The following is a 57,671-nucleotide window of genomic DNA, read 5'->3' as shown; positions in this document are numbered from 1 at the left end:
GCACGTTTCCGGCACGGAGGTCGGGACACTAGACGCCGACACTCCACTCCTGGTCGAGAAACTGAAGGGCGCCCTGCGCCGGATCAACCTCAAGGCGACCGGCGGCGGATCGTGGATGGACGACTCCGACTTGGCCAGGTCCGTCGAGCAACTGTCCTCTGTCTCCCTCGGCCGCGGGGCCGCACAAGCTAACTTCGACACCACCGACCTACTTCTCAGCGGGTTCGTTCTGGCAGGCCCGTCCGCGGCGCACGGCAGCCTCTCCGCGACCGTGCAGTACATCGAGTGGCACGAGGACCGTACCCAGCTCAATGACTTCACCGTGGTCGACCAACTCCGGGTGCGGAACCGCTTGGGGGAGGTGTCGGTCCTCGATCTCGTCCTCTTCGTTAACGGCATCCCCCTCGTAGCCGTCGAGTGCAAGAGCCCCGACCTTGCCGACCCTGTCTATCAGGCCGTACGTGATCTGCTGCACTACGCGGGGAATCCACTCTCCGACGAGGAAGACGCCAAAAGCGCACTGGAGCCCTCTGGCGTCCCGGAGTTCTTCCGCACTGTCCAACTGCTGGTCGCGGCCACCGCGGATACCGCGCACCTCGGCACGGTCACCTCCACGCCCGATTACTTCTACCCCTGGCGGAGTGTGAAGCCGGAACGCCGGGAGACGCTCGAAGCGGAGACGTCGGACCGGACCGGTCCATTGAACGAGCGTCACAAGCTGGTCGGGGTCGTACTGCGCCCCGCCGCCCTGCTCAACTTCGTACGGCACTACGTCATCCCCTTCCCCATCGAGAACGAATTCGGTGGGACCCGGACTGCCAAGATCGTCGCTCGTCACCAGCAATACCGGGCTGCGGAGGAGGCCGTACGGAGGCTGCGGACCGGGCGGATCCGCAGCGGGCCGCGGGACGCCGACGAGCGTGGCGGGGTTATCTGGCACACGCAAGGCTCCGGCAAGAGCCTCACCATGACCTTCCTGGTGCGCCGCATCCACCTGCACCACGAGCTCAGCGAGTTCATGGTCGTGGTCGTCACCGACCGTACCCAACTCCAGGACCAGCTTTCCCGGACGCTGAAGCTGAGCGAGTCCGACGTCCAGACCGCTAAGACCCGCGCCCAGTTAGAAGGGCTGCTCCGGGATGGCGGCAGGCGGGTCGTCTTCGCGATGATCCAGAAGTACGGAAGCGGGCTCGCGTTCGCCGCGGAGTCCGTCGAGGATGGGGACGACCGCGATTTGGCGGAGGAGTACGAGGCCGCCGAACAGGCCAGGCGGGAGGGGAAGGGCGAGAAGGTCCCGCCAGAGCCGGACTTCCCGGAGTGCAACACCTCTCCCGCGATCCTGGTCCTGGTTGACGAAGCGCACCGTTCGCACACCAGCGTGCTGCACGCCGCCCTGCGCAAGGCCGTCCCCAACGCGGCGAAGATCGGCTTCACCGGCACGCCGATCATGACTGGACGGATGGAGGACACCCGGCGGATCTTCAGTGGCGGTCCCGGTGGGGGCTTCCTCGACGAGTACCGGATGAGCGAGGCAGAGCGTGACGGCGTCGTCGTACGTATCCGCTACGAGGGCCGCACTGGCGAGGGCAGGGTCTTCGACAAGGACGGCCTCGACCGGAACTTCGACGACTTGGTCCGCGACCGTACGGACGACGAACGCAGGGCCCTGCTGAAGCGCTGGCCCACCGAGCGCGACGTTGCCGAGTCAGAGCCGATGATCCAGGCCAAGGCCGAGGACATGCTGGAGCACTGGGTGAGCTGGGTGCTGCCGGAGGGGTTCAAGGCCCAGGTCGCGGTGGTCAGCCGGAAAGCTGCCGTCGAGTATCACCATGCCCTGCGGCGGGCGCGGGACGCCCTCTTGGTCGAACTCGCTACGTTCGACCCGGAGTCGGCGACCGGCCCGTTGGAGGAGATGGACGGCAGGACGCGTTATCTCTACATGGCTTACCGGTTTCGCGCGCTGCTGCGTCGTGTCGACTTCGTGCCGGTGATATCCCCCGGAGCGGAGCGCAAGCACCGCCAGTGGCTGCACTGGACCGACGCGGATCGGCAGAAGGCATACATCGACCGTTTCCACCAGCCGTTTCCCCAGTTGCCTCCCGATCAGGACTGGACGGCCGCCGTCCCCTTTGACCCGCTGCCGCGGGAGACGCCGTACGGCGGTGTGGGCAACAATCCCTGGTCTCAGAGCCGGATGACCGAGCGACCGGAGCCTGCGGCCGGACCCGACCCGGTCCACCTCGACAGCCCCATCGCCTTCCTCATCGTGAAGTCGATGCTGCTCACCGGCTTCGACGCCCCTCGCGAGCAGGTGCTCTACCTGGACCGGCCGATTCGTGACGCGGAGCTGCTCCAGGCCGTCGCACGGGTCAACCGGCCGGTGCCGGGCAAACAGGTGGGCTACGTCGTCGACTACTACGGTGTCCTGGAGCACCTCGCCGATGCGCTCGGTGCCTACCAGCAGACTGATGTCGAAGACACCATGCGCGGCCTGTCCGAGGAGATCGGGAATCTCCGCCCGGCGGCCGAAGCAGTCCGCGAACTCCTGCGCCGGCGGGGAGTCACCGAGGCGGATCTCACTGGTTTCGTTGGGCTGCGGAAAGCGGCCCTGGCCTTCGAGGACGAGCAGGACCGCTTCGCCTTCGACAGGGTGCTGCACGAGTTCCTCAACACGCTGGAACGCGTGCTGCCCCACGAACACGCCCTGGAGTACGTGTCCGACGCCAGGCGCTGGGGAATGCTGCAGAAGCGCATCCGGCGGCTCTACCGGGACGCGGAGGGCGGCACCTTCACCCTGCGCCGCTACGGGCGGAAGGTCCGGGCGATGATCGCCGCCCACGTGGAGGGTCCGCAGATCGAACAGGTCATCCCGCCGGTCTCGCTCACCTCGGACGCCTTCGACGACATGGTCAGAGACATCCCGGCGCGCGAGGCCGCGGCTGAGATGGGTCACGCACTCCGCTTCCACCTGGAGGAACGGGTCAGACGCGAGGATCCGGAGAAGTACATCCGGCTCTCACAGCGCCTGGAGGAGATCTTGAAAGGTCTTCCCGGGCGCTTCGAAGAGCAGGTCGAAGAGTTGGGCCCGCTCATCGAGCAGGCCCGTAGAGAGGACGAGGAGAACCCCGCCCTGGCGGGGCTCAGCGTGCTGGAGCAGCGGTTGTACCGGCTCATCGAGGAGATGGTGGAGGGGAATCCAGGAGTCCTTCCCGGGGAAACGGACCTACGAGAGCTGGTCGATATGGTGTGCGACACGGGTGCACGCGTCATGGGCAGTGTCGCGTATCAAGGCCAGAGTCAGGACGTCAGCGAACTGGCGAACGCCATTCACAGCCAGTTGCTCCGCGGTGGCTTCCGACCCGCGAGCGTGGACTGGGCCCCCTTGAAGGTCATCGCGGAGAGCCTGGCGGCGTACGCCAACGAGAACCGTCCACAGTTCCTGCGGAGGGCTCAGGGACAATAGGCAGGTGACCGCACCGGCCGACGACCACGCCCCGCAGGCACTGAGGGACGACAGCCTCCTCACCATTGATGGGTTGGCCCTGCGGGTGCGCATGAGCGCCCGACGCAGGCGCTTCGGGCTGACGGTGGAGGCCGACGCCGCTATTACGCTGCACACTCCGGAGGGACGCTCGGCATCGGACGCTGCGGATTTTGTACGTGCACACCGGCCCTGGCTGGTGAGCAAACGTGCGCTGCGAGAGCAGGCTCGACCGTTGAGTCCATCCAAACGCCTCATAGAGGGGGAGACCTTCCGTTATCTCGGCCGAACGTATCGGCTCGCCATCGTGGGCGACAAGTCAGAGAACGACAGCGTTTGGTTAGCGGCCGGACGTCTGATCATGGGTCGCGAGCTGGCCGAAGACACATCACGCGGCCGGGTGGCGCTGGTCGATTGGTACTGCCGGACCGGTCATGCCTGGGTGACGGAACGACTCCAGCCCTGGGCAGCCCGGATGTCCGTGCCGGAGCCGACGGTGGATGTATGCGACCTGGGCAGCCGCTGGGGAACGTACCGCTCAGAGGAGAACGGGCAAGGACCAGGCCGAATGAGCCTCGGCTGGCCCCTCTTCCAGCTCCCGATGCATCTGATCGACTACGTGATCGCTCACGAGCTCGCCCACGCCCGGATCCCTGGACACGATGCTCACTTTTGGCGACTGGTGAGGCGGGCACTGCCCGAACACAAGGAACGCCGCATGGAACTCGACGACCTTGGCCGGCGTATGTGGATGGGAGAAATTATCTAGCACAGAGCAGGGCGATTCGGCATGAGCGCTCCTTTCGGCAGCCGCGCCGAGTTGTGTGACGAGGGCGCTCGCGAGTGCCACGCTTAATAGCACGCCCATCGCCTTTCCGGTGTCAATAAGCGTGGCGCGTACCCAGCGTTTCTCTTCGTCTGGATTCTTCCAGACTCCGAAACGAACCGCTTCCCAGGCGAGGACGAAGGCTGCCGCCGCGGCGTACTGGTAGCCCGCTCTCCAGCCGCCCTCAGTGATGATGGCGGCGGCGACCAGGATTAGTCCGAGAGCAAACGAGGCTAGCGTGAGTCGGGTGGCACGAATGACTCGCGGCATGCGTTCGGCGACACCAGTCGGAGGTTGCTTCACGGATGCCTGCTTTGGGATGAGATCTCTTAGGCGCAACGCGCGGAATCGCTTTAAGCCTTCCGTCCAGCTCACCAGGAGTTCACGCCGGCGTCTGAACACCAACTTAGGCCGCTTGGCGATGCCCTTGTAGAAAAGGAAGGTCTCACGTTCGGAGAGGAGAGAGACGAAGCCCACCCCTCTGATATCGGCCCGATCCACGAACTGGCCGTTTCTCGCCTTTTTCTGCCAGCGAGGAATGTCGATAATGACGTGGCCATCCGACATTCTGCGGCCAGGTCTTTTGTGGTGCCCGCAATATTTCCATTCTCCAGGGACCGGGGTTCTGCAGGGCTTATCGGAGCGGGACTGCTGTGTGTGATAGTACTTGCAGGCCACTGGCCATACTCGACCCCTCAGTACCCAGAGCATCACCCGCAGTACGACTATGAGCGGCAGGAAAAGGAGTCCTAGGACGAGAGGCCAAGGTATTGGACTGACCGAATCTAGCCATTTGGAGAAGATGGTAAAGAGTCGACCCATGAGATCGAGAAAGTCTGCCATTGCATCATGAAGCCATCGAATTCCCGATGAGTGAAAGTGAGTGTGATGTAGGTTGGCGGTCAGTCTTTACTGGCCCGCCCGGATAGTGCGAATCCGGAAATGGAGAGAAGTGCCCAGGTTCCGCAGGTCGCTGATGCCGACTGCGCACTTCTGGCGGATGCGGCTCAGGTCAACCTTAACGGGTCCGAGCTACGCACCGGGTCGCGCTGATCGATCGTCTGTGCAGCGCTGGAAACCTGGTGACAGCAGTGCTCACAGCAACATCCCCTGACAGAGACGTCCCCATACGAACCGTCATCAGTAATGCACTGGGCCGCCACTCGTGGGCGGAGTTACGCGATGCCCAGGGTCAGGCCAGATCAGCTGCTGCGCTACAGCACTTGTACGCAACGGCAAGGTGGCCATCCGCTTCCCCTGTGATCGACTGGGCAGTCGCTGGCAAGCTGTGCTACGCCGGGTCGGGGGCTGGATCGCGGGAAATCAGGAGCAGCGCGCTGAGGGAGGTCTGTACCATACGGACGGCCGTAGTCGGAGGCAACGCACTATGGGTGGTCTTGCCATGGGCAAACCGGTTACGAATATCCCGGCCGGTGTGGAGTAAGTCGCGCTGCTCCTCTGTTATCAACCCGTCAGAGGCGGCCTGGTCGATGAGGCTGACCAGTTTCTTGTTGCCGTAGCGGTCCGTCAAAGCTGCCTCTAGCGCGATAATGGAGACGGCTACGGCCACACTCGCGAACTCATATCTGAAGTAGCTGTGCCTGATTAACTCACGGGCGGTCGTCATCACGCTGGCAGCCGCAGATGGCGCTCCATCAGGGATGACCAGATCTTTGACGATCTCGTGCATGTCGGCATATGTACCTGCCCAGTGCCGTGCCCGGGGGTCCGGACTGGGCATTCCCAGGTTGCTATTGTCCATTGACTAAGTCTGCCGGTCTCACTCGATGTCTCGCGACTCATTTAGCGGGTCCTCGGCGCCACAGTGGCATCATCGGCGCAACCAGCATATCCCATTCGCTAATGCTCCAGGCTGAGGACCTACGCAGAGGACTGCAATTCTATGCCTCCCTGTGACTCTTCTTTCCCTGCCCGCGAACGGGTCTCCGAGGCCAAGGGTGCCGCAACGCCGACGACAACGTCGGCCGCCGCGGTGAGCAGCGATAGCGGTACACGACCGCTCATCTCGTGTCCATCGAGGAATACAGGCTTATTGTTCTATATGAGGAGGGGAAGGTCGGTGGGGATGACTGAGGGGTATTCTTTATCCGTTGGCGACAATCCACTCCAATCCGGCTAGAATTTGCGGAACTCTGCAAGGCGGCCATCGCTGGGCTGAACAGCTCTGGGCTTAACACTTAATGCCCTTACCGGAGTTCTGTCATAACGTGCATATCGTTCAGTCTGATCAACCCTCTGCATAGATCCGCGGTGACCAATTCTTGGCCTGTCGCAAGAAGATAGTGTAGCGAGGATGCTTTCCAAGGCGATCTGAAAGGATTTCGTGTGGGATGCCCGTCTCTATCAGCAGGCGAGCCAGCAGGAGCCAGCGGAGCGATTCGCGGCAGGCCAGGCAACTGAGGATGTCTTTTTCGTTAAGGTGGCCCTTGTTGAGTTCATGAGCGAATCTGTTTCGAAATTCCGCGATATCGCTACTCCATCGCTTAGGGCGGAGGCCGACGACGTCAGGAAGGATCGCCGCGCAATCGTCGATAAGATCGTGCAGCCGGTCCCGAAAACTCGGGTCGGCGATGTGCGAGAGGGCAGACTTAACAGCTTCCTGCAACTTCGGCTCCAAGTCATCGCAGCCCTGAAGTGCCGCCGCCCGAGCTTGCTCAACGAGATCCTTGTCGAAACGCTGCCGATCAGGATGAAGCCTTCGATGAAGGCCTTCGGCGGCTGTGGCAAGGTCAAGCACCTCGTTTTCGATGGTGTAGCCGAATCCGGCAACCACGGCTGCCACTTTGTGAGACAGGTGGCCAAGCAGGCGTGCGCGATTCAGCCAGTGTGCAATGCCTTGGATTCCCAAATCCCTGCATTGAAGCAACATGGTGGAGTGAAGCTGATCCTCAGTGAGAGGGCTGATGGGCGTAGGTTGGATATCGAACCAGACAGGCAGAAGATCATCGCCGACCTGTATCTCCACCGGTGGGCAGTCCTTGCCGAGCGAGAGAGTGAGCAATGTCCGTAGCGGTGCGATGTAGGCGCGATCAAGCTCGTCGAAGGACATCGGTTTCAACCCGGTGATCTCAACCCAAATTGCACTCCTCAGGTTACGATCCCCTGCTGGGCTAGTCGTGACTATGCCCTCTCTGGCCAGACGGACCACACCTTGGTCGGCAAGAGAAGCCGACAGGTTCCGACGAATCTCTTCAGCATCGGTATCGCTCGCGCCATCGAGTTGGCTCAGCACGTACGGGCCGGCCCACTCATCGAGATGGGCAAAGCGGACTTGGAGCCTGGAAAATTTTGGATCGACTTCATCCGCGTGAGTACCTCGAACGATCAAGCGTGGCAGCCACTCTTGATGGTCGCTTCCCGGGATAGGTAAGCTAAGGCCAGGATTCACGCACAAGCACTCGAGGAGCGTCACGTCCTCGTTGTATTGCACTTGGCCTCTGCGGTCCAAGGTCCCAAGGATGGTTGCATTCTCCGGCAGTGGCTGTGGAGTCCGCAGCACATACGTCGTTACAGGCTCCTCTTTGGACGAGACAATTTGCGTGGTCGTCGTTGAGACCAGTGGCCCCGTTACCCAGAGGTGGGACTTGCCGCCCTCGACCATCAGGCGTCCCCTGAACTTCACATCAGGGTTGTTGATCAGCCAGAACTCGCCATCGACTGGTGCTAGTGCATCCTGCTCCACGTGCAGCCTCCTTTGACGTCCCCTGATATTATCGCCTCCCTGTGAACATCACGTTCAGTTCCAACTACTTGCCGTGCGGACGTCGAAAGTGAGGGGAAACTCATCGGTAGCCGGCAGTGTGACATCACGAAATTGAGGTGCTGGGGACGTCCACCAAGAGGAGCTTCGAAACCCGTCCACGTCGACCGTGCACTTCAGGCGGGGCGTGACCCGGGAGCAGGTGGCGACCGCACTATCCGGCACCACAAGCGGCATAACCGACGGACAGTATGCGCAGGCAATCACTCGAACAGGTGGGGGCTGTGACCGGTACGGTCGCCTCCTTCGTCCCTCACCCGGGCCAACGACAACTGGGCCGCCCCCAAGGTGTTACCGACTCGGATCTTGCTAACACCAGCGCTAACAACGTCCATGGACATCGGTGTACGTCCCCGGAAGCCGATCGCGTCGAAAGTGCTGCTGAGCAGGCGTTTCTGACAGCAGTAGACGCTGGTGGACACTCTCGAACTGGCTACGGATCAGAAGGTTAGGGGTTCAAGTCCTCTCGGCCGCGCAGCATTCGCAGGTCCGGGAAGATCTGGAGGGCCTTTGACGTGCTCGCACAGCATGGAGATACGGCAGCGAGGTCTGCCGAAAGCGGTCTTCGGCGGCAGGCTCAACCTGTCAGCTTCAGGCACCGAAGCCGTCGTCTGAGTGCGCGAGAGAGAGCGGTGGACAGTCGTGTGCATCGATCCATACGCTGGCGTTCTCCAGTAGCGGTTCAGGCCCACCGTCCACGCGAAAGGCGAAGACGACGCCCAGGGGCTAGGGGCGCACCTCGGCGTCGCCAGCTGATCGGCGGCGACGTGGAAGAAGGCGAACAACCGATGTTGCCGCATGGGACCGAGGAAGGTCTTGCACTGCTTAGCGGGTCATACTGTCCCAGGCTCGCACACCTCACCTTGAGGGTACTTCACCCGATGGACGGGACTGAGGCCAGCAGTTAATCGACCGTCACGGCGTCATGGAAGGCCACCCGTAGCACCACGTGAATGTAGTCGATGGTGCGGGACGAGAGCGCCCATCCGCTCTTTCCACTGCCGGCCATCAGGTCGCGGTAGAGGTTCGTTACGGTTGCGGGCCACACCGCCTGCAGCCGCAGGTTGCAATATGCGGGTTGACGTACCGGGTGATGATGTCGCAACTGCCACATAACGGGCGAAACTAAGGTGTCACCGGACTAGACATGAACCGTTCCAAATCCTAGACTCACCTTTCTCCCGTATTGCGCAGCCGCAGGTAGAGCGGGCTGTTCTGCCTATCAGGAAAGGATGGGGTTCATGCCCTATACGGCTGAGATCAGCCGGTCGAATCCGACCTGTTTCGTCTTTCTCGTCGATCAGTCGGCTTCGATGAGTGATCCGATCGGAGGTGAGGTCCCTACGAGCAAGGCTTCGGTGGTATCCGATGCCATCAACCGCCTCCTGACCGAATTGTCGGTCAAGTGCGCCAAGGAGGAAGGGGTACGGGACTACTTCCACGTCGCCGTGGTGGGATACGGGCACAACAACGTAGGCTCCGCCTTCGGCGGCGCGCTCGCTGGACGCGATCTGGTGCCGCTCAGCCAGATCGCCGACAACCCGGCACGTGTCGAGGATCGCACAAAGAAGATCCCCGACGGAGCCGGCGGCCTGGTGGAGAGCACCGTGCGATTCCCCATCTGGATGGACCCGGTGTGCAACGGCGGCACGCCGATGCGACAGGCCCTCGAGCATGCCCACCGTCTCGTCGACCAGTGGCTCAGCGAGCATCCCGCCTGCTTCCCCCCGATTGTCCTCAACCTCACCGACGGCGAGGCGAACGACGGCGACCCGACCGTCCCCGCTGCAGGCATCCGCTCCCTAACCAGCGCCGACGGAGCCGTGCTGCTGTTCAACCTGCATGTCTCCGACGCAGGCGGCTCGCCCGTTACTTTCCCCGACACTGACGCAGGTCTCCCCGACAACTACGCGCGCACGCTGTTCACCATGTCCAGCCTTCTGCCCTCCCACATGCGGTCGTACGCGGCGCAGGAAGGCTTCACCGTCAGCGACGGCACCCGCGGCTTCGTGTACAACGCCGACATCACCTCTGTGGTGCAGTTCCTCGACATCGGCACCCGTGCAACCGACCTACGGTAGCCGGATACCGGGGAGCGTCGCCTGTCACCACCTGCACAAAGCTGGCGGCCAGGCGGAGGAGTACGAGGACGCTTACGCGGTCCAACCCCGCGTTTCGGCTGTGGAAGAGATCGACATCGCGTCCCTCAGGGTCGCCCTGTCCGACGGTGCCTCCGAGAGCGTCCTCGCGGGTCTGTGGGCGCGGTCGCTGGTGGACCATTTCGTTAGCGTGCCCCCCGAGGCACTCGCCTCTGGCGAGAGCTTCGGACGCGAGGCGGTCATGGTGACGAGATTATGGGAGGCGACGCTCGGCGATTACATCGCGCGGCGCGAGGCCGATGGGCGCCCCATCCAGTGGTACGAGCAACCCAAGCTCGACCGTGGAGCGTACGCCACCCTGCTCGCTATAAGCTTCTGCGTGCCCCAGGGAGGAGACCTCGCGGATCTGCGCGGCGAGGGACGGTGGTCCGCCGCCGTGATTGGCGACTGCTGCCTGTTCCAAGTTCGCGACGGGGCGCTTATCACGGCGTTTCCGCTAGCGGGATCAGAGGACTTCGGCACAAGCCCCGACCTGCTCAACAGCCGAAACCAGGATGCCCTGCTCATCTCCGAGCGAGTGGCCATGAGCTCGGGGAGCCTGCGGCAGCAGGACGACATCTACCTGTGCACCGACGCCATGGCCGCGTGGTTCCTGCGAGAGGTCGAGCACGGCGGTCGCCCTTGGGAAACCTTGCGGGATCTCGGTACCTCCGACGGACTGAACTTCGCGGACTTCATCAGCGAGGAAAGGGCGAGCGGACACATGCGCAACGACGACGCCACCCTGATACACGTAGCGGTGTGGTGAACCATGTCGGCGAGGCGCTTCCCCAGCGGCAGTGAGTATGTCGAGGCGTTGCAGAATCCCACCCTCTGCTTCACAGACGCCGAGTTACGGTCGGCGACGCTACAGGTCGACAAACTCGGGCGGCCCAGACCCATCTCCGGCAACTTCGCCAGCGTCTTCTCAGTGCAGACTGTGTCTGGAAGGCGATACGCGATCAAGTGCTTCACCAGGGACATACCAGACCAGGAGAAGCGCTACCGGGCTGTGAGTGACCACCTCAACACGCTTCCGTACCGGTGGAAGATGGGCTTCGACTACCAGCCCTCCGGCATCATGGTGGGCGGTCAGCGATTTCCCATCCTGCGGATGGAGTGGGTCGAGGCAATCAGCCTGATCCGTTGGATCGAAGACCACCTCGGCGACCAGGCCGCACTACTCGAATTGGCCCGACGCTTCGCCGAACTGGCCGCCGACCTGCACCGCGCGGGTATCGCTCACGGCGATCTCCAGCACGGCAACCTCCTCGTGGCCACCGACGGCGCGTTGAAGCTGGTCGACTACGACGGCATGTACGTACCCGCGCTCGCCGGGCTACCGGCGACGGAACGGGGCCACCGCCACTATCAGTCCCCCCACCGCACCGGTGCGGAGTTCGGCCCGGAACTGGACCGGTTCTCCGTCTGGCTGATCTACCTATCCCTGATCACCGTCGCACTGGATCCTACGCTGTGGCAGGTCCTGCACGAACAGGATGGCGAGCACCTGCTGCTCACCGACGAGGATTTTGCCAACGTGACTGCCTCGGCTCGCGTCACCGCCCTAGTCGGACATCAGGCTCTCGACATCAAGCGCCTCGCCACCTACGTCACGGACCTCGCCTCCCGACCGCTGCCCGCCCTCCCTCCCTTGACTCCTCTGCCGGGCGTCGGCCTCCCGTCGGCCGCCGGCGCCCACACCAGTCCACACGCCATCGCCCCGTCCCCGGCCGCCACGTCCGCGGGCCTACCCACATGGATGAGCGGGCACATCCCAGTGCCCCCGCCACCGCCCCTCGTCACCTTCCAGGACCACCAGGCCGCACTATTGTTGGCCCGGCTGGCCCTCCTCGGGCTGTCCCTCTTCGTGGGGCTGGTCGTGTGGCTGTCGGACTTTGCCGAGGTCGCTGCGCTCCTGGGCCCGGTCCTCGGTATCGGCATGACGAGGGCCCTCTACGCCTTGCGTCCCGAGACGAGGGCGCGCAAGCCCATCGCCTCCCGGCTCGAGGCGGTCCGCCGGCGAACCAAGAAAACCCTCAAGATCGCGGCGCAGGCTGAGAAGGAACGCGACAAGGTTCAGATGGACAACGCCAAGCGGGCGGACACGCACGCGAAGGAACTGCAGGTTCTCAAGGACCGGCAGCGGCAGGACCTCGGGACGTACGACCGGCAGACGGCACAGCAGCTCAATCCCCACGACAACCAGATTCATGCTCTCGTCGCGCGGAAGTCAGAGGACCTGCGCCGCGCGCTCGAGGAGTTGCAACGGCAAAAGGTGGACGCCTATCTACGGCGCATCCCGTTGCGCCCCGGCTCCATTTCTGGCATCGGCGACACGATGGTGGCCAGACTGGCGGCCAGTGGCATCTCGACTCCCGCTGACCTGGTCAACTTTGCCTACGTGTCCACTGGTTACCAGAATCCCGAGATCCATCTGATACTCGCTAACGGCTCTTCCGTACGCGTGCCTGGGGTTGGGGAGTCTCGAGCGGCATCGTTGGTCGCATGGCGGAACAAGCACGTGCAGGGTGCCTTGCGACAGCCGAACATGCCAAATGCGCTTCCGACCCCACAACGCAACGCCATAGAGGCGCGCTTCGCCGCGGAAGAGCGCGTGCTCAAGGACAGACGTGCTCAGACCGAAAGGGCCCGTCAAAAGGGCCGGAGCAATCTCGTACAGCAGCAGGCGGATGCCCTGCGGCAACTAACCGACCGACACAGCGCCACCATCCAGACCGCAGCGCAGGCGCTGCAAAACGCCAACCAGCGACTGGCGACCGTACGCGCTAAGCATCACTCGGCGGTCCAGGAGGAGCAGGAACTCACTCGCCAGGTTGCCGCCTACCGTCAGATCTCCTACGGGCGGTACCTACGCACGGTCCTGATTGGCCGATGAACCTGCCACCAGTCTCAGTCGCCCTCATGGCCTCGCCGTTTGTGGTCATCCGCTCAGCCTGTTCGAGGCGGGGGGTTGTCTTGAGCCACTGCTGCCACCGCTTTCCTCCTGAAGCGATGCTCGTAGCAGTCCAATTGCAAGCCGGCGACCGAGGCAGTCCGATGATTGGCGGCGTTGCTAACGTGAGTGCTAACAACGTCGGTCGACGTCCATAGACATCCAGGGAGGATGATCAAGGGGTCGCGCCTTCTGAGCAGGTGTTTGTGACTTCTGTGGACGTCGATGGACGGGCCTCGGACGACTTTTAATCCGCAGGTCACTGGTGCCGCGCTCGCGCTGCGCAACGGCTTGCATCTCTGCAACTTGGATGACATCCTCGTCCACCTCGATCAGGTCTTCGAGCGTGGGCTGAGGAGTTCGCCGACGAGCGTACGTTGACATCAACGTGCCCAGTAACTGTCTAGGTCGTCCAGTTCTCGCTCGACACGACGGAGTTGGATGGGATAAAACCACCTCTGAACTTCTCACGCGATTGGCCGGCCCTTCGCCACGCTTTCCCTCCCGAACGGAGTCCGGTGATGCAGCAAGTGTCGGCAGCCGTCGCCCTCCTGCCACTTACCATTGAGGACCCGCTGCAGATCGGCCCGTATCGTCTAGTGGGACGCCTGGGAGCAGGCGGCATGGGGGTCGTCTTCGCGGGCATCGACGGCCGCGGTGTTCGCGTGGCCGTCAAACTGATTCATGGCACATATGCGAGTGACCCGGAGTTCCGTGCACGATTCGCTCGAGAGATCTCCATCCTCGATCGTGTCAAGGGCGTCTGCACCGCGCAAATTCTCGACTCTGACGGAAACGCGGCTCGGCCGTGGTTGGCCGCCGAGTACGTGTCGGGCCCAACTCTCGAGGACCAGGTCAGAACTCATGGGGCACTTCGGGCCGACGAGCTGTTCGGGCTCGTGGCCGGGTTGGCCGAGGCACTGGTAGCCGTACATGCGGTAGGCGTGGTACACCGTGACATCAAGCCGTCGAACGTCATCCTCTCGCCGAATGGCCCCAAACTGGTCGACTTCGGCATCGCCCGCGCGCTCGACGCGAGTGTTATGACCCGCACCGGCACTCTCGTCGGGTCGCCTGGGTGGGTGAGTCCCGAGGAGTACAGCGACGCACCAGCCGGGCCAGCCGCCGATGTGTACGGCTGGGCAATGCTCGTTGTATACGCGGCCACGGGCGCTCCACCTTATGGGACCGGGCGCCCGGAAGTCTTAGCACTCAAGGTGCTGAACGACACCGTCGACACCTCCATGGTCCCCGACCTTCTGCGCGGCCTGGTCGATAGAGCACTGACCAAGACTCCTGAGACGCGCCCGTCTTCGAATGAGCTGTTGGACGCGGTCGCGGAGGCCTGGCGGACGTACCAGGGAACCCAGGTGATCGATAGTACCGGGGCGGCCAACGATGTCACGGCCCGGCTGAGTCGAACGTGGATTCTTCCTATTGAGGATCTGAGCTGGCCTGCCGTACCAGCTGCGACACTGAGGGCCCCAAAAGGCCGTCGAAACGTTGTGGTCGCTGTCACGGCGGCCGCGGTTGCTCTAGGGCTCGGGGTGGTCGTCGCCTTGAAGGTGCTGCCGGACCATGTGGATGAGCGGAAGCAGCCAACCGACATCGCCGCCGCCCAGACCAGCCGCCCGAGTTCAACGAGCGCGAATCGCACATCGACGCCCACCGCTACAGCAGCCGTGAAGGTCAAGTCATCGACGCGCCAATCACTCCCGCCGCCGAGCACGACCACAGAGTTGGCCGCCGCGATCGAGCTTGCCCTGGAAGCCACGCCAGCGGGAAGGTTCAGCTTCGAGGGGGGATTCACCCAGAGCAGCGCTGGCGGAATGGCAACCGGGCGGTTCGTGAACCATCTGGCATCTGACGATCTCGATGTCAAGATCCAGACCAACGAGGAGGCCGGGCATCGCTATGTGGTCGTGGCCGACGCGATCTATCCCAAGAGGCCAGGTGCGGATCGGTCGTCCATCGAAAGGTTAAGTCCGGCGAACCCAAGCTGGTATGCGCTTATGGTTGCGGGTACGGCCGGGCCGTCGATCATCCGGGAGGTTGTCGCCAACTCCGCCCGGATGAAGCACAAGGGGCGCAACTATTCCGGGACCCTCGCTATCGAGGACACCAACGGCTTGCTTCGTCAGCTGCTCAACTCGTGGTCGGCCGGCGACGTCGCCGAGACAAGCGCCGACTCATACATCACCTTCAAGCTCACTATCGACAGTGAGGACCGGCCGAAGAAGTTCGAAATCGCCTGGTGTGTGCCCGTGAGCCATGTGGAGATCTATAAGTCCGTCTTCACGACCACCTATAGCAACTGGACAACCAGCCACAAGATTACGAAACCGTAGTGTTCCGAGGGCTACGAGCGCCACCGTGCCGGTGGGCCTCGACAGTGACCGGGGCGGATGAAGTACAGCGGCCGTGCCACTCGCACCCTGCCTGCGATAGGTGCGGTGCCGTCGAACATCGCCGCCCGCGGCTTGACGCTCAACCACATCGTGCAGAAGGTTGGCGTGACGCTGTGCCTGGCAGCTCGGCAGGGTGCTAGACCCGGGTCCACACCTCCATGCCCGGCTCCGTCCCTCAGCCGACTCAAACACTGCCCGCGTAGCGTTGATGACGACAGCGCTGACGACAACGTCGGCCACCATGAGCGCCCGGCGACATCCGTGGAACACCGCTGACCTCGCATCGGATAGGAGGAGCTGGGTGATTGCTCCGCCTGAAAACCGGACGTTCGTTTCTGTCAACTACTCCCACTCCTGAACCGTCTCTGTATCCACTTTCGCGCAGGATCGGATACGCCACATGATTGTGAGTAAGCTCCGATGTCTACTGCTATGGCGTTTCCCTGGTCCGGGTCCAGCAGCTGAGGCGATCTCGGAGGGAGAAGTGGAGCCTCACGTTGGCTGAGACGGCCGGACCCGCGGGGCGGGCGGATACGCCCGGGAAGACCGCCGCGCTGCGCCTGGGCTGGCTGGCCTTCGCAATCGCGCCTCCGGTGATAGGCGTCAAGTTGTGGCCGGGACTTCTCGAACGCCCCTGGCTGGCGCTGGCGGCGGGGCTGGCGTACGAGGCCGTGGTCGTGGGGGCGGGATTCTTCCGTGGAGTATTCGGCGACCTGCGGAAACGCTGGCAGCAACGTCTGACGGACCATACCGACGACGCGCTGCGCCGCCGGTTCTCCCGTTACCGGAGCCGGTACCTGGAGTACGTGCACTTCGCCACCCAGGGCATCGAGCAGCTCGGCATTCCCCGCAAGGCGGCCTGGGCCCCGCCGCTGGAAAAGATCTTCATCGACGTCGCCCTGATCCGCCGCCCAGCCCATGAGACCCATCGCGACGCCCTGGTCGGACGGCACGACATCCACGGCCGGCGGCGTCCCCTCCGGTTCTTCCTGGACGGCGAGCAACCGATCGTGCTGGCCGTCCTCGGCGCGCCCGGGATCGGGAAGACCACCCTGTTGCGCCGGACCGCCTATGACCTCAGCCGGCGGCCGAGACTGCCCTGGAGAAGGAGTCGGCGACTGCCTGTCTTCCTGCGCCTCCGCGACCACGCCAGGCTGATCGTGGACACCGATCACCTGACGCTTCCTCAGGTGATCGCCAAGGACCTGAGCGGTCACTGCGGCGAGGAGCCGCCCGGCTGGTTCGACCGCCAACTCAAGGACGGCAACTGCGTGGTGATGCTGGACGGCCTGGACGAGGTCGCGGGCGAGGCGGACCGCACGAAGATCGCCGCCTGGGTCGACGCGCAGGTCAGGCGGTATCGCGCCAACAAGTTCATCCTCACCTCCCGCCCGCACGGCTATGTCGATCTCGAGGGCGCCGTGGTCGTGCAGGCCCAGCCGCTCACCCCGGAGCAGATCCACGACTTCGCGCACGCCTGGTACACGGCGAGCGCCGAGTCCCGTATCGAGCACCGGCACAATGACGCGGAGGCACGGCAGACGCGGATCGCGGCCAGAGCCGCCGCCGAACGCCTGCTCGACGACCTTCGTGTCCGGCACGACCTCTGGATGCTGGCGACCAACCCGCTCCTGCTGACCATGCTGAGCATCCTGCACGAGAGCGACACTGCGCTCCCTCAAGATCGCGCCCAGCTCTATTCCGACATCGTCGAGCTGCTGGTCTGGCGCAGGCAGCGCGACAAGAGAGGCGGCGTCGAACCCCCGGAGGACCTGCCGGGCAAGCAGAAGGAACTGGTGCTGAGCGAGCTGGCCTTCTTCATGATGACCGCGGGTATCACGGTCATCGACGCGTCCGAGGCGCGGGAGATCGTCGAGGAGCTACTGCCGGACATCTCGGAGCACCGCGACGCCGACGCGTTCCTCGACGACATCGTGGCCACGGGCCTGCTGATCAGGCCCGACACGGGGACCCTGACCTTCGCGCACAAGACCTTCCAGGAGTACCTGGCGGCCGTCAACATCAAGGAGAACGCCAGGACCGGGAGGCTCGCCACCGAGGTCGGTTCGGACTGGTGGCGGGAGACCATCCTGCTATTCGTCGCCCGGTCGCCGTCCGACGAGATCATTCGGGCCTGCCTCGACCGGGACGACATAGACGCGCTGGCCCTGGCCTTCGACTGCGCGGACAACCTGCACCGGCTGGACCGGCGGCTGAAGGAGCGCCTCGCCGCGACGCTCGCGGAGGCCGCCGACCCGGCCACGCCGCCGGACCGGCGCCGCCTGCTGACCGCAGTGACGGTCAGGAGGGCCCTCCGGCAGACCATCCCTCTTGCCGGCGGAGCGGCGCTGTGCATGCGGCCGATCGACCAGGAGGTCTACCGGCTGTTCCAGCGGGACATGGCGGAGCAGGGACGCTCCCAGGAGCCCGACGCCCCCGATCCGGAACCCGCCTTGAACGCCCCGGCCGTGGGCATGCGCGGCGAGGACGCGGCCGCCCTGGTGGAGTGGGTGACCCGACTCCTGGAGGACGGCCCGGCCGTCCGGCTGCCCACCCGGGCCGAACTGGACAGCCCCGACGTCCGGCCACTGGTGTCGAACCGCGGCCGGACCATATGGAGCCTCGACGAGGAGGATTTGTGCGCCCCCCGGCCGGTCCTGTGGGTTCCTCCGGGCATGTCGCATCCCTGGTCTACGACACCGGGCAGGGCTTCGGCGCGAGCTGCGAAGGATGCCGAGACGCTGCGGGAGTACCTGGACGAAGTGACGTTGCTGCAACTGGCGGAGATCGTCGTCGATCTCATGGCCGTCGGCGCTATGGCGGAGGACTTCAAGGCCGCCATAGCGGGCGTGGCCGACCTCGGCCACGCCGAGATCTCGGCCAGCGGCCTGCCGCAGCAACTGGAGCTCGCCGGCGCATACCTCGGCGAGGGCCCGCGCGGCGCGAGCGGCCCGGACGATCCCGACATCGCCTCGATCCATGGGTTCGTCGGGAAACTGATGGACTCTGTTCTCCGCCCTGCCGCCGACGCACTTGAAGCCGATGGTCGCCAACCCACCCTCGCAACGCTCGAAAGCATGCTCCGCGAAGCCCGCCGCACGGCCCTCGCCACCAGCCGCGACCTGGCGCTCTCTCTCGACCTCGCCATCGAGCACACGGCCGACCTGCCCAGAGCCATCGAGACGGCCCTGGCCAAGGCGTACGATCTCACCGGCACGCTCGGCTGCGCCGTCGATCTCGCCGAGGACGCGGGCCAAGCCACCGCTATGGCCATCGCCCGCGACTGGGCCAGTAGCCTAGCGGGCACGCTCGGCAGAGCCCACGACGGGGTCCGCCACCTGGCCCCTGACCTGCCGCGCGATCTCCACACGGCCGCCGCGCTCCACCGCGCCCTGATCGGCGTCCTAGACAGCGCCCTGGCGAGTACACGCGACCTCTCCGGCAGCCTTGAGCGCAGCAGATGCCGCGACGACGTCCACCGGCTCGCCCGGGCCCTCGCCAGCGACCTGGACGACACGCTCGACCGCGCTTCCATGGTGGCGAGCGCCAGCACCGTTGTGGGCACGCTCGCCCACGCGCTCACCGAGTCGACTGAGGCATGGGACCGGGTCCGTTCGAAGCCGCGAAGTGCGGGCGGCGAGCATGCCCTGCGCGTCGTGACGCGCGCGCGTTCACTGCTCTCCGCTCCCGCGGGCTCCGCCACTACGATGTGGCTGCGATGCATCCGCGCCGGCATCCGCGGGCACGCTGCGGAAATGGCCGACGTCAAGCTGCTGGACTCCGTGCTGAGCCTCATCAACCAGCGGCGCGGCCCGCGTCAGGACAGATCGGATCCCTTGGCCAGGATCACATCGATACTTACCGCGACGCATGCCAACGGCATAGTCGTCCCTCCCGGCCTGGCCACCACGCTTCTGCGTGAGGGCCTGACCAGGCTGGCCCAGGGCGCCGCAGACGACGGTCGGGCCGTCCCCCGGTTTGCGGAAGAGGGTAACCCTGTCGTCCGCCTGGCGGCGCGCATGGTCGACGTCGGCGAGGAGTGGCTCGACCGCCGGAAGACCGTCGACGAGCGGGCCCCGTCGTTGCTGATCGTCGGATCGCTCGCCATCGCGACCGTGGTCTCGCAGAGAGGGGACGCCGAGGCGAAGCTCGTCGGCGACCTCTACATGAAGGCGGCCCTCGGCATGACCGTGGCCCAGGAACGCCTCGTGGGGACGGCCACCCCCAACGAGACGATCACGCTGGTAGTGGAGGCCGTGGACGTCCCATGATGCGCCGGGTCGGAGAACCGGCTCGGCCCTGGCAACCGGCTGCCTCGTCCAGGCCTGGTATCCGGACTCGCGGATGTCCTCCTCGGCGGTCTGCCACACATCCGGCCCGGCCAGCTCTCCCGCCCACTCACCCTGCACACCAACCCATAGCGGTTGGGATGGTGGCTACTGTGTTCCACCCAGTGACACGTTTGGCGTTCTCCGTCCGCCGCTTGGTCTCAAGGTGCCATGCCAGCGAGAAGACATAGAGCGGGAAAGTACAGCAACAGGGCCGCACGACACCTCACGCCGACATCCGCCATCACACACCCAAGCAGGGCGAGTAGCTCTCTACGCCGTGACTGGCTCTCGTTTGCAAGCAGGAAGTCTAAGTCGAATCTCGTAAGCTCCACCAGCGGTAACATCTCCTACGTGGAGAGCCTGACCGCTCGGAATCCCGCGGTCTGTAGAGCTTCGCTCGGCCCAGAGGCCAGCCCCGGCCTCTTCCAGAGGCGGGCCGTTTCGACGTTTCTGGAGCTATTCGACGATCTCATTGAGCGCGTCCTCGTACGCCTTGGCGTCGGAGGGGGCCATGTCCTTGTCTACACGCACCACGACGTTCCCCTTGACGTACGTGTACTCAGCCAACATCGGAGTCTTCCCAAGCGCCTGTATGTATTTGGCGCGAGCCTCGGCGCTGTCGTCGTCCTCAAACACCTCGACACTGCCCGCCTTTTCGGCCTTGACTCTGCTATCCGTGAACTCGGCCTTGCTGAGGTAGCCGTTGAGGCGGCCAAGCAACTTGTTCGGGTCGGTGTTCTCGTCGTAGACGGTGCCGAGCTTGGCGGGCACGCCGTTGGCGCCAAGGTCGCCGATGATGGCGGCGGCGTCCTTGTTGGTCGTGGCCCCGCCGCAGGCGGTGAGGAGCCCGACCAGTGCAAACGCGGCGGCGGCGTGGGAGTGTTGTCGTAACCAGATCATGAGGTCATGCATACACACTGGATCGACCCAGCGTGGCAGTGTTGATGCGATTGGTAGCTGCCTCGCCATCCGGGCATGACCAGGAGGCTGCCCTGCCCTATGGATCAGGTAGTCAATGCGGCGATGCCTCCGCAGACTCCTATTCGATGGCGAAGAAGTCTTCGTCCATCTTCTTGATGGTGATGGTCTGGGCTTCTTGGACTCCGCAGTCGTAGGCGACCATGAGTTCTCCTAGGCGGCGGCCGTGGATAAGGATGATCCGAGAGGGTACCTTCTCGGCGAAATCGATGGCACCCGGGGAAAATCGGGTGGTGGCGATAAAGATCCCCCGGGACGCCTGGGCGCCCTGGAGAGCACCGGCGAAAGCCTGGACATCCGGTCGTTGCACCGTCCGGTCGGCGGCGTAGCGCTTGGCTTGGACGTAGACCACGTCCAAGCCAAGCGGATCCTGGCGTATGAGCCCGTCCATGCCTTCATCGCCCGGTCCGCCGAGGTGGCGCACCTCGCCTTCGGGGCCTCCGTAGCCCATCCGGGTCAGCAGCTTGAGGACGCAGTGCTCCAGGAACTGCGGCGGCGCCTGACGAAGTCGCTCGACCAATTCGTCGGCCAGTGCCGTATGCGCCTCGGTGATGAGCTGGGGGATCAACTCCAGCGGCGGCGCATCCGCCGCGGACAGCTCCGGCTCCTCCGCAACCTTGCCGGCCTTGCGGCGGCGGGTACGGAACTCCCGGTATTCCGCGAACCGGTTCAGCACCTTCATATCCACCCGGTTCGAGTGCTCGGCCAAGACCTTCCGCCCTTGGTCGGTGATCCGGGTGACGCCTCGACGGGGCCGCTCCAGCAAGCCAGCTTGGGCCATGTGGGTGACAGACCATGCGATCCGGTTGTTGAAGAGCTTCTGCCCGCCCGACGGCAGCATCTCCGCGCGCTCGTTCGCACTCAACTCGAAGCGGTCGGCCATGGAGGCGATCACCTCGGCGGACTCATGGTCACCACCGTCGGAGTGCATCTCCAGAACGGGCCGCATCAAGGTCTGGAAGTCTGGGATCGGCACGGCACTCCTCTGGTTACCGCCATCATGGATCAGGGCCGCCATGACGCTGGACGGGTTGGGAACCTCCTCAGTGGGGCCGCGTGATCTATGTTCAAGCCTGTGCCATGCCGCTGGACAGCGGTTGCCCCAATCGTCACCTGTAATCTTACGGAGGAGAGTCGAGGGAGCACTTTCCTTGGATGACGACGGACGGAACCGGACTATTCGCAACGATCCGACGGGCAGGGGTGCCAGTAGAAGGCATTCCTGATGCGGCAAGCCCACCTAGTGATCACAGCAACGTCAGCCACCAGAGGCATCTGGCGACAGCGGTACACGACGCTCCCAACTCGGTCTCCATTGGCGGAGCAGGCTGGTTGTTCCGCCTGAAAGCGGAAGGTCACTGCCGCACTCGGGTCGGTTTGCCAGCCGGATGACCTGGTGGCCGACCTAACCAGGCCCGGCAACGCGTCGCCACAGCGCCGAAGGTCGTACGGCAGCAGGCTGAGCAAGAGCCGCCCGTGTGATGACTCGGCAAGTCCACACAGGAGCGGGTATGGGCTGGCGCGGCCTAGAGTCGGCCCGCCTTGACCTCGCCGAGGAACACAGACCACTCACTGGACGAGAAGACCAGCACCGGGCCATCAGTGACCTTGCTGTCGCGGAGCGCGCGCCGACCAAGGAGGTTAGAGGCGACTTCCACGCAGTTGCCCGCGTCGGTGCTGTAGGTGCTTTTGCGCCACTGTGCGCCTCGAGGGTCACTCACCTTGGTTCACCACTTCCTGTATCAGTCGGAGCGACTGTCTGGCCGGTAGGGCTTCGGCTCTGATGGCGTCGTAGCGTGCGGAGAGTTGGGCGATGGTACGGCGATCGTCGAGGGTCCGGCCGACAGGCTGTGAGTCCGTGTAAGCAGCGTAAGCCGATCCGTTGCGTTCGGCGATGATGAATCCGCCCGACAGCCCGCAGTGCGCGCCGGCGTCCGACGGGACCACTTGAAGTGTCAGGTGGGGATGCCGAGCCATCTCGATCACGAACTCTAGCTGTTCGCGCATGACCCGCGAGTCGCCGATCCGCCGCCTTAGCACGGCATCGTCGATGACGACGCTGGTCAACGGCGGCTTGTCCTTGGTCAGAATCGCCTGGCGACGCATGCGGCTCGTCAGACGCGTCTCCAGTTCCTCGCTGGTGATGCCGGGCCAGGTGCCCAAGATCTCCCGCGCGTAGCTCTCGGTCTGCAACAGGCCAGGGATGATCAGAGGTTCCCATGTGCGCAGGCTCATGGCGTCCGCTTCCTCCTCCAGCCATGGCCGTAGGTATTCCGGTGCCTGCTGCTGCCATGTCGTGGCGGCTTGCAGCCGGACCATAACACCGTCGAGCCTCAGCGCTTGGTCGGCCAGTTCGGCGAAGCGCTCTGACGGCGTGCGCTTCATGGTCTCGACCAGGGCGACGAGAGCGTCTGAGTACCCCATGCGGTCTGCCAGCTGACGCTGGGTCAGCCCAGCAGCTTGACGGTACCGGCGCAGCTCGAACGCGAAAAGGTGACGCGGTGACTCATGAGGATCGATCTCCTCTTTGCTTGCGGACAAATCCCACCTTCCGGTTCATATAGGGGCCTTTGCTAACTAACTAACCTGCTTACGCCAGTTGTAGTTAATACGTAAAGGTAAACCGGCTCCAATGCTAGCGCTCCCGCGTCAACCTGGTAAGGCGAGGCCACCGAGCGTCGCTAACCTTCCGCCGACTGATGAGGTTAGGCGCAGAATGACAACAGGAACACTGCTAGGTGTAATAGACCTGGTCGGCCGACCGGAATCCGTCCAGCTCGCTCGACAGTTCACGAGCATCAGGCTCGGCGAGGGTCACCCCGCTCTGGAAGACGTCATCCTTCTCACGTCCGAAGTCGTCACCAATGCCATAACGCACTCCAACTCGCGCAATGGCGGCAGGGTGACCGTGGTGATGGTGGATTGCCACGAGTACATCCACGTCAACGTCTCCGATGCTGGAGCCGATACCGCTCCTCGGCTCCGCACCGACACCAACGGGGAGAACGGGCGCGGCCTGGTGTTGGTGGACGCGCTGGCCAGGAATTGGGGCGTACGCGAGGACGCCGGTAGGCGGACCGTCTTCTTCGAAGTCGCGTACGACTTCAGGGAAGCGCCTGCGCACCTGAAGCAGAGCGCGATGCGCAGGACCGCCGAACGAGCTGCGCGCAGGGTGACGGAGAGCGCTGCCGTTGGGTGGAAGGCCCCGGACGCCCCAGCGGCCGGCTGTCACGCTGCTGAAGCCGAACGATGGGGTGAGTAGACGGCTGACAGGTCACGACGGTTCTCAGCGGACCGGTGCCGGGGCACGGGGTACCGCTCCTTCGCCCGGTGCGTGCGTACAGAGACCGCAGTTTGGCGATCGTCCGGCCTGCATGGGCTGAGACATAGAGACGGCGCCTCGTCAGAGCTGTACCTGATCGCCCCCCCGGGAGACATCCCTCCGGTCAGGCTCCGCTCACGACGGCGGCGGCCGGTGCTCCCCGTCGGGACCAGCCTCCACGGCCGCACGCCCGGCGGGGAGGGCACCCCTTACCACCGATCCGGTAGCGCTATCGGTTCGGAGATGGGCTTTTGCCCCAGAACAAGAACAAGACCTCCGGGCAGGCCTGACCAGCACCGCCCGGAGGTCTGAGCATTCCGGCTACTCCTCTGAAGAGGTTGTCAGCCCGGTCGGGCACCAGGCCGAAGGGTCACCTGCGTTGACACCGGTGCCAACAATGTTGCAGTAGCCCAGCATCGAATTGCTTTGCGTAGCTCGAACCTGTGAACGGTGACTCCGGGCTTAACGTGACCCTGAGCGAAACTCCGTCCAGAGATCAACGGCTTGCTCCAGGTCGAGTGCCGCCACATCCTCGCGGGCCATGCCGACTGTGTAGATCAGCCGATCGGCGAGCCAGTCAGGAACCGGCTCTCGTGCAGGTGCCTCGTCGATGCGAATGTGATCGGTCAGAGTTCCGAGGCGGTCAATGACCTCGCCGAGGCGGACGACATCGGGACGCGAACCACCGGCCGCCCGGACCCGTGCCTTGGCCTCGGCGTAGACCTCCGCATCGGCCCTCTCGCCGACCGCCCAGATCTCACAGATCTCGACCGCCTTGTCATCGGTGATCCGATAGACGACCCGCCAGGTGTTCCGGCCGACGACAAGCTTGCGGAAGCCGGTGAGTTCCCCACCCAGCGGGTAGCCGGCCTCGGGGTTCTCCAGCAACAGAAGGATCTTCTTCAAAACCCTGGGCACCGCGTCCGGACCGATCCTGCGGAGATCGTCAACGGCCGGGTCGGTGAAAACGACGTCGGACACCGCTACTCGTCGTCATCCGGAAGCGCGGCCAGCGACTCACGAGTATGCCCGAAGGCGGAAAGGACATCATCGATCGACGTCCGTCGCCCGCTGTCGGTCGCCGCCCGCACAAGAACCAGCGCCAGATCCCGCAGATCGGCCGCCGCCTCTTCCAGCTCGTGGAGACGCCGCACGCTCACGACCGCCGCGACCGGCTGGTGCCGACGGGTCACCACCAGATCCGTCCCCTGCTCCGCATCAGCCACCAGACGGGCCACCCCTCGCTGCGCGGCCTCGGTGACCGTGAGCTCGGTCGCATCGTGGAGAACAGTCATACAAAAACTATATAGGAATCTATACAGAAGGGCAATCGCCGAACCGCATCCCGGGCCGTCGTGCGGGAGGGTCTGTGTCGCCACGGTCGGCGATGCCCCTGGCGGCACGTGAAGAGCTACTCCTCGGACAGAACCGGACCCGTCAGGCAAGCGCCCCACTGGAAGGGGTCACATAGCTTGATGTTGGTGCCGCCTATACCGCAGTAGCCGTTTGTTCGAGAAGGTGCTGCTGGTGGCAGCGACTCGCTTCCGGCCTCAGACGGTGATCGCGTCGTCTGTCGCTGACCGTCCTGCCATATCCGACAGCCTTAAGCTGGGGCCGCGAGCACCCGGAGCATGACGGTGCGCAGTGCGTTGGCCGCCTCGGAGCGCGACATCCGACCGGCGTCGACCTCTTCGCCCGCAGCGTGACCGATCTTGATGATGACCGCGGCGAGCCAGTCGGACGGGAGTCGGTTGTCGAATTCTCCGCTCTGCTGGCCGCGCTGGATCACTCGATTGATCCGATCGGCGACGGGTGCGTGGCGTTCCTGGTCGACCTGCGGGCTCACCGGGAGGGAACTGATTCGCTTGGTAAGGACGGGATACCGCTCTGCGGTCCGGGCACCGGCCTGAAGTACGCGCATCAATGCGTCCGCTGCGGGTCCGCTGTCCGGGTCAGCCGCGTCCATCGCCGCAACGGCATCCTCGGTCATTCGATCGACGACGGCCCCCATCAGATGCTCCCGCGATGGGAAGTGGGCGTAGATGGTCTGCCGGGTCATCCCGGCAGCGATGGCGATGGTGTCGAGGCTGGCATCTGGCTGCGCGTCGAGCAGATGGATCGCCGCGTCGAGGATGGCGAGCCTGTTGCGGCGGGCATCGGCACGGCGGTTACGCATCGGAGACGGACTCAACTCTTACACCTTGCCAAACTTGTTGGGAGACTTATATCTTACAGCCCGTAAAGGTTACGTAGAAACTGCAGCCTGGTGGAGGTAGCATGCGCACGCTCGATCGCACCAACCCACAGCAGTTCATAGCCGACTTCTTCACCTACTTCATGCACGACCTGGTGTGCGGCAGCGAGGACGTGGCGCTCATCGTCGACCGCTACCACACACCAGACATCGTCCAGATCGCCGACGGCACCCGGATGGACCGGACCAAGCTCATCGCGCACGCCCGTCCGGCACATAAGCATCAACCCAGTGCTCGCTGGGAGGTGCACGAGGCAATAGCCGACGGGGACCGGATCGCCGCCCGCTACACCCTGCACTTCCAGAACCGGAAGCGGGAAGGCCGTATGGAGGTGCACTTCTTCGGGCGGTTTGCCGACGACGGGCGAATGCGACAGGCGCACATGCTCACCCGGTTCGTTCCGGTCAAGGCCGAGGACATCACAGAAGCCGGGGCAGGCACCCAGGTCGGCTCGGGACAGCCGGCGACGGAGACGTCCCACCGTAGGCAGATATCGTCATGACCGTAACGGCCTACACCGTGATCGGGATGGCCTGCGGACATTGCGCGGAGTTCGTCACCCAAGAGATCGAACGCATCCAGGGCGTTACCGCCGTGGCGGTGGACCTCGAAGGCGACACTGTCACGGTGACCAGCGAGCGGAGGCTCGACATCGCCGAAGTACGCGCTGCAGTCCAGGAAGCCGGCTACGAACTAGCTGACGCGCCAGGCGATCGCCGCACCGGATTCAGGCAGCAGGACGGCTCACGCCCGTGAGTCGAGCGCGAGCCTTACAAAAAGACCTGCGAAAACCGCTCCGTCGGGACCAGGCCCGTCTGGCAGACGGCCCACTCGGACGGGTCACCTGCTGGTCGTCCAACGCCACAACACGGGCGGTCGCGACCCCCAAGCTACTGATCGTCGATTTCCGGGCTGGGGGCACACCTGGCAGGCCTCACTCCAGCCCGGGCTACCGACATAACCGCACCAGTGGGGCCCCTGCTGGAGAACTTCGCCCTCGGCGAGTTGGCTCGCCAACTGACATGGGCCGAGGAGCCCGTACGCCTCTACCACTATCGTGACCGAGACAATGTCGAGGTCGACGGCATCCTGGAACGAGCGTCCGGCGAGGTGGTCGGCATCGAGGTCAAGGCGGCGGAAACCGTACGAGCAGACGATTTCAAGGGACTACAGCACTTGGCCCGCAAGCTCGGGGATCGCCTGATCGCGGGCTTCGTCCTCTACGCGGGTCAGGAAACGCTCCCATTCGGCGACCGAATGCGAGCCCTGCCACTGTCCGCGCTATGGGAAGCGACCCCCAGCCCCTGACCTGTCGGCGATCACACCGAAGGGTCACCTGCGTTGACACCGGTGCCACCGATGCCGCGGTAGCCGTTGATGGAGGCACTATAGGAGTGGTTGTAGCTTCTCGTCCGCAGATGCGTGGTTGTTCGCCTCGGCTGAATCAAACGAACCGAACAACTCGCCGCGTCACGCCCTAGGAGTGGGACGTCGGAGCGGCAAGACCCCTGTTGACGTCGCCCCTCCGCCATGAGTTCCTCGGCCCGCCATGAGATCTCCGAGCAGACCTGACCACCGCCCGGAGGCCTCCACAGCTACTCCTCCGCAGAGGTCGTCAGCCAAGTCGGTCGCGTCCACGGAGGTGGTGTACGAGTTTCCGCTGGTAGTCAGCGTGGCGTCGTGAAATAGGGGCGGCCATCGCGTGATCCTTCAGGTTGCGAAACCAAGATCGAAGGAGAGGCGATGGCCGTGGATGACAGTGTGGACCCCGCCGGCTGGCTGGCGAAGCAGATCGAGCAGGGCGATCCGGATCTGTTGCGATCCATGGTGAAGACCATGGCCGAGACGTTGATGTCGGCCGAGGCCGACAGCGTGTGCGGCGCCGGGTACGGCACTCGCAGCAGCGAGCGGAGCAATCGGCGTAACGGTTATCGGACCCGCGAGTGGGACACCCGGGCCGGCACCGTGGAGTTGGCGATCCCCAAGCTGCGTCAGGGGTCCTACTTCCCGGACTGGTTGCTGGAGCGTCGTCGGCGGGCCGAGCAGGCGCTGATCAGCGTGGTGGCCACCTCCTACCTGCTGGGAGTGTCCACCCGGCGGGTGGACAAGCTGGTGGAGCAGCTGGGCATCAAGCACATCTCCAAAAGCCAGGTCTCGCAGATGGCAGGCGTGCTGGACGAGCAGGTCGAGGCGTTTCGCACCCGGGTTTTGGACGCCGGCCCCTACACCTTCCTCTGGCTGGACGCGTTGACCCAGAAGGTGCGCGAGGGCGGACGGACCATCAACGTGCACGTGCTGGTGGCCACCGCGGTCAACGCCGACGGCCGCCGGGAGATCCTTGGCCTGGAGGTCAGTTCGGCCGAAGACGGCGCCGGGTGGCTGACCTTCCTGCGCGGCCTGGTCGCCCGCGGCCTGTCCGGCGTCCAACTGGTCATCTCCGACGCCCACACCGGCCTGGTCACCGCGGTCGCCGCCGCCCTCCCAGGGGCGTGTTGGCAGCGGTGCCGCACCCACTACCTGCGCAACCTGCTCACCGTCGTCCCCAAATCCGCCCAGCCCTGGGTGGCCACCCTGGTGCGCACCATCTTCGATCAGCCCACCGCCGAGCAGGTGCGTGCCCAGCACGCCTGGGTCATCGACGCCCTGTCGGCCAAATACCCCGCCGCCTGCGACCACCTGGACGCCGCCCGCGACGACCTGCTCGCCTTCGCCGCCTTCCCCCGCGAGATATGGAAACAGATCTGGTCCAACAACCCCCAGGAACGACTGAACAAGGAGATCCGCCGCCGCACCGACGTCGTCGGCATCTTCCCCGACCGAGCCGCCATCATCCGCCTCGTCGGCGCGGTCCTGGCCGAACAGACCGACGAATGGACCGAAGCCCGCCGCTACATGGGCCCCGACATCCTGGCCAAGACCCGGCTCCGCGTCATTCCCGGCGACACACCCCAACCAAACCCGATCCCACAGACACTGACCGCTCAACCTGCAGAAACAGGATCACGCGGAGATCAACTCATACACCACTCCGCTGGACGTGACCGCCAAGTCGGGCACCAGGCTCAAGTCACCTGCGTCGCAACCGGTGCCACCGATGCCGCAGTAGCCGTTGGGGTTGTTGTACAGGTGGTGTGACCGCACCTTGGGTAGCCGGTCATGCGGACACGACATCCTGGGTGGGGGTGCGGGGGCGGAGCCCCTGCCTTGGGGTTTGGGGGCGGGAGCCCCAAAAGACACGGTCTGAGCGGAGCGAGGGCCATTTCGTGCGGACCCGCACACATGACTGCGGACCACACCCCGATGGGTGCGGTCCGCAGTTCGATGGATCAGGCTTCGCCGGTGGTCAGACCGATCGGACACGAGACCCCCGTGCCACCTATGCCGCAATACCCATTTGGCACCTTATATAGGTACTGCTGGTGGTAGACCTTCGCTTGGCGCAATAATTCTTGCGGAGGTCCCCTTGCCTGAGCAATCCCCCATCCCGGTCGTCTCCTACGCTCGCATCTCCGCCGACATCAGGCGGGATGAACACGGAGTTCTTGACCAACACAAGCTCAACCGCGAGACGGCGGCCCGGTACGGCTGGACCGTCGTGCATGAGTTCACGGACAACGACAAGTCCGCGGCGAAGGCCGACGTGGTCCGCGACGACTTCGAGGCGATGCTCAAGACCCTGCGTGCCGGCGAGTTGCCGGACGGGACGGCGGTCCAGGGTGTTGTGATCGTCGCTGAGGACCGGCTCGCCCGGCGGCCCGGCGACTACGAGCGCTTCGTGGAGGCGATCACATATCGGGACGGCCGCGTCTTCGCCGACGCTCGGGGCTCGAAGGACCTCTACAGCGAGGACACCGAAAGCATGGGCCTGTTCGGCGCGGTGATCTCCAAGATGGAGGTCCGCAAGATGCAGCGCCGGATGCGCCGCTCCCATCGGACGCGGGCAGAGCAAGGCGCGCCGGTCGGCGGAACACGTCCCTTCGGCTGGTTGCCCGACCGCCTCACACTCGATCCGCGGGAAGCCCCTCTCGTCCGGCAAGCCGTCCTCGACCTGATCGCCGGCCGGTCGTTGCACTCGATCGCGGCTCAGTGGCAGCGGGAAGGCATGAAGACGTCCCTGGGCAACGACTGGACTTCCAGCTCCATCAAGGTCACCGTACGGAATCCGCGCATCTGCGGCTGGCGGGAGCTGAGCGGAGAGCTGGTGAGGGACGCAGCCGGTGATCCCGTCGTCGGGCAGTGGGAACCGATCGTCACGCCCGAACAGTGGATGGCCGTGCGCAACGTCTTCGAAGCTCGGAAGGGCCACTACGTCTACCGGGACGGACGAGTCGGGAACATCCTGACGAGGGATTTCCGTGACCCGAACTACCTGCTGACCGGCTTCCTCCGCTGCGGGAAGCCCAAGCCTGACGGCTCGCTCTGCAATGCATCGATGCGAGTCACGCACAACCCCGACTGCGTCCAGCACATCTATACATGCCCCGGCAAGACGGTCGGCGGGTGCGGTGGCTCGGCGAGACGCGGAGACATGGTCGATCTCTTTGTCTCGGAAGCCGTCCTCGCCAAGCTCGAAGAGGCCAACCTCACGACCTCCTCCGAACCCTCCGAATGGACGAACAAGCAGGAGTACGAGGACACGAAGGATCGTCTGGAGGAACTGCGCGTCCAGTGGGCGGCAGGGAACATCAGCAACGACCTGTTCTTCTCCCTGGCACCCGACCTTGAGAAGCGCATCGCCCGCCTGCGTGCCGAGGGCCAGAACTTCGCCGCCGCTGTCGAACGCCGCCGCAACCGAGCGACGACCGACGTGGCAGAGATCCGGCGACGCTGGTACCTGCCGGAGGAAGAGGGTGGATTGCCGCTGTCCATCCGGCGGGCGTACATCCGCGAGGCCCTGCATGCCGTGATCGTGTACCCGGCGGGCAAGGGCCGGAAGAAGTTCAACCCCGACCTTCTTGAGCTGGTGTGGCGCGAGGACTGACAAGACGTCCGAAGACGTCCCCACAGCTATAAGAGGGTTGTCGCCTGACTCGTAGGCGACAACCCTCTTACTTCTGGCCTACAAGAGGCGTAGAAGGCCGGACATCTACGGACGTCTACGGACTTCCTCGAACGTGGATGGACGTCGGCGGACGTGTCTGCGGACGTCCTGGTGCGGGAACTTTCGCCTAGCCTTAATCGTTGCCCGAGTGGTACACCTGAAGACGTCTAAACCACCCGATCACGAGACAGGAAACAGCGAGAACCGGTCACGCGATATATTGGCGCGAATACACTTACCGGGAATACAAACCTAAAATAAATGGTTGCCGTTCCGCTGGATGTGCCCGGCCCAGCGGTGTAGGCCAAATCAATTGGCGCGCCAACCGGTCTATACACATCGCGCACACGCTTATAACACTCCATTTTTCTCTCGCTGAAAGCACGATCGTTGGGTCATGCCGCACGCTCGGCATGCCGCGATGGTGCTTTCGCCTTCCGTGCAGGGTGGCTCCCCTGCGGCGGAAGGAGTCCCCAACTGGTACCCCGTGAATCGGTACCTCCGGCTGAGCTTGCCAAGGAGTGGGGCAAGCGCAAAGCCGGCGAATCCCCCCGATGGTCGGCCGACAAGTGGCGGCGCGTAGCGACGGTCTTCGGCGTGGAAGTCAGTTCTGAGGCTGCTTCCCGTCCTGTCGTAGACCCGGATGGGAAGGTCGCGTGAGCGACGTTCCCGGCTTCTCGTCCGAGATCTATGCCGCTGCTCAACGTGCGTCCATGCCGGACTTCGCGCGATGGCAACAGATGGTGCGCGCTACGGGCGGCTGTGCTGAGCCGATTCGGCTCCAGGGTCGCCGTATCACCTTCGACGCCTCACTAGACGTCCTGGACGTGTACCGGACGGCTGACGAGCCGACCGGGTATCTGCTCACCGCCTGCGGCAACCGTCGCGCCTCTCGGTGCCCTGCCTGTGCAGAGGTGTACCGGGATGACACCTACCATCTGATCCTGTCCGGCCTGCGGGGCGGCAAGGGCGTTCTTGAGGACGTGAGTGGGCATCCTCGGGTGTTCGCCACCTTCACCGCTCCCTCGTTCGGCGCGGTGCATGCTCGACGTGAGAAGAACGGCAAGGCACTGCCCTGTCGGCCCCGACGTGACAACCCCCTGTGCGAGCACGGCCGGCGGGAGGGCTGCCTAGCACGGCACGAGGAAGGTGATCCCCAAATCGGGCAACCGGTGTGCGTGGACTGCTACGACTATCCCGGCGCCGTGCTGTGGAACGCGCACGCGGGCGAGCTATGGCGCCGTTTCACACAGGCGCTCCCAGCCGTCTTCGCTCGGCGGCTGGGCATCACAAGGGCGGAGCTACGGCGTCGGCTGCGCCTGTCGTACGCCAAGGTCGCCGAGTATCAAGCACGGGGCATGGTCCACTTCCACGCCGTGATCCGGCTGGACGGACCGGACGGGCCCGATGCTCCTCCTCCGGACTGGGCAACCGTGCCGGTGCTCACGGCGGCCATCCGGGAAGCCGCGGAGGCGGTGTCAGTCGGCGTACCGGCGGATCGCCCGTCGTTCGTCGCCCGGTGGGGTAACCAGCTCGATGTAGACCCGATCTATGTCTCCACCTCTGTGGAAGGGATCGGGGACCAGCGGGTGGCGTCCTACATCGCCAAGTACGCGACCAAAGGAGCCGAGTCGGCCGGTACGGTCGACCGCCCGGTCCGGAAGGTAGAGGACGTGGCGTTCCTCGACGTCACCGAGCACGCACGCCGCATGATCTACACCTGCTTCGTGCTGGGCGATCGTACCGAGTATCGACTGGTGCCGCTTCGGCGGTGGGCTCACATGCTCGGGTACCGGGGCCACTTCTCCACCAAGAGCCGCCACTACTCGACAACCCTCGGCGCGCTGCGGCAGGTGAGGGCGGACTACCAGGCCGAGCGTTCCCGGCAACGGCGGGGCCTGCCCGATCCGGGCGAGCGGCAGACGGTGACCGTGGGCGAATGGCGATTCGCCGGAAGCGGCTACCGCACCGGTGAAGCGTTCTGGGCTGAGATCGCCCGCCAACGCATCGCCACTGCCCGGAAGCTCGCTCGTGAACAGGCTTGGCAAGAGCCGCCCGACTGACGGCTCAGTGACTCCGGGCTCATAACCAATGTGCGGGAGCGACGGCAAGGGAATCGGGGAGCGATGTCCCAAGCCCATTCTTGGGACATCCACCTTGCCGCCGCTCCGGTCTATGGGGCGATCTCCTCGTCCCGCAGCGGCGTGACGTTCAAAGACTCGGCGGCCTGGCCGAGCTCTTCCCGGTCCAGGGACCAGCGCTGGACCAGTCGCCGGGCTTGCCTGATTCGGCGGTCTGCCTCAACGCTGTCGGCGACCGCTCGGCAGGCCGCCGCAGCCGTCTTGCGTATGGCACGTACCTGCTCCTCTGTGGGCTCACGACGGTTCGCGTTGGCGGGGACAAAAAAGACCATGGCCCGCATCACCTCCGCGCTTGTACGCCACCTGACACCACACGGTGCGGCCCGCGTCGTCCTCGTAGACTCCCCAGCCTTGCGACAGCAGTTCGACGAGCATCAGACCTCGCCCGCCCTCTCCCAGTGCGTCGCCGCGTACGCACGGGACCGTGTCGCCTCCGGCATCCACCACATCGACATGTATGCGGTCGTAACAGTCCGCGAGCGCGAGAGTGACTGATCCACCATCCCGCGAGTTGGAATGGACCAGGGCGTTGGTGACGAGTTCGGAGACGAGCAGCGTTACATCATCTAAAGCCGGGTGTCCGGTGCCGAGTTTCCCTCGCACGTACTCCCGGGCCTTTGCTACCGATTCGGGAGAACAGGTCAAGTCGGTAACACCCAACAGGGCTCCCGGCCTGGGCCGTCCAGGATCGCCCTTGCGGCTATCCGTATCCTTAGATGCGTCGATCACAACTCCAGCCCTTCTTGCGTGCGAAGCTGCTCGGCGAGTTGAGAGACATCGTCAGCGCTGAGGGTTTCGCACAAGCCCTGTTCGATTTCGTCCGCTGACAGGTGCCGGCCGTTCCGAGTCGCCCACACACGCTGATCCGAGCTTCGCCATATGCACCAGCCAGGAAAGGCGCTCTGCAAATCGGCGAGGATCTGGGGAGTGGACATGGAGTTAGCGTCGATCATCTCTGGGTGACGAACCAACCGCGTTTGCGAGACGTCCGGGACGTTTCCGCGTTAGGCTCGAAAACGTCCCTCACGTCCCCCAGTGCGAGGTGTGCCGTGGCCAACGTCTCTTTGCGCCGTGCGATGCAGAGCGCCAAGCTGAGCGAGCGCGATCTCGCGGAGCGTTGCGGAGTAGACGTGAAGACCGTCGCCCGCTGGGTACAAGACGAGACGCGAATTCCGCATCAACGGCATCAGTGGAGTGCTGCTGAGGCCCTAGGAGTTGATACGGCCGTGCTTTGGCCAGAAGCGATACGAAACACTGTCAAGACGGGACCCGACCGCGAGGTGTTAAGCGTCTACCCATACCGGTCGGCATGCCCTAAGTCGATATGGCGCAACTTGATCAGCTCCGCCGCCGGAGAGATCACTCTTGCCGGATACACGAACTACTTCCTGTGGCTGGAACACCCCAACCTTGCACGAGTCCTCAAACGCAAGGCCGAACAAGGGTGCAAAGTCCGCTTCCTGCTCGGGGACCCGGACAGCGAGGTCACACGTCGGCGCGAAGAGGTGGAAAGCGTTCCACTGACGGTATCGACCCGAATTCGCATCACGCTCGCAGAACTGGAACAGCTTCGAGAGATCCCCGGCATAGAGGCACGCTTCAGCGACGATCACATCGCCATGAGCGTTTTCCGGTTCGACTCCGAGATGCTCGTCACACCGCACCTGGCCAAGCTGGTCGGCCACGATTCCCCGATGCTGCATCTGAGGCGCTCCCAGGATGACGGGCTGTTCGATCGGTTCGCCTATCACGTCTCCGAACTGTGGACTGCCGGTCGCCCTGTGTAGGCCGCACGTGGTCATCCAGTGGACCGGTGCGAAGCGCCGGGCCTTCGATCGCCCCCGGCCACGACGCTTGATCAGCCGTCACAAGGCGATCGTCTGGCCTGCATCGGCTGAGACGTGCCTTTGGGTCACAACTCCAGGCCAAATCGGTCAGCCTGCCTGCGGCGGCCGGTGCTCCCCGCCGGGACCGGCCGCCAGGGCCGCACGCCCGGCGGGGAGGGCACCGGACCGCCGCGCGGCGCGCTCGCGCGCCGCCTTGACCATGTAGAGAAGGTCCTCGCCGAAATGGGACTGACCCAAGATCAAGACCGGGCTCGCCGGGTGATCCTGGGCCAGTGTGACGGTGAAACCGCTGGTCTATGCCTCGCCGGTGGTCAGACCGATCGGACATGCGACGCCCGTGCCGCCGATGCCGCAGTAGCCGTTCTTGTTGCGGTAAAGGTACTGCTGGTGATAGTCCTCGGCGTAGTAGAAGGTGGGGGCCGGGGTGATCTCGGTGGTGATGTCGCCGTAGCCGGCGGTGGTGAGGACCTGCTGGTAGGCGTCGCGGGAGGCCTCGGCGGACTTCTCCTGGGCGGGGCCGTGGGTGTAGATCGCGGAGCGGTACTGCGTGCCCACGTCGTTGCCCTGGCGCATGCCCTGGGTGGGGTCGTGTGCCTCCCAGAAGACCTTGAGCAACTCCTCGTAGGAGACCTTGGACGGGTCGAAGACGACGCGGACGACCTCGGCGTGGCCGGTGAGGCCCGTGCAGACCTCCTCGTAGGTCGGGTTGGGCGTGTGGCCGCCCTGGTACCCCACCGAGGTGGAGACGACGCCCGGGGTCTGCCAGAACTTGCGCTCGGCGCCCCAGAAGCAGCCCATGCCGAACTCGGCGATCTCGGTCCCGTCGGGGTACGGCGGGGCCAGCGGCGCGTCGAGGACCGCGTGCCGCGCGGGCACCGGTATCGCCTCGGCGCGGCCGGGGAGTGCCTCCTGCGGCGTTACCATCGAAGTCTTGTTCTTGCCGAAGAGCCAACCCATCGTGCACCTCCGTCGGACACTCTTTGCAGACTAGGCAACCACCGGCGACCGGTGAATGTTCCTGGCGTAAGCATCTCTTAAGATCTGGCTCAGAGATCCTTATTTGTAGTAAAGGCTGTCAGCAGCGAAGATAGGGTACATGCCTGATTCGCGCCGCGGTGTCCTGTATGGCGTAGCCGCCTACACGATGTGGGGCCTGTTCCCCCTGTACTGGCCCCTGCTGAAGCCGTCCGGTGCCGTCGAGATCCTCGCCCACCGCGTGGTGTGGTCGCTGGTGGCCGTGATCGCCGTACTCGCCGTACGGCGCCACTGGTCCTGGTTCCGCGAGCTGGCGAGACAGCCGAGGAAGCTGCTCCTGCTGACGCTGGCGGCCGTGACGGTCTCGGTGAACTGGGGCGTGTACATCTACGCGGTGAACGCGGGGCACGTGGTCGAGAGCGCGCTCGGGTACTTCATCAACCCTCTGGTGAGCGTGCTGTTCGGAGTGCTCGTCTTCCGGGAACGGCTGCGGCCCTGGCAGTGGACGGCGGTGGGGCTCGGCACCCTGGCCGTGATCGTACTGGCGGTCGACTACGGCCGGCCGCCGTGGATCGCCCTGGTGCTCGCGGTCAGCTTCGGCACCTACGGGCTGATCAAGAAGGCGGCGAACGTGGGAGCGGCCGAGAGCCTCACCGTGGAGACGCTGGTGCTTCTGGTGCCCGCGCTGGCCTACCTGGCGTTCCTCCAGTCGCAGGGGACGGCCACCTTCGGCGCCGCGGGCCTCGGCCACGCCGCGCTGCTGGCCGGCGGCGGCGTGGTCACCGCGATTCCGCTGATGTGCTTCACGGCCTCCGCGATCCGGGTGCCGCTCAGCGTGATCGGGCTTCTGCAGTACATCGCACCCATCCTGCAGTTCCTGTGCGGCGTCCTGGTGGCGCACGAGACCATGGCGCCCAGCCGCTGGGCGGGATTCGCGATCATCTGGCTGGCGCTGGCGGTGTTCAGCTGGGAGGGACTGCGCCACGCCCATGCGACCCGCCGCGCCGCCACCCCCGCCCCGGCGCTGGAGACCGTCTGACACTTCCCAGGACCGGGCGCCGGCCCCTTCGACTCCCCCCAGCTTGTACGCCGGACCGTCTGGCACTCCCGGGACAGGGCGCCGGACCGTCTGGCACTCCCGGGACAGGGCGCCGGACCGTCTGGCACTCCCGGGACAGGGCGCCGGACCGTCTGGCACTCCTGGGATAGGGCGCCGGAAGGTCTGCACTTCCCAGGACCGGGCGTCGGAGGCCGTCCCGGACAAGACGTCCGGCGGGGCGAAGTGGCTCCGCCGGCCCGTGTCCGTGGTTCCTACATCGCCGGAGGTAGCCGTCCGGGCGCGGGTACGTCCCTGGCGGTACGACGGACGCCTCGGCCGGCGGACGACGGGCCCTCCTCTCGCGAGAGAGCATCGACGGGACCCGAGGGAGGGACCCGATGGCAGATCGCCTTTTCCGGTTCGGCGTCGTCGCCGCCACGGCGCGCGGCGCCGATGAATGGACCGCGCTCGCGCGCCGCGCCGAGGACCTGGGGTACGCGACGTTCCTCACGCCGGACACGCTGGACACCCTGCCGCCCCTGCCCGCGCTCAGCGCGGCCGCCGCGGCGACGTCGACCATCGGGCTGGGCACGTTCGTCCTGTCGGTCGCCAACCGGCGGCCCGAGCAGCTCGCGTGGGAGGTCGACGGCCTGAGCTTCCTGTCCGGCGGCCGGTTCGAGCTGGGCCTGGGCGCCGGCCGGCCGGACGCCGAGCGGGACGCGGCCCGGCTCGGCGTGCCGTTCGGCACGGTGGACCAGCGCATCAGGAAGCTGGAGGAGGTCATCCGCCAGGTCCGCACGTGGCACGACTCCACGAAGGCGCCGTCGGCGGGCGCGGACCGCACCGGTGCCGGCGGGGCCGGGCCGCGGGTGCTGATCGCGGCGGGCGGGGCGCGCATGCTGGGTTTCGCCGCCAGGAACGCCGACACCGTCGCCCTGGGGCTGCCGCCCTCGACCACCGAGGACGGGCTCGGCGAGCCCGTGCGGCTGGTCCGGCAGGCCAGTGACGACTTCGACCGCCTGGAGCTCAGCCTCGGGCTGCACGTGGTCGGGGACGAGGTGCCGCCGTGGCTGGCCGACAAGATGGGCCCCGACCTGCCTGCCAACTCGATCGCCGTCCTGTCCGGCTCCGCGCGGCAGATGGCCGACCGGCTGCTGCGCCGCAGGGACGTCCACCAGATCTCCTACATCACGGTGAACGCCATGTACGCCGACCGGCTGGCACCGGTCGTGGACCTGCTCAGCGGAACCTGAGCCAGGCCCGACCGGCCCGGCTGGTGGGCGGTCTAGCGCACTGTCCACGAAAGTTCGCCAGGTCGGGCACCGTAGGCCGGCGCCGGCATCGCCGTACCACGACCCGCCGACGCGGCGCCGATCACATCCAGCACCGGCCGGGTGGAGCCGGCCCGGCGAAGATAGGTGGTCACCGCACTAGCGGACCCTGCGGCGCCCGCGCGCCCCCCGAGGCGGGCGAAGGCCGTCGTCGGTAGCAACGCCCCCGAGGTGGTGGGCTGCGGCGCCCGCGCGCCCGCCGAGGCGGGCGAAGGCCGTCGTCGGCAGCAACGCCCCCGAAGTGGTGACGGCTGCGGCGCCCGCGCGCCGCCGAGGCGGGCGAAGGGTCAGCCTGAGCGGTCGGCGACGTAGTCGCAGAGGGAGAGCAGGGCGGCGCGGGCGGGGATGTCCGGGAGGGTCATCAGGTCGTCGCGGGCCCGGCCGATCCAGGACATCAGCTCGGCGCGTGCGCGCACCATGGCCTGGTTGGCGCGCAGCAGTTCGACGGCCTCGGCGACGTCGTCCTCGGCCACCGGGCCGGACAGCAGCTCGCGCAGCCGGGCGTCCCCGGAGTCGGTCGAGGCCAGGACGTACAGGACCGGCAGGGTGCGGATGCCCTCGCGCAGGTCGGTGCCGGGGGTCTTGCCGCTCTCCCCCGCCGTGGAGGCGACGTCGAGCAGGTCGTCCCGGAGTTGGAAGGCCACACCGATGGCCTCGCAGGCGCTGGTGAGGCGTTCGACGACCTCGGGGGTCGCTCCGGAGAGCAGGGCACCGAACCGGCCGGAGGTGGCGATGAGCGAGCCGGTCTTGTCGGCCAGCACCTCGATGTAGTGGGTGACGGCGTCCACACCGGGCCGCGGCCCGATGGTCTCGCGGATCTGCCCGCGGACCAGCCGGGAGAACGTGCGGGCCTGGATGCGGACCAGTTCGGGCCCGAGGTCGGCGAGGATCTCCGACGCCTGGGCGAAGAGATAGTCGCCGGTGAGGATGGCGACCTTGTTGTCCCACAGGGCGTTGGCGGACGCCGAGCCGCGCCGGACCCTGGCCTCGTCCATGACGTCGTCGTGGTAGAGCGTCGCCAGGTGGGTCAGCTCGATGACCACGGCCCCCGGAATCACACCGGGGGCTCTGAAGTCACCGAAGTGCGACGCCAGCAGCACGATCATCGCTCGGAAGCGCTTGCCGCCCGCCTCGATCAGGTGCTTGGACGCCTCCGCGACGAAGGCGTCCTGGCTGTCGGCGGACGTGCGGAGCATCTTCTCCACGGCGTCGAGGCCGCTGGCGACATCCGCTGCCAGCCCCTCGTCGATGAATGGCAGGTCGACTACGGGCGGCGCGGCCATCAAGCATTACTCCTAACGAACGAACAGCGACTGCGCGGCCGAGTGCGCGAGGTCGAGCACCGGCTGCGGGAAGACCCCGAGCACTACGGTAGCCGCCGCCGAGAGCGTGACCACAGCCGCGGTCCCCATGCTCGGCACCGCGATGGTCGGACCCTCGGGCGAGGGGTCGCTGAAGAACATCAGGACGATCACGCGGACGTAGAAGAACGCGGCCATGGCCGAGGTCACGACACCCACGATGACGAGCTGAACTGCTCCGCCCGAGACCGCGGCGGCGAACACGGCGTACTTGCCGAAGAACCCGGAGGTGAGCGGGATGCCGGCGAAGGCCAGCAGGAAGAGCGCGAAGATGCCGGCGAGCAGCGGGGAGCGCTTGCCGAGGCCGGCCCAGCGGGACAGGTGCCCCGCCTCACCGCCGGGATCGCGCACCATGGTGACGACGGCGAACGCGCCGACCGTGGCGAAGCCGTAGGCGACCAGGTAGAACAGGATGCCCGACAGGGCGCTGGCGTTCTGCGCCGACTTGCCGGTGGCGACGACCGCGGTGAGCAGGAAGCCGGTGTGCGCGATCGACGAGTAGGCCAGCATCCGCTTGATGTCGGTCTGGGTGATCGCGAGCACGGCGCCGACGACCATCGTCAGGATGGCGATGACCCACAGCACCGGGGTCCACTCGGTGTCGAGATTGCCCAGCGCGACCCAGAACACCCGCAGCAGCGCGCCGAACGCGGCGATGAGCGTGCCGGAGGCCATCAGCGCGGTGATCGGCGTGGGCGCGCCCTGGTACACGTCCGGCTTCCACGCCTGGAACGGCGCGGCGCCGATCTTGAACAGCAGGCCGACGCCGAGCGTCGCGGCGCCCATGTACAGCAGGCTGTCCTGGCCGCCGACGGTGGCGAGGGCGTCGGAGATGGCCTTGAGGTCCACCGACCCGGCGAACCCGTACAGCAGCGCGGTGCCGTACAGGAAGAACGCCGAGGAGAAGGCGCCGAGCAGGAAGTACTTCATGGCCGCCTCCTGCGAGAGCAGGCGGCGGCGGCGCGCCAGGCCGCACAGCAGGTACAGCGGCAGGGACATGACCTCCAGGGCCACGAACATGATCAGCAGGTCGTTCGAGGCGGGGAAGAGCATCATGCCGCCGACGGCGAAGAGCACCAGCGGGTAGATCTCGGTGTGGGCACCGCCCTCGGAGATCGCGCGGTCCTCCTCGGCGCTGCCGGGCACGGCCGCGGCCTGGGCGACGAAGTTGTCGTCGTCGTTGATCAGCAGGACGCTGACGATGGCGAGCAGCAGGATGGCGCCCCAGATGAACAGGGACGGCCCGTCCACGGCGATGGCGCCCATGGCGGCGGCGTTGCGCACGCCTTTGACCGCCTGCCAGACGGTCAGCGCGAACGCGCCGGCCAAGGACAGGACGGTGATCGGCATCTGGATCGACTTGCGCAGGTAGCGGGGCGTGAACGCCTCGACCAGGACACCGATCATCGCCGCGCCGAAGACGATGAGCATCGGCGCGAGCTCACCGTATTCGATCTTCGGCGCCTCAATCGCGGCGGCGGCGAGCGAGCTCACTGGCCTGCCCCCTTCTTCTCAGCGGTCGCGGGTATGGCGGGGGTGAACTGCGGCGCCTGCACGCTGGTGAGGGTCTGGTGGACCGCCGGGTTGATCACGTTGAGCAGCGGTCCGGGGAAGAACCCGAAGCCGATGAGCAGCGCGAGGAGCGGGACCACGACGACCTTCTCGCGGAGGTTCAGGTCGGGGAGCGCCTTGACCGACTCGGCGGTCGGCCCGGTCATCATGCGCTGGTACATCCACAGGATGTAGATGGCCGCCAGGACCATGCCGATCAGCGCGATGATGCTCGGCACGATGAAGCGCTCATAGGTGCCGATCAGGACGAGGAACTCGCTGACGAAGGTCGACAGGCCCGGCAGCGACAGCGACGACAGGCCGGCGACCAGGAAGGTGCCCGCCAGCACGGGGGCGACCTTCTGCACGCCTCCGTAGTCGGCGATGTACTGCGACCCTCTGCGGTTGATCAGGAAGCCCGCGAGCAGGAACAGCGCGCCGGTGGAGAACCCGTGGTTGACCATGTAGAGCGTGGCGCCCGAGCCGGCGTCGGCGGTCATCGCGAACACGCCCATGGTGATGAAGCCGAAGTGCGAGATCGAGGTGTAGGCGATGAGCCGCTTCATGTCGGTCTGCCCGATGGCCACGATGGCGCCGTACACGATGCCGATGACGCTGAGCGCGATCACCAGCGGCGTGAAGAACTTGGCGGCGTCGGGGAACAGCTCCAGGCAGAAGCGGAGCATGCCGTAGGTGCCGACCTTGTCCAGCACGCCGACGAGCAGGACGGCCGCGCCGGCGGGCGCCTGGGCGGCGGCGTCGGGCAGCCAGGTGTGGAAGGGCCACAGCGGCGCCTTGACGGCGAAGGCGATGAAGAAGCCGAGGAACAGCCACTTCTGCGTCGTCGGGTCCTTGATGACGCCGATGAGCTCGGGCTGCAGGAAGGTGCCCTTGGCCGCGATGGAGTACAGCGCGATCACGGCCACCAGCATGAGCAGGCCGCCGAACAGCGAGTACAGCAGGAACTTCACGGCCGCGTAGGACCGCTGCGCCCCGCCGTAGGACCCGATCATGAAGTACATCGGGATCAGCATGGCCTCGAAGAACACGTAGAACAGGAAGACGTCGGTCGCCGCGAAGACGCCGATCATTATCGCCTCGAGCACCAGGATGAGCGCGAAGTAGGTCTTGACCGACCGCTTGGCGTCGGGCCGCTCGGCGTCGTGCCAGGAGGCCAGCACCACGATCGGCACCAGCACCACCGCGAGCGCGATGAGCACCAGCGCGATGCCGTCGACCGCGACGGCGTAGTGGACGCCGAACGACGGGATCCAGGAGTGGACCTCGCTGAACTGGTCGCGGGCCCCCGACGGCTTGAACTGGGCCGCCATGGCGAGCGTGAGCACCAGCACGACGAGCGAGACCGCGAGCGTGAGCTGCTTGGCGAGCTTGTCGTTGCCCTTGGGCACCGCCGCCACCGCCAGCGCGCCCACCACGGGCACGCCCATCAGGATTGAGAGCCAGGGCATCACAGGTTCCCTACGACGAACCATGCGCCGACCAGGAGGGCGGCACCGAAGAATATCGACAAGGCGTACGACCGGACGAAGCCGGTCTGGACGCGGCGCAGGCGCCCGGAGGTGCCGCCGATGAGCGCCGCCAGCCCGTTGACCAGCCCGTCGACGCCGCGGTTGTCGAAGAACACCGCGAGCCGGGTCAGCCACTGGCCGGGGCGCATGAACAGCGCCTCGTTGATCGCGTCGCCGTACAGGTCACGGCGGGCGAAGACGGTGAGGATCGACCCGCGCGGGGCGACGGCCGGGACCTCGGCCCTGCCGTAGCGCATCCAGGCATAGGCGACGCCGACCGCGACCACCGCGAGCGTCGCCAGGCCGGTGACGCTGAACGGGTGGAAGCTCGGCAGCTCCTCGGGACGGCCGACGGCCGGGGCCAGGAACTCCATGAACCGGTTGCCCACGATGAGGAACGCGCCGCCGAACACCGAGCCGATCGACAGCAGGATCAGCGGCCAGGTCATGACGGCCGGGGACTCGTGCGGGTGGGCGCCGGACTCCCAGCGGGGCTTGCCGTGGAAGGTCATGAAGAACAGGCGCGACATGTAGAAGCCGGTGATGCCCGCGCCGATCACGGCGAGCCAGCCGAGGATCGGGTTGTGCTCCATCGCGGTCTCGATGATGCCGTCCTTGGTCCAGTAGCCGGACAGCAGCGGGAAGCCGATGATCGCCAGGTAGCCGAGCCCGAAGGTGGCCCAGGTGATGCGCATCTTTCCGGCCAGGCCCCCGTACTTGCGCATGTCGACCTCGTCGTTCATGGCGTGCATGACCGAGCCGGCGCCGAGGAACATCGAGGCCTTGAAGAAGCCGTGGGCGATCAGGTGGGCGATGGCGAAGGCGTACCCGACCGGGCCGAGCCCGGCGGCGAGCATCATGTAGCCGATCTGCGACATCGTCGATCCGGCCAGGGCCTTCTTGATGTCGTCCTTGGCGGTACCGATGATCGCACCGGCGAGCAGCGTGGCGACGCCGACGATGGTCACGACGAGCGCCGCGGTCGGGGCCCCCACGTAGATCGGGCCGGAGCGCACCACCAGGTAGACGCCGGCGGTGACCATGGTGGCCGCGTGGATGAGGGCCGAGACCGGGGTCGGGCCCTCCATCGCGTCCAGGAGCCAGGACTGCAGCGGGAGCTGGGCCGACTTGCCGCACGCGCCGAGCAGCAGCGCGAGCCCGATGAGGGTCAGCGTGCCCTGCGACGCCTGCGGCACGTGGGACAGGACCGGGCCGAAGGCCACGGTGCCGAACGTCGTGAAGATGACGAAGACGCCGAGCGCGAGGCCCATGTCGCCGACGCGGTTGACGATGAAGGCCTTCTTCGCCGCGGCCGCCGCCGAGGGCTTGTGCTGCCAGAAGCCGATGAGCAGGTAGGACGCCAGGCCCACGCCCTCCCAGCCGACGTACAGGCCGAGGTAGTTGTCGGCCAGCACCAGCAGCAGCATCGCGGCGACGAAGAGGTTCAGGTAGGCGAAGAACCGCCGCCGGTTCGGGTCGTGCGCCATGTAGCCGATCGAGTAGATGTGGATCAGCGACCCGACACCGGTGATCAGCAGGGCGAACGAGATCGACAGCGGGTCCAGCAGCAGGCCCATCTTGACGTCGATGGAGCCGCCCGGCAGGAAGTCGTACAGCTCCACCACGCGGCGGCGCTGGTCGGCCCCGAAGCCGAGCAGTTCGAAGAAGACGAGCACGGCCACCACGAACGACGCCAGCGACATGACGACGCCCAGCAGGTGGCCCCAGCGGTCGGTGCGGCGGCCGCCCAGCAGCAGGATCGCCGCGCCCAGCAGGGGCAGGGCGATCGTCAGCCAGGACAGGCCGATCACTCCACCGGAGTGCTGGACGATCTCAGCAGCGGTTTCCACGGCGTCCTCTTAGTACTTCAGCAGGTTGGCGTCGTCCACCGACGCGGACCTGCGGGTTCGGAAGATCGTCACGATGATCGCGAGACCGACGACGACCTCGGCGGCGGCCACGATCATCACGAAGAACGCGATGATCTGGCCTTCCAGGTTGCCGTGCTGCCGGGCGAAGGTGACGAAAGCCAGGTTGCACGCGTTGAGCATCAGCTCCACGCACATGAACACGACGATGGCGTTGCGGCGTACCAGCACGCCGACGGCGCCGATGGCGAACAGCAGCGCGGACAGCACCAGGTAGTGGGTGGTCACTTGCCTTCCTCCTCGACGGGGCGGTCGGCGGCCGGGCCGGCCGTCTGGGCGGCCTTGGGCTTGTCCTGCTCGTCGACCGGCGCCTCGGGCGCCTCGGCGACCGCCTGGACGACCTTCGGCCGCTCGGTGCGGACGCCGCTCTCGGCGACCCTCCTGATGGCCTCCGCCAGTCTCGGGTTGTCCGGGAGGCGGCCGTCCTCGACGTCGTGCCGGGCGATGACCCGGTTGACCGACAGCTCCGAGACCGTGCCGTCGGGCAGCAGGGCGGGCATGTCGATCGCGTTGTGCCGGGCGTAGGTGCCCGGGCCGGGCAGCGGGGCCGGGTGGTCGCCGAGGAAGCGGGCGCGCGCCAGGTCCTTCTGTGTCGGCTTGGGCTCGCTGCGCTCGCGGTGCGCCAGCACCATCGCGCCGAGCGCGGCGGTGATGAGCAGCGCGGAGGTGACCTCGAAGGCGAAGACGTACCGGGTGAAGATGAGGCGGGCGAGCGTCGGGACGTTGCCGCCGTCCGCGCTGACCGCCGCGCTCAGCCCGGTCGGCGCGCCGATCACGGCGTTGCCGATGCCGGCCGCCAGCAGCACGGCGAAGCCGAGCCCGGCGATGACCGCCCAGAAGCGCTGTCCCTTGATCGTCTCGACCAGCGAGTCGGAGGAGTCGACGCCGACCAGCATCAGCACGAACAGGAACAGCATCATGACCGCGCCGGTGTAGACGATGATCTGCACCACGGCGAGGAACGGGGCGTCCTGCACGGCGTACAGCACCGCCAGCGAGAGCATGACCACGCCCAGCATGAGCGCGGAGTACACCGCCTTGCGGCTGAAGACGAGCCCGAACGCCGCGGCCACCGAGACGACCGCCAGCACCCAGAACGTGATCGTTTCACCCATTGCTACGGCCCAACCGGTAGTAGTCCTCTTCGGTGTCGCCGAGGCGCATGGGGTGCGGGGGCGCCTCCATGCCGGGACCCAGCGGCGCGAGCAGCATCTCCTTGGTGTAGATGAGGCTCTCACGGCTCGAGTCCGCGAGCTCGTACTCGTTGGTCATCGTGAGCGCCCGTGTCGGGCACGCCTCGATGCACAGGCCGCACAGGATGCACCGCAGATAGTTGATCTGGTACGTCTTGCCGTACCGCTCGCCCGGCGAGAAACGCTCCGCGTCGGTGTTGTCGGCGCCCTCCACGAAGATGGCGTCGGCGGGACAGGCCCAGGCGCACAGCTCGCACCCGACGCACTTCTCCAGCCCGTCCGGCCAGCGGTTCAGCTGGTGACGGCCGTGGAACCGAGGAGCGGTGGGCTTCTTCTCCTCGGGGTAGTTCACCGTCACCGGCTTCTTGAACATGTGGTGGAAGGTGACGCCGAACCCCTTCACGGGGTTCAGGAAATCAGTTAGTCCCACTGGGGACCTCCTTGCGTCCGTTGACGCCGTGGTAGTGCGGCAGGTCGAGGGCCGGCACAGGGAACCCGCCGGCGGTGGGCTCGGCGCGCAGCTGCTCGAACTCGGCCTCCACCTCCGCCGCCTTGGCCTCCCTGCGACGCTGGTTGACCGTGTCGAACCGGAAATAGATGGCCAGGCATCCGACGACGACGACCGCGACGACGACGAGCACCAGGTTGCGCTGGCCCTCGGCGACGCGCAGGGCGCGGACGGTGGCCACCAGCAGGATCCACGCCAGGTTCAGCGGGATCAGGACCTTCCAGCCGAAGTGCATGAGCTGGTCGTAGCGGATGCGCGGCAGCGAGGCGCGCACCCAGATGAAGAACGCGAACACCAGCACGAGCTTGACGAAGAACCACAGCATGGGCCACCAGCCGACGTTGGCCCCGTCCCACAGCGAGATGGGCCACGGGGCCCGCCACCCGCCGAGGAACAGCGTGATGCACAGGCCCGACACGGTGAACACGTTGGCGTACTCGGCGAGCATGAACATCGCGAACTTCAGCGACGAGGAGTACTCGGTGTGGAAGCCGCCGACCAGCTCGCCCTCGCCCTCGGGGAGGTCGAACGGCACGCGGTTGGTCTCGCCGAGCATCGTGATCACGTAGATCAGGAACGACGGGATCAGCAGGATGGCGTACCAGGACGGCAGCGGGATGTCGAGCCCGAAGGCGTGCCAGGAGCCGCCGGAGGCCTGCTTGCCGACGATCTCGGAGGTGGACAGCGTGCCGGCGAACAGGAACACCGCCACGAACGACAGGCCCATCGCGATCTCGTAGGAGATGACCTGGGCCGTCGAGCGCAGGCCGCCCAGCACCGCGTACGGCGAGCGCGAGCCCCAGCCGGCGAGCACGATGCCGTAGACGCCGATGGAGGCCATCGCCAGCACCAGCAGCACGGCGACCGGCAGGTCGGTGAGCTGGAGCGGGGTGCGCACGCCGAACATCGACACCACCGGCCCGAACGGGATGATGGAGTACGACAGGAAGGCCGGCACCGCGATGATGATCGGGGCGAGGATGTAGACGAGCTTGTCGACGGTCCTCGGGAGGATGTCCTCCTTGAGTCCCATCTTGATGCCGTCCGCCACCGACTGCAGCAGGCCGAACTTGCCCGCGCGGTTCGGGCCGTAGCGGTGCTGCATGCGCGAGATGAGCTTGCGCTCGGTCCACACGCCGAACAGCACGCCCAGCATCAGGAACACGAAGATGAAGACGGCCTTGATGATGGAGATCCACAAGGGATCCTTGCCGAAGTCGGCCAGGGTGGGCCCGGCCGGATCGGCGACGAGCAGAGGCCCTGTCATTGGTCGCTCACCAACTCCTCGTTCGCTGCGCGGGCGGCGCGCGTTCCGCCGGCCACTTCGCTCACAGCGCAGGCTGCGCCGCTCATGAGCCACTCCCGATCTTGACGACGTCACCGGCCACGGCGCGCAGGTCCCGGGTGACCGAGCAGCCGGCCGAGTTGGCCGGCACCCACACGACGCGGTCGGGCAGGTCGGCCACCCGCGCGGGCAGCGTGACGGCGCCGCCCTCCGTGGTGATCGTGACCTTACCGCTGTCCAGCGCGCCGATCTCGGCGGCCGTGGTCTCCGACATCAGCGCCTCGACGGCCCGGCCCGTTCCGGCCAGGTAGGGCTCGCCGTCCTGCAGGCGGCCGGAGTCCAGCAGCAGGTGCCAGGTGGCCAGGACGGCCTCGCCCGCGGCCGGCTCGGAGTGGGCGCCGCCGCTGACGCCGGGGGCGCTCACGCGGACGCCGCGCCAGGCGCCGATGGCCGCGAGCTCGCGGCGGGCGGCGGCGGCGTCGGGCAGTCCCAGGTGGACGTCCATGTGGTCGCCGAGGGCGGCGATGGCGCGCAGGTCGCTCATCACGCCCGGCACCTCGATGGCCCGCTCGAAGGAGCGGCCGCGGCCCTCCCAGTCGACGAACGTGCCGCTCTTCTCGGTGACGGCCGCGATGGGCAGCACGACGTCGGCGCGGTCGGTGACGGCGCTGGCGCGCATCTCGAGCGAGACGACGAACGGGGTGTTCTCCAGGGCGGCCAGCGTCGCCTCGGGGTCGGCCAGGTCGTAGGGGTCCACACCGCCGACGACCAGCGCGTCCAGCTCGCCGGTGAGCGCGGCGGCCAGGATGGCGCCGGTGTCGCGCCCGGGGGCGTCGGGCAGGCCGGCGACGTTCCAGGCGCGGGCGATCTCGGCGCGGGCGGCCTCGTCGGAGACCGGGCGGCCGATCGGCAGCAGGTTCGGCATCGCGCCGGCCTCGACGGCGCCGCGCTCACCGGCCCGGCGGGGCACCCAGGCGAGCCGGGCGCCGGAGGTGGCGCTCAGCCGCAGGACGGCGGACAGGGCGCCGCGGGAGGTGGCGAGCCGCTCGCCGACCATGATGACCGTGCCGGGCTGCTTGAGCGCCTCGGCGGCGGCGGAGGCGCCGGAGATCAGCTCGCCCAGGGCCTCGGCCTCGGCGCCGGGCGTCGTGCGCACCAGCGTGCCGCCCATCTTGGCCAGGCCGGGGGTGGCGAACGGGGCCACGGAGAAGACCTTCACGCCGCGCTTGCGCCACGCCTTGCGCAGGCGCAGGAAGACCATCGGCGACTCCTCCTCGGGCTCGAACCCGACGAGCAGGACGGCCGGGGCCTTCTCCAGGTCGGCGTAGGAGACCTCGATGCCCTTGCCCGCCACCGCGTGGGCCAGGAACGCCGACTCCTCCTCCGACAGGGGGCGGGCGCGGAAGTCGACGTCGTTGGTGCCGAGCGCGACGCGCGCGAACTTGGCGTAGGCGTAGGCGTCCTCGACGGTCACCCGGCCGCCGACCAGCACGCCGGCCCTGCCGCGCGCCCGGGACAGGCCCTCGGCGGCGGCGGTCAGGGCCTCAGGCCAGGAGGCGGGGCGCAGGTAGCCCTCGGCGTCGCGGACCAGCGGCGTCTGCAGGCGGTCGGGCTCGGTGGTGTAGGAGAAGGCCCACCGGCCCTTGTCGCAGTTCCACTCCTCGTTGACCTGCGGGTCGTCCACGGCGAGGCGGCGGGTGACCCGGCCGCGGCGGTGGTCGGTGCGCAGCTCGCAGCCGCTCGCGCAGTGCTCGCAAGCGCTCGGGGTCGACACCAGGTCGAACGGCCGGGCGCGGAAGCGGTAGGCGGCGCCGGTGAGCGCGCCCACCGGGCAGATCTGGATGGTGTTGCCGGAGAAGTACGACTCGAACGGCTCGCCGTTGGCGACGCCGACCTGCTCGGCGGCGCCGCGCTCGAAGAAGTCGATCAGCGGGTCGCCGGCGATCTCATCGGAGAAGCGGATGCAGCGGGCGCACTGGACGCAGCGCTCGCGGTCGAGCAGCACCTCGGTGGACAACGGGATGGGCTTCTCGAAGGTGCGCTTGCTCTCGTGGAACCGGGACTCGCCCTGGCCGTTCGACATGGCCTGGTTCTGCAGGGGGCACTCGCCGCCCTTGTCGCAGACCGGGCAGTCGAGCGGGTGGTTCATGAGCAGCAGCTCCATGACCCCGCGCTGGGCCTTCTCGGCGACCGGCGAGGTGAGCTGCGTCTGCACGACCATGCCCTGGGCGACCTCGATGGCGCAGGACGGCTGCGGCTTGGGGAAGCCGCGGCCGTTGCCGGCGTCGGTGATGTCCACCAGGCACTGGCGGCAGTTGGCCGCCGGCTCCAGCAGCGGGTGGTCGCAGAACCGCGGGATCTGGATGCCCAGCAGCTCGGCCGCCCGGATGATCAGCGTGCCCTTCGGGACGGTGACCTGGAAGCCGTCGATGGTGAGGGTCAGCATGTCCACCGGCTGCTCGACCGGCCCTGCCGAGGATGTCTGAACGGTCATGCGGAGGCCCCCCACACGGTGGACGCCGCCCGGTCGAACGGGCATCCGCCGATCTCGAAGTGCTTGAGGTATTCGTCGCGGAAGTGCTTCACCGACGAGTGGATCGGGCTGGTCGCGCCGTCGCCGAGGGCGCAGAACGATCGGCCGAGGATGTTGTCGGCGATGTCGGTGATCGTGCCGAGGTCCTCCTCGTTGCCCTGGCCCTTCTCCAGCCGCCTGAGCACCTGCTTGAGCCAGTAGGTGCCCTCGCGGCAGGGGGTGCACTTGCCGCAGGACTCGTGCGCGTAGAACTCGGTCCAGCGCAGCACGGCGCGGACCACGCAGGTGGTCTCGTCGAAGATCTGCAGCGCGCGGGTGCCGAGCATGGACCCCTTGGCGCCGACCGACTCGAAGTCGAGGGGCACGTCCAGGTGCTCGTCGGTGAAGATCGGCGTGGAGGACCCGCCCGGCGTCCAGAACTTCAGCCGGTGGCCCTCCCGGACGCCGCCCGCCATGTCCAGCAGCTCGCGCAGGGTGATGCCCAGCGGCGCCTCGTACTGGCCGGGGCGGGTGACGTGGCCGCTCAGGGAGAAGATGCCGAAGCCCTTGGACTTCTCGGTGCCCATCGAGGCGAACCAGTCGGCGCCGTTGGCGACGATGCTGGGAACGCTGGCGACCGACTCGACGTTGTTGATGACGGTGGGACACGCGTAAAGACCCGCGACCGCGGGGAAGGGGGGCTTGAGACGGGGTTGGCCTCTGTAACCTTCCAGCGAGTCGAGCAGGGCGGTCTCCTCGCCGCAGATGTAGGCGCCCGCTCCGCTGTGCACGACGAGCTCCAGGTCGTAGCCGGAGCCGAAGATGTCGGTGCCGAGGTAGCCCTTCTCGTACGCCTCGCGCACGGCCGCCTGCACGCGGCGGATGACGTGCAGCACCTCGCCGCGCACGTAGATGAAGGCCTGGTTGGCGCGGATGGCGTAGGCGGTGATGATGACGCCCTCGACCAGCGAGTGGGGGTTGGCCATCATGAGCGGGATGTCCTTGCAGGTGCCCGGCTCGGACTCGTCGGCGTTGACCACCAGGTAGTGCGCCTTGCCGTCGCCCTGCGGGATGAAGCCCCACTTCATGCCGGTCGGGAAGCCGGCGCCGCCCCGGCCGCGCAGGCCGGAGTCCTTGACCGCCTTGATGATGGCGTCGGGCTCCATGCCCAGCGCCTTCTTGGCCGCGGAGTACTCGCCGTAGCCCTGGAGGGTGAAGGAGTCCGCCCGATCCCAGTTCGCGGTGAGGACCGGAGTCAGAGTGGTCATTCCGAGGCCCCCTTCGGTGCCGTCCAGCCGTTCGCCTTGGCGATCTTCAGGCCCTCGAGCGAGGGGCCGGCGGCCGAGGGGCCGTCGCCAGCCTGGCCGTCGGGCAGGCCCGCGAGCACGCGCGAGGCGTCCTTGAACGAGCACAGGCGGCCCGGGCCGCGGGTCGGCGTGACCTCCTTGCCGGCGCGCAGGTCGTCGACCAGCCGCTTGGCGGTCTCGGGGGTCTGGTTGTCGAAGAACTCCCAGTTGACCATCATGACCGGCGCGAAGTCGCAGGCCGCGTTGCACTCGATGCGCTCGAGGGAGACCTTGCCGTCGGCGGTGGTGTCGCCGTTGCCGACGCCGACGTGCTCGCTGAGCTCGTCCCAGATCTGGTCGCCGCCCATGATCGCGCACAGCGCGTTGATGCAGACGCCCACGTGGTACTCGCCGGCGGGCTTGCGCTTGTACATCGTGTAGAAGGTCGAGACGCCCACGACCTCGGCCTTGCTCAGGCCGAGCATCTCGGCGCAGAACTCCTGGCCGGCGTCGGAGACGTAGCCGTCCTCCGCCTGCACCAGGTGCAGCAGCGGCAGCAGCGCCGAGCGGGTCTTCGGGTAGCGTCCGATGATCTCTTTCGCGTCGCGTTCGAGACGCTCGCGGACTTCCGGCGAATAGGTCGTCACCGGTCCACACCTCCCATGACCGGGTCGATCGAGGCGACCGCGGCGATGACGTCGGCGACCATGCCGCCCTCGCAGGTCGCGGGCACGGCCTGCAGGTTCGTGAACGAAGGGTCGCGGAAGTGTACGCGATAGGGGCGAGTGCCCCCGTCGCTCACGACGTGGGCGCCGAGCTCGCCGCGGGGCGACTCCACCGGCACGTACGCCTGTCCCGCCGGGACCCGGAAGCCCTCGGTCACCAGCTTGAAGTGGTGGATGAGCGCCTCCATGGAGCTGCTCATGATGTGGGCGATGTGGTCGGGCGAGTTGCCGAGGCCGTCGGGGCCGAGCGCGAGCTGCGACGGCCAGCCGATCTTCTTGTCCTCGATCATGACGGGCTTGCCCTTGAGCTCCGAGCCGGACAGCCGGTCGAGGCACTGACCGATGATCTTGAGGGACTCCTCCATCTCGGCCACGCGCACCAGGTAGCGGCCGTAGACGTCGCAGGTGGTCTCGGTGGGGACCTCGAAGTCGTAGGTCTCGTAGCCGCAGTAGGGCTGCGACTTGCGAAGGTCCCACGGCAGGCCCGCCGCCCGGAGCATGGGCCCGGTGATGCCCAGGGCCATGCAGCCGGTGAGGTCGAGGTAGGCGACGTCCTTGGTGCGCCGGGTGTAGGCCGGGTTGGCGTCCAGCAGCTTGCGCATCTCCTTGATGCGGCCCGGCATGACCTTGAGGAACTCGCCGATCTTGTCGACGGCGCCGGCGGGCAGGTCGACCGAGACGCCGCCCGGCCGCACGTAGGCCATGTTCATGCGCAGGCCGGTGATGTACTCGAACAGGTCGAGCACCATCTCGCGCTCACGGAAGCCGAACAGCATCGGCGTGGTCGCGCCGAGCTCCAGGCCGAAGGTCGCGATGGCCACCAGGTGGGAGGAGATGCGGTTGAGCTCCATCATCATGACCCGGATGGTCTGCGCGCGCAGCGGCACCCGCTCGGAGATGCCGAGGAGCTTCTCGACCGCCAGGCAGTACGCCGTCTCGTTGAAGATCGGCGAGAGGTAGTCCATGCGGGTGACGAACGTGACCCCCTGGGTCCACGTCCGGAACTCCATGTTCTTCTCGATGCCGGTGTGCAGGTAGCCGATCACCGTGCGGGCCTCGGTGACGGTCTCGCCGTCGAGGGTCAGCACCAGGCGCAGCACGCCGTGGGTCGAGGGGTGCTGCGGGCCCATGTTGATGACCAGGCGCTCTTCGGACGACTCGGCGACCGCGTCGACGACCTGGTCCCAGTCCTGCCCGTTGACGTTGTAGACCCGGCCCTCGGCGACGTCCTGCTCGTCCCGGGCGGTCTCACCGTCGTGGATGGCGGTCATGCGTACGACCTCCTGTTGTCCGGCGAGGGGATGGTGGCGCCGCGGTACTGGACCGGGATGCCGCCGAGCGGGTAGTCCTTGCGCTGCGGGTGGCCGTCCCAGTCGTCGGGCATCTCAATGCGGGTGAGGGCCGGGTGGCCGTCGAAGACGATGCCGAAGAAGTCGTAGGTCTCGCGTTCGTGCCAGTCGTGCGTCGGGTACAGCGACACCGTGGACGGAATATGCGGATCTGCGTCGGGGCAAGAGGCTTCGACCCGAATGCGCCGGTTGTGGGTGATCGAGCACAGGTGATACACCGCGTGCAGTTCGGCGCCGGTCTCGTCGGGATAGTGCACGCCCGAGACGCCGAGGGAGAGCTCGAAGCGCAGCGCCAGATCGTCGCGCAGGTGGCGCATGACCTCCACCAGTCGCTCGCGCGCGACGTGGACCGTCAGCTCGCCGCGGTCGACGACCACGCGCTCGACCATGCCCTCGAAGGCGTCCCCCGCCGCGCTCTCGAGCGCGTCGGCCACGTCGTCGAAGTAGCCGCCGTAGGGCCGGGCGCTCGACAGCTGCGGGGCCCGTCGCACGACCAGGCGGCCGTATCCGGAGGTGTCACCGGAGTCGGAGGCGCCGAACATGCCCCGGCGGGCGATCGGCTCCTCGGGCACTCCGGGAAGGTTGTCAGTGCTCATTTCGAGGTCCCCTGATCGATGAGCGGAAGCGACCGCAGAGCCCGCAGTTCCAGCTCGTCGATCTGCTTGGCGCGGTGGGCGCCGAACTTCATGTTCTGGATCTTGTCGTGCAGCTTGACGATCGCGTCGATGAGCATCTCGGGGCGCGGCGGGCAGCCGGGCAGGTAGATGTCCACCGGCACGACGTGGTCGACGCCCTGCACGATCGCGTAGTTGTTGAACATGCCGCCGCTGGACGCGCACACGCCCATGGCGATGACCCACTTGGGCTCGGCCATCTGGTCGTAGATCTGGCGCAGCACCGGCGCCATCTTCTGCGACAGGCGCCCGGCCACGATCATCAGGTCGGCCTGGCGGGGGGACGCCGAGGCGCGCTCCATGCCGAACCGGGCGAGGTCGTGGTTGGGGCCGCCGGTGGCCATCAGCTCGATGGCGCAGCAGGCCAGGCCGAACGTGGCCGGCCACACGGAGTTCTTCCGCGCCCACCCGGCCGCCTGCTCCACGGTGGACAGGATGAACCCGCTGGGCAGTTTCTCTTCGAGACCCATCTCAGTGCTTCCTCTCGCGCGCCTCCGGCACGCTGCCTCTCAGTCCCAGTCCAGGCCGCGGCGACGCCACACGTAGGCGTAGGCGACCAGCACGGTGACGATGAACAGCACCATCTCGACCAGCCCGAAGACCCCGAGCTTGTCGAAAGCGACCGCCCACGGATAAAGGAAGATGATCTCGATGTCGAACACGATGAAGAGCATCGCCGTGATCATGTACTTCAGGGGGAACCGGCCGCCGCCCACGGGCTGCGGGGTCGGCTCGATGCCGCATTCGTAGGCGTCGAGCTTGGCGCGGTTCCAGCGCTTGGGGCCGGTGAAGGGCGCGATTCCCACGGAGAAGACGGCGAAGCCCGCCGCGAGAACCGCGAGCACCAGGATCGGCACGTACAGTTCCATCGCTTATGCGTCCCCTCTGAGCGCTGTGGCTTTCTTCGATCGGTTGACGAGTCTAGGCAGGGCGATCATCGATCTTCGTTCCGGGTGCTGGGTCATGCCGGCGGCGTGACCTTGGACAGGGCGTTGATGACCCGGTCTGTCGCATCGCCCCGCCGGTCCGTGAGATTAGCAAGGAGCTTGAGAGCGATTCGCATCAGAGTGGGATGTGGCAGACCGTGCCGCGTGAGGAACCCCATGACGCCCGGCTTGCCGATGGCCTCGACGAACAGCCGTCCCAAGGTGAAGTAGCCGCCGTAGACGTCCTTGAGGGTCTCGGGGTAGGCGCGCAGCGCCCGCTCCCGCTGCGCGGGGGTCAGGCCCGACAGGGCCGTGGCGATCGTGTCGGCGGCGATGCGCCCGGTCTCCATGGCGTAGGCGATGCCCTCGCCGTTGAACGGGTTGATCATGCCGCCGGCATCGCCGACCAGGACCAATCCCCGGGTGTAGTGCGGCTGGCGGTTGAAGGCCATCGGCAGAGCGGCGCCGCGGATCGGCCCCGTCATGGTCTCCTCGGAGAACCCCCACTCGGAGGGCATGTTCTTCACCCAGCGGCGCAGCAGGTCGCGGTAGTCCAGGTGCTGGAACGCCTCGCTGGTGTTGAGCAGGCCGAGCCCGACGTTGCTGGTGCCGTCGCCGACGCCGAACACCCAGCCGTAGCCGGGCAGCAGCCGCGCCTGGCCGTCGTCGCCGGTGTCCCACAGCTCCAGCCACGACTCCAGCCAGTCGTCGTCGTGGCGCGGGCTGGTGAAGTAGGTGCGCACGGCGACGCCCATGGGACGGTCGTCGCGCCGGTGCAGGCCCATCGCCAGGGACATCCGCGTGGAGTTGCCGTCGGCCGCGACGACCAGGCGCGAGCGGTAGGTGACCTGCTCGCCGTCCTTCTTGGCGGTGACGCCGACGACGTGGCCGCTGCGCTCGTCCAGGACGGGCCCGGTGACGTTGACGCCCTGCAGAACGGTGGCGCCGCCGCGCTCGGCGTGCCCGGCGAGGATCTCGTCGAAGTCCATGCGGGTGCGCACGAGGCCGAAGCCGGGATAGCTCGACAGCTCGGGCCACGGCAGTTCGAGGCGCAGGCCGCCGCCGATGACGCGCAGCCCCTTGTTGCGGATCCACCCCGGGGCGTCGATGTCGACGCCCATGTCGATCAGCTCTTTGACGGCGCGTGGGGTGAGGCCGTCCCCGCAGACCTTCTCGCGCGGGAAGCGCGTCTTCTCGAGCAGCAGCACGTTCAAGCCGGCCTGTGCGAGATAGAAGGCCGTGGTCGAACCCGCGGGCCCGGCGCCGACGACGATGACGTCGGCATCCGCCGCGGGGACTGACTCGCTCACGGGACCTGTCCTGTCGTGGATGTCGAGGGCCTTGGGATCGGGGCCTTCGTTCCTTTGTGAACTACTTCACAAACTTGTCGGCGGAAGTCTAACCCTTTTTCCCTGCCCGCTGTCAGATGGAGCTTACCTACTCATCCGCGGTCGGCTTAACCGCCCTGTGCAAGGCCACCACGCCCAGGGACAGATTGCGCCACTGGACGCCCCGCCACCCGGCCTCGGCCACCAGCCGGGCCAGGGCCGGCTGGTCGGGCCAGGCGCGGATCGACTCGGCGAGGTACTCGTAGGAGTCGGGGTTGGAGCTCACCACCCGCGCGACCGGCGGCAACAGTTTCATCAGGTACTGCGTGTAGACCAGCTCGAACGGCTTGACCGTCGGCCGGGAGAACTCGCACACCACCAGCCGCCCGCCCGGGCGGGTCACCCGCAGCATCTCGCGCAGCGCATCGACGGTGTCGTTGACGTTGCGCAGGCCGAAGGAGATCGTCACCGCGTCGAAGACGCCGTCGGCGAATGGAAGTTTCAGCGCATCGCCCCCGATGAACGTCACGCCGCGCACCCCGCCGCCGGCCAGGCCGGAGCCGCCGTGCCGGGCCGCGCCCGTGCGCAGCATGCCGAGGGAGAAGTCGCACGCGATGGCCCGCGCGCCGAGGCCGGTGAAGGTGTCGGTCGAGGTGCCGGTGCCCG

At 66.6% G+C, this 57,671-nt stretch carries 47 protein-coding genes and 2 pseudogenes (2 of these 49 cut by a window edge); 17 read left to right on the top strand and 32 right to left on the bottom strand.

Annotated elements, in window-relative coordinates; all coding sequences use genetic code 11:
• Window positions 1–3,463: the 3' portion of a type I restriction endonuclease gene (locus ABZU32_RS17630; RefSeq protein ID WP_354923309.1), read on the top strand. Its footprint begins 71 nt before the window's first position; only the last 3,463 of its 3,534 coding nucleotides appear in the window; its start codon lies off the left edge, out of view; it ends in the stop codon at window positions 3,461–3,463.
• 91 nt (window positions 3,464–3,554) lie between these two features.
• Complete coding sequence (locus ABZU32_RS17625) at window positions 3,555–4,250, top strand: SprT family zinc-dependent metalloprotease (RefSeq protein WP_354923340.1); 696 nt, start codon at window positions 3,555–3,557, stop codon at window positions 4,248–4,250.
• Window positions 4,251–5,598: 1,348 nt separating this feature from the next.
• On the opposite strand, the gene ABZU32_RS17620 is transcribed toward ABZU32_RS17625, so the two are convergent.
• From ABZU32_RS17620 to ABZU32_RS17610, 3 genes are all read right to left on the bottom strand, one after another.
• Entirely contained in the window at window positions 5,599–5,997 is a 399-nt protein-coding gene (locus ABZU32_RS17620) for a DUF4145 domain-containing protein (RefSeq protein WP_354923306.1), read from the bottom strand.
• Window positions 5,998–6,555: 558 nt separating this feature from the next.
• Entirely contained in the window at window positions 6,556–8,010 is a 1,455-nt protein-coding gene (locus tag ABZU32_RS17615; protein WP_354923304.1) for a HEPN domain-containing protein, read from the bottom strand.
• A 982-nt stretch (window positions 8,011–8,992) separates the two neighbouring features.
• Complete coding sequence (locus ABZU32_RS17610) at window positions 8,993–9,202, bottom strand: hypothetical protein (RefSeq protein ID WP_354923301.1); 210 nt, start codon at window positions 9,200–9,202, stop codon at window positions 8,993–8,995.
• Between the two features lie 127 nt (window positions 9,203–9,329).
• Here ABZU32_RS17610 and ABZU32_RS17605 point away from each other — a divergent pair, with 127 nt between their 5' ends.
• The 5 genes from ABZU32_RS17605 (at window position 9,330) to ABZU32_RS17585 (ending at window position 19,861) form a co-directional block, all read left to right on the top strand.
• Window positions 9,330–10,169 (top strand): vWA domain-containing protein, encoded by an 840-nt coding sequence (locus ABZU32_RS17605; protein WP_354923298.1) that lies wholly within the window; start codon window positions 9,330–9,332, stop codon window positions 10,167–10,169.
• Window positions 10,170–10,269: 100 nt separating this feature from the next.
• A complete protein-coding gene (locus ABZU32_RS17600; RefSeq protein WP_354923295.1) occupies window positions 10,270–10,995 on the top strand; it encodes a hypothetical protein in 726 nt (241 codons plus the stop codon).
• Between the two features lie 282 nt (window positions 10,996–11,277).
• Window positions 11,278–13,125, top strand: coding sequence for a hypothetical protein (locus ABZU32_RS17595; protein WP_354923292.1), 1,848 nt, complete (start codon window positions 11,278–11,280; stop codon window positions 13,123–13,125).
• Window positions 13,126–13,703: 578 nt separating this feature from the next.
• The gene (locus ABZU32_RS17590; protein ID WP_354923289.1) at window positions 13,704–15,530 is read left to right on the top strand and encodes a serine/threonine-protein kinase; all 1,827 of its coding nucleotides are present in this window, start codon (window positions 13,704–13,706) and stop codon (window positions 15,528–15,530) included.
• A gap of 557 nt (window positions 15,531–16,087) precedes the next feature.
• Complete coding sequence (locus ABZU32_RS17585) at window positions 16,088–19,861, top strand: NACHT domain-containing protein (RefSeq protein WP_354923285.1); 3,774 nt, start codon at window positions 16,088–16,090, stop codon at window positions 19,859–19,861.
• A 516-nt stretch (window positions 19,862–20,377) separates the two neighbouring features.
• Here the strand turns inward: ABZU32_RS17585 and ABZU32_RS17580 are convergent.
• The 4 genes from ABZU32_RS17580 to ABZU32_RS17565 all read right to left on the bottom strand — a co-directional run bounded on the left by ABZU32_RS17580 (window position 20,378) and on the right by ABZU32_RS17565 (window position 23,440).
• A complete protein-coding gene (locus ABZU32_RS17580; RefSeq protein WP_354923282.1) occupies window positions 20,378–20,821 on the bottom strand; it encodes a hypothetical protein in 444 nt (147 codons plus the stop codon).
• Window positions 20,822–20,960: 139 nt separating this feature from the next.
• The gene (locus tag ABZU32_RS17575; protein ID WP_354923279.1) at window positions 20,961–21,875 is read right to left on the bottom strand and encodes a restriction endonuclease; all 915 of its coding nucleotides are present in this window, start codon (window positions 21,873–21,875) and stop codon (window positions 20,961–20,963) included.
• A 550-nt stretch (window positions 21,876–22,425) separates the two neighbouring features.
• The gene (locus ABZU32_RS17570; RefSeq protein WP_354923276.1) at window positions 22,426–22,620 is read right to left on the bottom strand and encodes a DUF397 domain-containing protein; all 195 of its coding nucleotides are present in this window, start codon (window positions 22,618–22,620) and stop codon (window positions 22,426–22,428) included.
• Window positions 22,613–23,440, bottom strand: a complete 828-nt coding sequence (locus tag ABZU32_RS17565; protein WP_354923273.1) for a helix-turn-helix transcriptional regulator — start codon at window positions 23,438–23,440, stop codon at window positions 22,613–22,615. The genes ABZU32_RS17570 and ABZU32_RS17565 overlap by 8 nt, the downstream gene beginning before the upstream one ends.
• 175 nt (window positions 23,441–23,615) lie before the next feature.
• On the opposite strand from ABZU32_RS17565, the gene ABZU32_RS17560 reads away from it, so the two are divergent.
• On the top strand, window positions 23,616–24,161 hold the full coding sequence (locus ABZU32_RS17560) for an ATP-binding protein (protein ID WP_354923270.1): 546 nt from the start codon (window positions 23,616–23,618) through the stop codon (window positions 24,159–24,161).
• Between the two features lie 522 nt (window positions 24,162–24,683).
• On the opposite strand, the gene ABZU32_RS17555 is transcribed toward ABZU32_RS17560, so the two are convergent.
• The 3 genes from ABZU32_RS17555 to ABZU32_RS17545 all read right to left on the bottom strand — a co-directional run bounded on the left by ABZU32_RS17555 (window position 24,684) and on the right by ABZU32_RS17545 (window position 26,397).
• Window positions 24,684–25,202: a type II toxin-antitoxin system RelE/ParE family toxin gene (locus ABZU32_RS17555; protein WP_354923267.1), complete on the bottom strand. Its 519-nt coding sequence runs from the start codon at window positions 25,200–25,202 to the stop codon at window positions 24,684–24,686.
• A 2-nt stretch (window positions 25,203–25,204) separates the two neighbouring features.
• Entirely contained in the window at window positions 25,205–25,516 is a 312-nt protein-coding gene (locus ABZU32_RS17550) for a type II toxin-antitoxin system prevent-host-death family antitoxin (RefSeq protein ID WP_354923264.1), read from the bottom strand.
• A 308-nt stretch (window positions 25,517–25,824) separates the two neighbouring features.
• Window positions 25,825–26,397 carry a TetR/AcrR family transcriptional regulator gene (locus ABZU32_RS17545; protein ID WP_354923261.1) on the bottom strand — a complete coding sequence of 191 codons (573 nt, stop codon included), beginning with the start codon at window positions 26,395–26,397 and terminating at the stop codon, window positions 25,825–25,827.
• Between the two features lie 101 nt (window positions 26,398–26,498).
• Between ABZU32_RS17545 and ABZU32_RS17540 the strand changes: the two genes are divergently transcribed.
• The 4 genes and pseudogenes from ABZU32_RS17540 to ABZU32_RS17525 form a co-directional block, all read left to right on the top strand.
• A complete protein-coding gene (locus ABZU32_RS17540; RefSeq protein ID WP_354923259.1) occupies window positions 26,499–26,978 on the top strand; it encodes a nuclear transport factor 2 family protein in 480 nt (159 codons plus the stop codon).
• Window positions 26,975–27,232, top strand: a complete 258-nt coding sequence (locus tag ABZU32_RS17535) for a heavy-metal-associated domain-containing protein (RefSeq protein WP_354923256.1) — start codon at window positions 26,975–26,977, stop codon at window positions 27,230–27,232. Before ABZU32_RS17540 ends, ABZU32_RS17535 begins: the two co-directional genes overlap by 4 nt.
• A 147-nt stretch (window positions 27,233–27,379) precedes the next feature.
• Window positions 27,380–27,784, top strand: a complete 405-nt coding sequence (locus ABZU32_RS17530) for a DUF4143 domain-containing protein (protein ID WP_354923338.1) — start codon at window positions 27,380–27,382, stop codon at window positions 27,782–27,784.
• 435 nt (window positions 27,785–28,219) lie between these two features.
• Window positions 28,220–29,398: pseudogene (locus ABZU32_RS17525) on the top strand (IS256 family transposase); the annotation flags it as partial.
• A 404-nt stretch (window positions 29,399–29,802) separates the two neighbouring features.
• Here ABZU32_RS17525 and ABZU32_RS17520 read toward each other — a convergent pair.
• Window positions 29,803–29,910 (bottom strand): annotated as a pseudogene (locus ABZU32_RS17520) (peptide-methionine (S)-S-oxide reductase); the annotation flags it as partial.
• Here ABZU32_RS17520 and ABZU32_RS17515 point away from each other — a divergent pair.
• Together ABZU32_RS17515 and ABZU32_RS17510 are read left to right on the top strand one after the other, a co-directional pair.
• The gene (locus ABZU32_RS17515) at window positions 29,871–31,457 is read left to right on the top strand and encodes a recombinase family protein (RefSeq protein ID WP_354923254.1); all 1,587 of its coding nucleotides are present in this window, start codon (window positions 29,871–29,873) and stop codon (window positions 31,455–31,457) included. The pseudogene ABZU32_RS17520 and the gene ABZU32_RS17515 sit on opposite strands and share 40 nt — an antisense overlap.
• Window positions 31,458–32,173: 716 nt before the next feature.
• Window positions 32,174–33,580, top strand: a complete 1,407-nt coding sequence (locus ABZU32_RS17510; protein WP_354923251.1) for a replication initiator — start codon at window positions 32,174–32,176, stop codon at window positions 33,578–33,580.
• A 312-nt stretch (window positions 33,581–33,892) separates the two neighbouring features.
• Here ABZU32_RS17510 and ABZU32_RS17505 read toward each other — a convergent pair whose 3' ends face one another.
• Together ABZU32_RS17505 and ABZU32_RS17500 are read right to left on the bottom strand one after the other, a co-directional pair.
• Window positions 33,893–34,318, bottom strand: a complete 426-nt coding sequence (locus tag ABZU32_RS17505; protein ID WP_354923248.1) for an ATP-binding protein — start codon at window positions 34,316–34,318, stop codon at window positions 33,893–33,895.
• A gap of 65 nt (window positions 34,319–34,383) precedes the next feature.
• Window positions 34,384–34,593 (bottom strand): hypothetical protein, encoded by a 210-nt coding sequence (locus ABZU32_RS17500; protein ID WP_354923245.1) that lies wholly within the window; start codon window positions 34,591–34,593, stop codon window positions 34,384–34,386.
• A gap of 114 nt (window positions 34,594–34,707) precedes the next feature.
• On the opposite strand from ABZU32_RS17500, the gene ABZU32_RS17495 reads away from it, so the two are divergent.
• The gene (locus tag ABZU32_RS17495; RefSeq protein ID WP_354923242.1) at window positions 34,708–35,445 is read left to right on the top strand and encodes a helix-turn-helix domain-containing protein; all 738 of its coding nucleotides are present in this window, start codon (window positions 34,708–34,710) and stop codon (window positions 35,443–35,445) included.
• A gap of 147 nt (window positions 35,446–35,592) precedes the next feature.
• On the opposite strand, the gene ABZU32_RS17490 is transcribed toward ABZU32_RS17495, so the two are convergent.
• Window positions 35,593–35,742: a hypothetical protein gene (locus ABZU32_RS17490; protein WP_354923240.1), complete on the bottom strand. Its 150-nt coding sequence runs from the start codon at window positions 35,740–35,742 to the stop codon at window positions 35,593–35,595.
• Window positions 35,743–35,799: 57 nt separating this feature from the next.
• On the bottom strand, window positions 35,800–36,462 hold the full coding sequence (gene msrA / locus ABZU32_RS17485; RefSeq protein ID WP_354923237.1) for a peptide-methionine (S)-S-oxide reductase MsrA: 663 nt from the start codon (window positions 36,460–36,462) through the stop codon (window positions 35,800–35,802).
• A gap of 139 nt (window positions 36,463–36,601) precedes the next feature.
• Between msrA and rarD the strand changes: the two genes are divergently transcribed.
• Window positions 36,602–37,519, top strand: a complete 918-nt coding sequence (gene rarD / locus ABZU32_RS17480) for an EamA family transporter RarD (RefSeq protein ID WP_354923235.1) — start codon at window positions 36,602–36,604, stop codon at window positions 37,517–37,519.
• Window positions 37,520–37,917: 398 nt separating this feature from the next.
• A complete protein-coding gene (locus ABZU32_RS17475; protein WP_354923232.1) occupies window positions 37,918–38,772 on the top strand; it encodes an LLM class flavin-dependent oxidoreductase in 855 nt (284 codons plus the stop codon).
• A 365-nt stretch (window positions 38,773–39,137) separates the two neighbouring features.
• Here the strand turns inward: ABZU32_RS17475 and ABZU32_RS17470 are convergent, their stop codons facing one another.
• From ABZU32_RS17470 to ABZU32_RS17390, 17 genes are all read right to left on the bottom strand, one after another.
• Complete coding sequence (locus tag ABZU32_RS17470; RefSeq protein ID WP_354923229.1) at window positions 39,138–40,133, bottom strand: polyprenyl synthetase family protein; 996 nt, start codon at window positions 40,131–40,133, stop codon at window positions 39,138–39,140.
• A gap of 12 nt (window positions 40,134–40,145) precedes the next feature.
• Window positions 40,146–41,705 carry an NADH-quinone oxidoreductase subunit NuoN gene (gene nuoN, locus ABZU32_RS17465; protein ID WP_354923226.1) on the bottom strand — a complete coding sequence of 520 codons (1,560 nt, stop codon included), beginning with the start codon at window positions 41,703–41,705 and terminating at the stop codon, window positions 40,146–40,148.
• Window positions 41,702–43,231: an NADH-quinone oxidoreductase subunit M gene (locus ABZU32_RS17460; protein ID WP_354923223.1), complete on the bottom strand. Its 1,530-nt coding sequence runs from the start codon at window positions 43,229–43,231 to the stop codon at window positions 41,702–41,704. The genes nuoN and ABZU32_RS17460 overlap by 4 nt, the downstream gene beginning before the upstream one ends.
• Window positions 43,231–45,141: an NADH-quinone oxidoreductase subunit L gene (gene nuoL, locus ABZU32_RS17455; protein WP_354837850.1), complete on the bottom strand. Its 1,911-nt coding sequence runs from the start codon at window positions 45,139–45,141 to the stop codon at window positions 43,231–43,233. The genes ABZU32_RS17460 and nuoL overlap by 1 nt, the downstream gene beginning before the upstream one ends.
• A 9-nt stretch (window positions 45,142–45,150) precedes the next feature.
• Window positions 45,151–45,447 (bottom strand): NADH-quinone oxidoreductase subunit NuoK, encoded by a 297-nt coding sequence (gene nuoK / locus ABZU32_RS17450; RefSeq protein ID WP_354837848.1) that lies wholly within the window; start codon window positions 45,445–45,447, stop codon window positions 45,151–45,153.
• Window positions 45,444–46,334: an NADH-quinone oxidoreductase subunit J gene (locus tag ABZU32_RS17445; protein ID WP_354923220.1), complete on the bottom strand. Its 891-nt coding sequence runs from the start codon at window positions 46,332–46,334 to the stop codon at window positions 45,444–45,446. Before ABZU32_RS17445 ends, nuoK begins: the two co-directional genes overlap by 4 nt.
• A complete protein-coding gene (nuoI, locus tag ABZU32_RS17440; protein ID WP_354923218.1) occupies window positions 46,327–46,842 on the bottom strand; it encodes an NADH-quinone oxidoreductase subunit NuoI in 516 nt (171 codons plus the stop codon). The genes ABZU32_RS17445 and nuoI overlap by 8 nt, the downstream gene beginning before the upstream one ends.
• On the bottom strand, window positions 46,829–48,187 hold the full coding sequence (nuoH, locus tag ABZU32_RS17435; RefSeq protein ID WP_354837842.1) for an NADH-quinone oxidoreductase subunit NuoH: 1,359 nt from the start codon (window positions 48,185–48,187) through the stop codon (window positions 46,829–46,831). The genes nuoI and nuoH overlap by 14 nt, the downstream gene beginning before the upstream one ends.
• A gap of 82 nt (window positions 48,188–48,269) precedes the next feature.
• The gene (locus tag ABZU32_RS17430; protein ID WP_354923215.1) at window positions 48,270–50,699 is read right to left on the bottom strand and encodes an NADH-quinone oxidoreductase subunit G; all 2,430 of its coding nucleotides are present in this window, start codon (window positions 50,697–50,699) and stop codon (window positions 48,270–48,272) included.
• Window positions 50,696–51,985: an NADH-quinone oxidoreductase subunit NuoF gene (gene nuoF / locus ABZU32_RS17425; protein ID WP_354837838.1), complete on the bottom strand. Its 1,290-nt coding sequence runs from the start codon at window positions 51,983–51,985 to the stop codon at window positions 50,696–50,698. Before nuoF ends, ABZU32_RS17430 begins: the two co-directional genes overlap by 4 nt.
• Complete coding sequence (nuoE, locus tag ABZU32_RS17420; RefSeq protein ID WP_354837836.1) at window positions 51,982–52,650, bottom strand: NADH-quinone oxidoreductase subunit NuoE; 669 nt, start codon at window positions 52,648–52,650, stop codon at window positions 51,982–51,984. Before nuoE ends, nuoF begins: the two co-directional genes overlap by 4 nt.
• The gene (locus ABZU32_RS17415; protein WP_354923212.1) at window positions 52,647–53,999 is read right to left on the bottom strand and encodes an NADH-quinone oxidoreductase subunit D; all 1,353 of its coding nucleotides are present in this window, start codon (window positions 53,997–53,999) and stop codon (window positions 52,647–52,649) included. Before ABZU32_RS17415 ends, nuoE begins: the two co-directional genes overlap by 4 nt.
• Window positions 53,996–54,673, bottom strand: a complete 678-nt coding sequence (locus ABZU32_RS17410; RefSeq protein WP_354923209.1) for an NADH-quinone oxidoreductase subunit C — start codon at window positions 54,671–54,673, stop codon at window positions 53,996–53,998. The genes ABZU32_RS17415 and ABZU32_RS17410 overlap by 4 nt, the downstream gene beginning before the upstream one ends.
• A complete protein-coding gene (locus ABZU32_RS17405) occupies window positions 54,670–55,221 on the bottom strand; it encodes an NADH-quinone oxidoreductase subunit B family protein (protein ID WP_354837830.1) in 552 nt (183 codons plus the stop codon). Before ABZU32_RS17405 ends, ABZU32_RS17410 begins: the two co-directional genes overlap by 4 nt.
• 39 nt (window positions 55,222–55,260) lie before the next feature.
• Window positions 55,261–55,620, bottom strand: a complete 360-nt coding sequence (locus ABZU32_RS17400) for an NADH-quinone oxidoreductase subunit A (protein ID WP_036325316.1) — start codon at window positions 55,618–55,620, stop codon at window positions 55,261–55,263.
• Window positions 55,621–55,712: 92 nt separating this feature from the next.
• Entirely contained in the window at window positions 55,713–56,987 is a 1,275-nt protein-coding gene (locus ABZU32_RS17395) for a geranylgeranyl reductase family protein (protein ID WP_354837828.1), read from the bottom strand.
• Window positions 56,988–57,114: 127 nt separating this feature from the next.
• Window positions 57,115–57,671, bottom strand: the 3' portion of a protein-coding gene (locus ABZU32_RS17390) for a demethylmenaquinone methyltransferase (protein WP_354837826.1). Its footprint extends 178 nt past the window's final position; the window shows 557 of its 735 coding nt (coding positions 179–735); its start codon lies beyond the right edge, outside the window; the stop codon is at window positions 57,115–57,117.

This window comes from Sphaerisporangium sp. NPDC005288 (genome assembly GCF_040607475.1).
GTDB lineage: Bacteria > Actinomycetota > Actinomycetes > Streptosporangiales > Streptosporangiaceae > Sphaerisporangium > Sphaerisporangium rhizosphaerae.
This window is presented reverse-complemented; position numbering and strand designations above follow the sequence as displayed.

Coding starts and splice junctions, on each gene's coding strand:
- ABZU32_RS17625 (WP_354923340.1), top strand. CDS start 3,555: ATGAGCGCCCGACGCAGGCGCTTCGGGCTGACGGTGGAGGCCGACGCC.
- ABZU32_RS17620 (WP_354923306.1), bottom strand. CDS start 5,997: ATGCACGAGATCGTCAAAGATCTGGTCATCCCTGATGGAGCGCCATCT.
- ABZU32_RS17610 (WP_354923301.1), bottom strand. CDS start 9,202: ATGTGGCAGTTGCGACATCATCACCCGGTACGTCAACCCGCATATTGC.
- ABZU32_RS17605 (WP_354923298.1), top strand. CDS start 9,330: ATGCCCTATACGGCTGAGATCAGCCGGTCGAATCCGACCTGTTTCGTC.
- ABZU32_RS17595 (WP_354923292.1), top strand. CDS start 11,278: ATGGGCTTCGACTACCAGCCCTCCGGCATCATGGTGGGCGGTCAGCGA.
- ABZU32_RS17590 (WP_354923289.1), top strand. CDS start 13,704: ATGCAGCAAGTGTCGGCAGCCGTCGCCCTCCTGCCACTTACCATTGAG.
- ABZU32_RS17580 (WP_354923282.1), bottom strand. CDS start 20,821: ATGATCTGGTTACGACAACACTCCCACGCCGCCGCCGCGTTTGCACTG.
- ABZU32_RS17560 (WP_354923270.1), top strand. CDS start 23,616: ATGACAACAGGAACACTGCTAGGTGTAATAGACCTGGTCGGCCGACCG.
- ABZU32_RS17550 (WP_354923264.1), bottom strand. CDS start 25,516: ATGACTGTTCTCCACGATGCGACCGAGCTCACGGTCACCGAGGCCGCG.
- ABZU32_RS17545 (WP_354923261.1), bottom strand. CDS start 26,397: ATGCGTAACCGCCGTGCCGATGCCCGCCGCAACAGGCTCGCCATCCTC.
- ABZU32_RS17540 (WP_354923259.1), top strand. CDS start 26,499: ATGCGCACGCTCGATCGCACCAACCCACAGCAGTTCATAGCCGACTTC.
- ABZU32_RS17535 (WP_354923256.1), top strand. CDS start 26,975: ATGACCGTAACGGCCTACACCGTGATCGGGATGGCCTGCGGACATTGC.
- ABZU32_RS17500 (WP_354923245.1), bottom strand. CDS start 34,593: ATGTCCACTCCCCAGATCCTCGCCGATTTGCAGAGCGCCTTTCCTGGC.
- msrA (WP_354923237.1), bottom strand. CDS start 36,462: ATGGGTTGGCTCTTCGGCAAGAACAAGACTTCGATGGTAACGCCGCAG.
- rarD (WP_354923235.1), top strand. CDS start 36,602: ATGCCTGATTCGCGCCGCGGTGTCCTGTATGGCGTAGCCGCCTACACG.
- ABZU32_RS17475 (WP_354923232.1), top strand. CDS start 37,918: ATGGCAGATCGCCTTTTCCGGTTCGGCGTCGTCGCCGCCACGGCGCGC.
- ABZU32_RS17470 (WP_354923229.1), bottom strand. CDS start 40,133: ATGGCCGCGCCGCCCGTAGTCGACCTGCCATTCATCGACGAGGGGCTG.
- ABZU32_RS17460 (WP_354923223.1), bottom strand. CDS start 43,231: ATGCCCTGGCTCTCAATCCTGATGGGCGTGCCCGTGGTGGGCGCGCTG.
- ABZU32_RS17445 (WP_354923220.1), bottom strand. CDS start 46,334: ATGGGTGAAACGATCACGTTCTGGGTGCTGGCGGTCGTCTCGGTGGCC.
- nuoH (WP_354837842.1), bottom strand. CDS start 48,187: ATGACAGGGCCTCTGCTCGTCGCCGATCCGGCCGGGCCCACCCTGGCC.
- ABZU32_RS17430 (WP_354923215.1), bottom strand. CDS start 50,699: ATGACCGTTCAGACATCCTCGGCAGGGCCGGTCGAGCAGCCGGTGGAC.
- nuoF (WP_354837838.1), bottom strand. CDS start 51,985: ATGACCACTCTGACTCCGGTCCTCACCGCGAACTGGGATCGGGCGGAC.
- ABZU32_RS17415 (WP_354923212.1), bottom strand. CDS start 53,999: ATGACCGCCATCCACGACGGTGAGACCGCCCGGGACGAGCAGGACGTC.
- ABZU32_RS17410 (WP_354923209.1), bottom strand. CDS start 54,673: ATGAGCACTGACAACCTTCCCGGAGTGCCCGAGGAGCCGATCGCCCGC.
- ABZU32_RS17405 (WP_354837830.1), bottom strand. CDS start 55,221: ATGGGTCTCGAAGAGAAACTGCCCAGCGGGTTCATCCTGTCCACCGTG.
- ABZU32_RS17400 (WP_036325316.1), bottom strand. CDS start 55,620: ATGGAACTGTACGTGCCGATCCTGGTGCTCGCGGTTCTCGCGGCGGGC.